This window comes from Streptomyces sp. NBC_01217 (genome assembly GCF_035994185.1).
Classification (GTDB): Bacteria; Actinomycetota; Actinomycetes; order Streptomycetales; family Streptomycetaceae; genus Streptomyces.
The window spans coordinates 1,838,495-1,894,576 of record NZ_CP108538.1 but is presented as its reverse complement, the minus strand read 5'-3'; the positions used below and the strand labels follow the sequence as shown (position 1 = coordinate 1,894,576).

Annotated in this window: 53 protein-coding genes and 1 tRNA gene (2 of these 54 only partly in view); 32 read left to right on the top strand and 22 right to left on the bottom strand. The window is 71.0% G+C overall.

Annotated elements, in window-relative coordinates; genetic code table 11:
* The 5 genes from OG507_RS08225 to OG507_RS08205 all read left to right on the top strand — a co-directional run.
* Positions 1-141: the end of an MFS transporter gene (locus OG507_RS08225; RefSeq protein ID WP_327366487.1), read on the top strand. 1,122 nt of this gene lie to the left of the window's left edge; 141 of the gene's 1,263 nt are visible here — the last part of the coding sequence; its start codon lies beyond the left edge, outside the window; it ends in the stop codon at positions 139-141.
* Positions 142-293: 152 nt separating this feature from the next.
* On the top strand, positions 294-1,664 hold the full coding sequence (locus OG507_RS08220; protein WP_327366486.1) for an ABC transporter ATP-binding protein: 1,371 nt from the start codon (positions 294-296) through the stop codon (positions 1,662-1,664).
* A gap of 71 nt (positions 1,665-1,735) precedes the next feature.
* Complete coding sequence (locus OG507_RS08215; protein ID WP_327366485.1) at positions 1,736-3,622, top strand: ABC transporter ATP-binding protein; 1,887 nt, start codon at positions 1,736-1,738, stop codon at positions 3,620-3,622.
* A 232-nt stretch (positions 3,623-3,854) separates the two neighbouring features.
* Positions 3,855-5,243, top strand: coding sequence for an aldehyde dehydrogenase family protein (locus OG507_RS08210; protein ID WP_327366484.1), 1,389 nt, complete (start codon positions 3,855-3,857; stop codon positions 5,241-5,243).
* 57 nt (positions 5,244-5,300) lie between these two features.
* Positions 5,301-6,383 (top strand): Zn-dependent alcohol dehydrogenase, encoded by a 1,083-nt coding sequence (locus tag OG507_RS08205; RefSeq protein ID WP_327366483.1) that lies wholly within the window; start codon positions 5,301-5,303, stop codon positions 6,381-6,383.
* Between the two features lie 4 nt (positions 6,384-6,387).
* Here the strand turns inward: OG507_RS08205 and ppk2 are convergent, their stop codons facing one another.
* The 3 genes from ppk2 to OG507_RS08190 all read right to left on the bottom strand — a co-directional run bounded on the left by ppk2 (position 6,388) and on the right by OG507_RS08190 (position 10,569).
* Positions 6,388-7,413, bottom strand: a complete 1,026-nt coding sequence (gene ppk2, locus OG507_RS08200) for a polyphosphate kinase 2 (RefSeq protein ID WP_327366482.1) — start codon at positions 7,411-7,413, stop codon at positions 6,388-6,390.
* 39 nt (positions 7,414-7,452) lie between these two features.
* Positions 7,453-9,648 (bottom strand): SpoIIE family protein phosphatase, encoded by a 2,196-nt coding sequence (locus OG507_RS08195; RefSeq protein ID WP_327366481.1) that lies wholly within the window; start codon positions 9,646-9,648, stop codon positions 7,453-7,455.
* 282 nt (positions 9,649-9,930) lie between these two features.
* Positions 9,931-10,569, bottom strand: a complete 639-nt coding sequence (locus tag OG507_RS08190) for a TetR/AcrR family transcriptional regulator (RefSeq protein WP_327366480.1) — start codon at positions 10,567-10,569, stop codon at positions 9,931-9,933.
* Positions 10,570-10,634: 65 nt separating this feature from the next.
* On the opposite strand from OG507_RS08190, the gene OG507_RS08185 reads away from it, so the two are divergent.
* The 3 genes from OG507_RS08185 to OG507_RS08175 all read left to right on the top strand — a co-directional run bounded on the left by OG507_RS08185 (position 10,635) and on the right by OG507_RS08175 (position 12,874).
* Positions 10,635-11,786, top strand: a complete 1,152-nt coding sequence (locus OG507_RS08185) for an acyl-CoA dehydrogenase family protein (protein ID WP_327366479.1) — start codon at positions 10,635-10,637, stop codon at positions 11,784-11,786.
* Positions 11,787-11,877: 91 nt separating this feature from the next.
* Positions 11,878-12,168 (top strand): YiaA/YiaB family inner membrane protein, encoded by a 291-nt coding sequence (locus tag OG507_RS08180; RefSeq protein WP_327366478.1) that lies wholly within the window; start codon positions 11,878-11,880, stop codon positions 12,166-12,168.
* An 82-nt stretch (positions 12,169-12,250) separates the two neighbouring features.
* A complete protein-coding gene (locus OG507_RS08175; RefSeq protein ID WP_327366477.1) occupies positions 12,251-12,874 on the top strand; it encodes a TetR/AcrR family transcriptional regulator in 624 nt (207 codons plus the stop codon).
* A 24-nt stretch (positions 12,875-12,898) separates the two neighbouring features.
* Here the strand turns inward: OG507_RS08175 and OG507_RS08170 are convergent, their stop codons facing one another.
* Positions 12,899-13,360 carry a MaoC family dehydratase gene (locus OG507_RS08170; RefSeq protein ID WP_327366476.1) on the bottom strand — a complete coding sequence of 154 codons (462 nt, stop codon included), beginning with the start codon at positions 13,358-13,360 and terminating at the stop codon, positions 12,899-12,901.
* Between the two features lie 133 nt (positions 13,361-13,493).
* Here OG507_RS08170 and soxR point away from each other — a divergent pair, with 133 nt between their 5' ends.
* Positions 13,494-13,982 carry a redox-sensitive transcriptional activator SoxR gene (gene soxR / locus OG507_RS08165; protein ID WP_327366475.1) on the top strand — a complete coding sequence of 163 codons (489 nt, stop codon included), beginning with the start codon at positions 13,494-13,496 and terminating at the stop codon, positions 13,980-13,982.
* Positions 13,983-14,056: 74 nt separating this feature from the next.
* Here soxR and OG507_RS08160 read toward each other — a convergent pair whose 3' ends face one another.
* Positions 14,057-14,668, bottom strand: a complete 612-nt coding sequence (locus tag OG507_RS08160; protein WP_327366474.1) for a hypothetical protein — start codon at positions 14,666-14,668, stop codon at positions 14,057-14,059.
* A 226-nt stretch (positions 14,669-14,894) separates the two neighbouring features.
* Between OG507_RS08160 and OG507_RS08155 the strand changes: the two genes are divergently transcribed.
* On the top strand, positions 14,895-17,717 hold the full coding sequence (locus OG507_RS08155) for a penicillin acylase family protein (protein WP_327366473.1): 2,823 nt from the start codon (positions 14,895-14,897) through the stop codon (positions 17,715-17,717).
* Positions 17,718-17,791: 74 nt separating this feature from the next.
* On the opposite strand, the gene OG507_RS08150 is transcribed toward OG507_RS08155, so the two are convergent.
* The gene (locus OG507_RS08150; protein WP_327366472.1) at positions 17,792-19,054 is read right to left on the bottom strand and encodes an exo-beta-N-acetylmuramidase NamZ family protein; all 1,263 of its coding nucleotides are present in this window, start codon (positions 19,052-19,054) and stop codon (positions 17,792-17,794) included.
* Positions 19,055-19,233: 179 nt separating this feature from the next.
* Between OG507_RS08150 and OG507_RS08145 the strand changes: the two genes are divergently transcribed.
* The 4 genes from OG507_RS08145 to OG507_RS08130 all read left to right on the top strand — a co-directional run bounded on the left by OG507_RS08145 (position 19,234) and on the right by OG507_RS08130 (position 22,552).
* Positions 19,234-19,998 carry an SDR family oxidoreductase gene (locus tag OG507_RS08145; protein ID WP_327366471.1) on the top strand — a complete coding sequence of 255 codons (765 nt, stop codon included), beginning with the start codon at positions 19,234-19,236 and terminating at the stop codon, positions 19,996-19,998.
* Entirely contained in the window at positions 19,995-21,653 is a 1,659-nt protein-coding gene (locus OG507_RS08140; RefSeq protein WP_327366470.1) for a long-chain-fatty-acid--CoA ligase, read from the top strand. The genes OG507_RS08145 and OG507_RS08140 overlap by 4 nt, the downstream gene beginning before the upstream one ends.
* A gap of 37 nt (positions 21,654-21,690) precedes the next feature.
* Complete coding sequence (locus OG507_RS08135) at positions 21,691-22,284, top strand: TetR/AcrR family transcriptional regulator (protein ID WP_327366469.1); 594 nt, start codon at positions 21,691-21,693, stop codon at positions 22,282-22,284.
* Between the two features lie 103 nt (positions 22,285-22,387).
* A complete protein-coding gene (locus tag OG507_RS08130; protein ID WP_327366468.1) occupies positions 22,388-22,552 on the top strand; it encodes a hypothetical protein in 165 nt (54 codons plus the stop codon).
* A 219-nt stretch (positions 22,553-22,771) separates the two neighbouring features.
* Here OG507_RS08130 and OG507_RS08125 read toward each other — a convergent pair whose 3' ends face one another.
* Entirely contained in the window at positions 22,772-23,986 is a 1,215-nt protein-coding gene (locus OG507_RS08125; protein WP_327366467.1) for an acyl-CoA dehydrogenase family protein, read from the bottom strand.
* An 8-nt stretch (positions 23,987-23,994) separates the two neighbouring features.
* A complete protein-coding gene (locus tag OG507_RS08120; RefSeq protein WP_327366466.1) occupies positions 23,995-25,017 on the bottom strand; it encodes a phosphotransferase family protein in 1,023 nt (340 codons plus the stop codon).
* A 187-nt stretch (positions 25,018-25,204) separates the two neighbouring features.
* On the opposite strand from OG507_RS08120, the gene OG507_RS08115 reads away from it, so the two are divergent.
* Both OG507_RS08115 and OG507_RS08110 read left to right on the top strand, forming a co-directional pair.
* Positions 25,205-26,494 carry a glucarate dehydratase family protein gene (locus OG507_RS08115; protein WP_327366465.1) on the top strand — a complete coding sequence of 430 codons (1,290 nt, stop codon included), beginning with the start codon at positions 25,205-25,207 and terminating at the stop codon, positions 26,492-26,494.
* Between the two features lie 68 nt (positions 26,495-26,562).
* On the top strand, positions 26,563-27,507 hold the full coding sequence (locus OG507_RS08110) for an NADP-dependent oxidoreductase (RefSeq protein ID WP_327366464.1): 945 nt from the start codon (positions 26,563-26,565) through the stop codon (positions 27,505-27,507).
* Positions 27,508-27,539: 32 nt separating this feature from the next.
* Here OG507_RS08110 and OG507_RS08105 read toward each other — a convergent pair whose 3' ends face one another.
* From OG507_RS08105 to OG507_RS08090, 4 genes are read right to left on the bottom strand one after another with little or no spacing between them, the layout of a single operon-like run.
* Positions 27,540-27,872 (bottom strand): DUF202 domain-containing protein, encoded by a 333-nt coding sequence (locus tag OG507_RS08105; RefSeq protein ID WP_327366463.1) that lies wholly within the window; start codon positions 27,870-27,872, stop codon positions 27,540-27,542.
* Positions 27,869-28,264: a YidH family protein gene (locus OG507_RS08100; RefSeq protein WP_327366462.1), complete on the bottom strand. Its 396-nt coding sequence runs from the start codon at positions 28,262-28,264 to the stop codon at positions 27,869-27,871. Before OG507_RS08100 ends, OG507_RS08105 begins: the two co-directional genes overlap by 4 nt.
* Before the next feature lie 52 nt (positions 28,265-28,316).
* Positions 28,317-28,838 carry an NUDIX domain-containing protein gene (locus OG507_RS08095; RefSeq protein WP_327366461.1) on the bottom strand — a complete coding sequence of 174 codons (522 nt, stop codon included), beginning with the start codon at positions 28,836-28,838 and terminating at the stop codon, positions 28,317-28,319.
* Between the two features lie 44 nt (positions 28,839-28,882).
* Positions 28,883-29,776, bottom strand: a complete 894-nt coding sequence (locus tag OG507_RS08090) for a DMT family transporter (RefSeq protein ID WP_327366460.1) — start codon at positions 29,774-29,776, stop codon at positions 28,883-28,885.
* Positions 29,777-29,981: 205 nt separating this feature from the next.
* Here OG507_RS08090 and OG507_RS08085 point away from each other — a divergent pair, with 205 nt between their 5' ends.
* The gene (locus tag OG507_RS08085) at positions 29,982-31,637 is read left to right on the top strand and encodes an FAD-binding dehydrogenase (RefSeq protein WP_327366459.1); all 1,656 of its coding nucleotides are present in this window, start codon (positions 29,982-29,984) and stop codon (positions 31,635-31,637) included.
* A 22-nt stretch (positions 31,638-31,659) separates the two neighbouring features.
* Here OG507_RS08085 and OG507_RS08080 read toward each other — a convergent pair whose 3' ends face one another.
* The gene (locus OG507_RS08080; protein WP_327366458.1) at positions 31,660-32,109 is read right to left on the bottom strand and encodes an ASCH domain-containing protein; all 450 of its coding nucleotides are present in this window, start codon (positions 32,107-32,109) and stop codon (positions 31,660-31,662) included.
* Positions 32,110-32,325: 216 nt separating this feature from the next.
* On the opposite strand from OG507_RS08080, the gene OG507_RS08075 reads away from it, so the two are divergent.
* On the top strand, positions 32,326-32,991 hold the full coding sequence (locus OG507_RS08075) for a molybdopterin-dependent oxidoreductase (RefSeq protein ID WP_327371898.1): 666 nt from the start codon (positions 32,326-32,328) through the stop codon (positions 32,989-32,991).
* Positions 32,933-33,619 carry a cytochrome b/b6 domain-containing protein gene (locus OG507_RS08070; protein WP_327366457.1) on the top strand — a complete coding sequence of 229 codons (687 nt, stop codon included), beginning with the start codon at positions 32,933-32,935 and terminating at the stop codon, positions 33,617-33,619. Before OG507_RS08075 ends, OG507_RS08070 begins: the two co-directional genes overlap by 59 nt.
* Here the strand turns inward: OG507_RS08070 and OG507_RS08065 are convergent.
* Together OG507_RS08065 and OG507_RS08060 are read right to left on the bottom strand one after the other, a co-directional pair.
* Positions 33,608-35,005, bottom strand: a complete 1,398-nt coding sequence (locus OG507_RS08065) for a GntT/GntP/DsdX family permease (protein ID WP_327366456.1) — start codon at positions 35,003-35,005, stop codon at positions 33,608-33,610. The two genes, OG507_RS08070 and OG507_RS08065, sit on opposite strands and share 12 nt — an antisense overlap.
* 11 nt (positions 35,006-35,016) lie before the next feature.
* The gene (locus tag OG507_RS08060) at positions 35,017-35,526 is read right to left on the bottom strand and encodes a gluconokinase (RefSeq protein WP_327366455.1); all 510 of its coding nucleotides are present in this window, start codon (positions 35,524-35,526) and stop codon (positions 35,017-35,019) included.
* Between the two features lie 144 nt (positions 35,527-35,670).
* Between OG507_RS08060 and OG507_RS08055 the strand changes: the two genes are divergently transcribed.
* The 3 genes from OG507_RS08055 to OG507_RS08045 all read left to right on the top strand — a co-directional run bounded on the left by OG507_RS08055 (position 35,671) and on the right by OG507_RS08045 (position 38,273).
* Positions 35,671-36,372, top strand: coding sequence for a FadR/GntR family transcriptional regulator (locus tag OG507_RS08055; protein ID WP_327366454.1), 702 nt, complete (start codon positions 35,671-35,673; stop codon positions 36,370-36,372).
* Between the two features lie 186 nt (positions 36,373-36,558).
* On the top strand, positions 36,559-37,644 hold the full coding sequence (locus OG507_RS08050; protein WP_327366453.1) for an S-(hydroxymethyl)mycothiol dehydrogenase: 1,086 nt from the start codon (positions 36,559-36,561) through the stop codon (positions 37,642-37,644).
* Positions 37,644-38,273, top strand: coding sequence for an MBL fold metallo-hydrolase (locus OG507_RS08045; protein WP_327366452.1), 630 nt, complete (start codon positions 37,644-37,646; stop codon positions 38,271-38,273). Before OG507_RS08050 ends, OG507_RS08045 begins: the two co-directional genes overlap by 1 nt.
* Before the next feature lie 15 nt (positions 38,274-38,288).
* Here the strand turns inward: OG507_RS08045 and OG507_RS08040 are convergent, their stop codons facing one another.
* The 3 genes from OG507_RS08040 to OG507_RS08030 form a co-directional block, all read right to left on the bottom strand.
* Complete coding sequence (locus tag OG507_RS08040) at positions 38,289-39,224, bottom strand: pseudouridine synthase (RefSeq protein ID WP_327366451.1); 936 nt, start codon at positions 39,222-39,224, stop codon at positions 38,289-38,291.
* Positions 39,225-39,360: 136 nt separating this feature from the next.
* Positions 39,361-42,246 carry a glycoside hydrolase family 2 TIM barrel-domain containing protein gene (locus tag OG507_RS08035; protein ID WP_327366450.1) on the bottom strand — a complete coding sequence of 962 codons (2,886 nt, stop codon included), beginning with the start codon at positions 42,244-42,246 and terminating at the stop codon, positions 39,361-39,363.
* A 155-nt stretch (positions 42,247-42,401) separates the two neighbouring features.
* Positions 42,402-42,486: transfer RNA gene (locus OG507_RS08030), tRNA-Leu, on the bottom strand.
* 183 nt (positions 42,487-42,669) lie between these two features.
* On the opposite strand from OG507_RS08030, the gene OG507_RS08025 reads away from it, so the two are divergent.
* The 3 genes from OG507_RS08025 (at position 42,670) to OG507_RS08015 (ending at position 45,271) form a co-directional block, all read left to right on the top strand.
* Positions 42,670-43,995 carry a M20/M25/M40 family metallo-hydrolase gene (locus OG507_RS08025; protein WP_327366449.1) on the top strand — a complete coding sequence of 442 codons (1,326 nt, stop codon included), beginning with the start codon at positions 42,670-42,672 and terminating at the stop codon, positions 43,993-43,995.
* A 164-nt stretch (positions 43,996-44,159) separates the two neighbouring features.
* A complete protein-coding gene (gene chpH / locus OG507_RS08020) occupies positions 44,160-44,393 on the top strand; it encodes a chaplin ChpH (RefSeq protein ID WP_327366448.1) in 234 nt (77 codons plus the stop codon).
* A 137-nt stretch (positions 44,394-44,530) separates the two neighbouring features.
* Complete coding sequence (locus tag OG507_RS08015) at positions 44,531-45,271, top strand: chaplin (protein WP_327366447.1); 741 nt, start codon at positions 44,531-44,533, stop codon at positions 45,269-45,271.
* 67 nt (positions 45,272-45,338) lie between these two features.
* Here OG507_RS08015 and OG507_RS08010 read toward each other — a convergent pair whose 3' ends face one another.
* Positions 45,339-45,527, bottom strand: coding sequence for a DUF5703 family protein (locus OG507_RS08010; RefSeq protein WP_327366446.1), 189 nt, complete (start codon positions 45,525-45,527; stop codon positions 45,339-45,341).
* Between the two features lie 47 nt (positions 45,528-45,574).
* On the opposite strand from OG507_RS08010, the gene OG507_RS08005 reads away from it, so the two are divergent.
* Positions 45,575-46,234 carry a hypothetical protein gene (locus OG507_RS08005; RefSeq protein WP_327366445.1) on the top strand — a complete coding sequence of 220 codons (660 nt, stop codon included), beginning with the start codon at positions 45,575-45,577 and terminating at the stop codon, positions 46,232-46,234.
* Between the two features lie 64 nt (positions 46,235-46,298).
* On the opposite strand, the gene OG507_RS08000 is transcribed toward OG507_RS08005, so the two are convergent.
* Together OG507_RS08000 and OG507_RS07995 are read right to left on the bottom strand one after the other, a co-directional pair.
* Positions 46,299-48,581, bottom strand: coding sequence for a helix-hairpin-helix domain-containing protein (locus tag OG507_RS08000; RefSeq protein WP_327366444.1), 2,283 nt, complete (start codon positions 48,579-48,581; stop codon positions 46,299-46,301).
* A complete protein-coding gene (locus OG507_RS07995) occupies positions 48,578-49,561 on the bottom strand; it encodes an aldo/keto reductase (RefSeq protein ID WP_327366443.1) in 984 nt (327 codons plus the stop codon). Before OG507_RS07995 ends, OG507_RS08000 begins: the two co-directional genes overlap by 4 nt.
* A 140-nt stretch (positions 49,562-49,701) precedes the next feature.
* On the opposite strand from OG507_RS07995, the gene OG507_RS07990 reads away from it, so the two are divergent.
* On the top strand, positions 49,702-50,751 hold the full coding sequence (locus OG507_RS07990) for an LLM class F420-dependent oxidoreductase (RefSeq protein WP_327366442.1): 1,050 nt from the start codon (positions 49,702-49,704) through the stop codon (positions 50,749-50,751).
* Positions 50,752-51,008: 257 nt separating this feature from the next.
* A complete protein-coding gene (locus OG507_RS07985) occupies positions 51,009-51,797 on the top strand; it encodes a ferritin-like domain-containing protein (protein ID WP_327366441.1) in 789 nt (262 codons plus the stop codon).
* Positions 51,798-51,822: 25 nt separating this feature from the next.
* On the opposite strand, the gene corA is transcribed toward OG507_RS07985, so the two are convergent.
* The gene (gene corA / locus OG507_RS07980; RefSeq protein WP_327366440.1) at positions 51,823-52,818 is read right to left on the bottom strand and encodes a magnesium/cobalt transporter CorA; all 996 of its coding nucleotides are present in this window, start codon (positions 52,816-52,818) and stop codon (positions 51,823-51,825) included.
* Between the two features lie 59 nt (positions 52,819-52,877).
* On the opposite strand from corA, the gene OG507_RS07975 reads away from it, so the two are divergent.
* The 4 genes from OG507_RS07975 to mshC all read left to right on the top strand — a co-directional run.
* The gene (locus OG507_RS07975; RefSeq protein ID WP_327366439.1) at positions 52,878-53,600 is read left to right on the top strand and encodes a histidine phosphatase family protein; all 723 of its coding nucleotides are present in this window, start codon (positions 52,878-52,880) and stop codon (positions 53,598-53,600) included.
* A 106-nt stretch (positions 53,601-53,706) separates the two neighbouring features.
* Entirely contained in the window at positions 53,707-54,303 is a 597-nt protein-coding gene (locus tag OG507_RS07970; RefSeq protein WP_327366438.1) for a DUF3090 domain-containing protein, read from the top strand.
* A complete protein-coding gene (locus OG507_RS07965) occupies positions 54,267-55,121 on the top strand; it encodes an SCO1664 family protein (RefSeq protein ID WP_327366437.1) in 855 nt (284 codons plus the stop codon). Before OG507_RS07970 ends, OG507_RS07965 begins: the two co-directional genes overlap by 37 nt.
* A 153-nt stretch (positions 55,122-55,274) precedes the next feature.
* Positions 55,275-56,082, top strand: partial view of a cysteine--1-D-myo-inosityl 2-amino-2-deoxy-alpha-D-glucopyranoside ligase gene (gene mshC, locus OG507_RS07960; RefSeq protein ID WP_327366436.1) — the 5' portion only. It continues 422 nt past the right edge of the window; only the first 808 of its 1,230 coding nucleotides appear in the window; the start codon lies at positions 55,275-55,277; its stop codon lies off the right edge, out of view.

The window sequence follows — 56,082 nt, the reverse complement described above, 5'->3', positions numbered from 1 at the left end:
CCGTTCGTCATGCTCGGAGCGCTCCTGCTCGCGGCGGCCGGGCTGGGGGTGCGCGGCGGGCGCGCCCGAAGCGCGGAAGCAGCCACCTCGGTGGACGCGCCCCGGCCCCGGCAGCGTCCCGTGGACCGCAACCGCACCTGACAACTCCGTCTCACCCGTCTCACCCACCTCACCCGTCCCACTACGCCGCAACCTTTGCGCGAGTCATTCCCACCACCCCGGACCGTGGGCTAATTTCGGCCCACTGCAGCCGCTCCCCACCGCTCCAACTCACCAGTCCCGGGCGGAACCACATGACTCGCGCCATCTCCCTGCACAACGTCAGCAAGGCGTACGGACGGACCACGCGTGCCGTCGACCGCCTCTCCCTCTCCATCGACCCGGGCGAGTTCGTCGTCCTGCTCGGCCCCTCGGGGTGCGGAAAGTCGACCGTGCTCCGCATGATCGCCGGTCTGGAGGAGATCACCGAGGGCGAGCTGCTGCTCGACGGCGAACCGGCCAACGACCTGGCGCCCCGCGAACGCGGAATGGCCATGGTGTTCCAGAACTTCGCGCTCTATCCGACGATGACGAACCGGGCCAACATCGGCTTCCCGCTGAAGCTGGAGAACCCGCGCCGGGACAACACCGCCCGCATCGAGGACACGGCCAGGATGCTCGGCATCGAAACCGTCCTCGACCGCTATCCCGGGCAGCTCTCCGGCGGTGAGCGCCAGCGGATCGCCATGGGCCGGGCCATCTCGCGCCGGCCCTCCGTCTTCCTGATGGACGAGCCGCTTTCCAACCTCGATGCGAAGCTGCGCAACCATCTGCGGGCCGAAATTGCGCAGCTGACCAAGGAGTTGGGCGTCACCACCATCTATGTGACGCACGATCAGGCCGAGGCGATGTCGCTGGGCGACCGGGTCGCCGTGATGCGCGGCGGGCGGCTCCAGCAGGTGAGCCCGCCGCGCGAGGTCTACGCCCTGCCGGAGAACGTCTTCGTCGCCGCGTTCATCGGCACCCCGCGCATCAATCTGCTGCAGGCCGTCGTCCACGCACCTCTCGAAGGGCGCATGTCGATCGACCTCGGCCGCCAGCGGCTGCCGCTGCCCGAACCGCTGAGCCCCGACCACCAGTTGCTCCGCATCCAGCAGGGCCGCCGGCTCATCGTCGGACTGCGCTCCGAGGCCGCCAGGATCGCCCCGCCCAGCCAGGCCCGCCCCGGCGAGGTCGCGCTGAGCGGCATCGTCGAACACGTCGAGTACCAGGGCCATGAGGCACTGGTCCACCTCAACACGGGGTCGCAGCCCGCCATGGTGCCCGATCTCGAATCGGCCCGCCCCGTCGGCAGAGCGGCCCCGCGCCGACGCCGTGCCGGTGGCGGCCACGGCGGTGGCGGCGTCGGCGTACTGGAACGGCTCAAGGAGCGCGCCACCGGGCACATCAGCGGCCCTGTCGTCGCCGTCGACGAGCCCGGCCCGCACGGCCACCAGACCGTCCGCACCCCTGACCGCCCCGCGATCACGGCCGCCGACCTCGTCGTCCGTACCGGCCCCGACATGCGGCTGCGCACCGGCGGACAGGTCCCGCTCCTGATCGACCTCGCGCACCTGTACGTCTTCGACCACCACGGCCGCCGGATCTGCCCCCTGCCCAAGGACATCCCGGGATTCGACGTCTAGGCTCTTTCGTTCGGATCAGGTGGGATCCGGATGGTTGACCTCAAGTCCACTGGAGGTCGTACGTTCGCTCCATGAGCATGGAAGCCACCGCATGGACGCAGCTCCACAACGTCATGAACGCGCAAGCGGAACGACGCCCCTTCGACCGAGCCACCCTGCGGCGCATCGCCGCGTTCGCCCGCCCGCACCGGCGCAGGGTCGCGCTCTTCCTGATCCTGAGCGTGGCGACGGCGCTGCTCGCGGTAGCCACCCCCGTCCTCGCCGGCCACGTCGTGAACGCGATCGTGACCGGCGGGGACGAGGGCACCGTCATCCGGCTGTCCCTGCTCATCGCGGTGATCGCCGTCGTGGAGGCCGCGCTCGGCCTGGTCGGCCGCTGGCTCTCGGCGAACCTCGGCGAAGGGCTGATCCTCGATCTGCGCACCGCTGTCTTCGACCATGTGCAGCGCATGCCGATCGCGTTCTTCACCCGCACCCGCACCGGCGCGCTCGTCAGCCGCCTCAACAATGACGTCATCGGAGCGCAGCGCGCCTTCAGCAACACTCTCTCCGGCGTCGTCAGCAATGTCGTGACGCTGCTCCTCACGCTCGGCGTCATGCTCTCCATCTCCTGGCAGATCACCGGCCTCGCACTGGTGCTGCTGCCGGTCTTCGTGCTGCCCGCGCGCCGCATGGGTACGCGGATGGCGAGGCTCCAGCGGGAGGCCGCGGCCCACAACGCCGCGATGGGGACCCGGATGACCGAGCGCTTCTCCGCCCCCGGCGCCACACTGATCAAGCTCTTCGGCCGGCCCGCCGACGAGTCCGCCGAATTCGCCGCCCGGGCGGGCAGGGTGCGCGACATCGGGGTGCGTACGGCGATGGCCCAGTCCGCGTTCATCACCGCCCTCACCCTCGTGTCCGCGCTGGCGCTCGCCCTGGTCTACGGGCTGGGCGGGTTCTACGCGCTGCGCGGGCAGCTGGACGCGGGCGCGGTCGTCTCCCTGGCCCTGCTGCTGACCCGGCTGTACGCGCCGCTCACCGCCCTTGCCGGGGCGCGCGTCGAGGTGATGAGCGCGCTCGTCAGCTTCGAGCGGGTCTTCGAGGTCCTCGACCTCAAACCGCTCATCCAGGAGAAGCCGGACGCACGGACGGTGCCGGAGGGCCCGGTGTCCGTGGAATTCGAGGACGTACGATTCGGCTACCCGTCCGCCGACAAGGTCTCCCTCGCCTCGCTCGAAGACGTCGCGACCCTGGACACCCGCGGCGGCAGCGAAGTGCTGCGCGGGGTCTCCTTCCGCGCCGAACCCGGCCGCACGGTGGCCCTGGTCGGCTCGTCCGGCGCGGGCAAGTCGACCATCGCGCAGCTGCTGCCGCGCCTGTACGACACGGACGAGGGCTCGGTACGCATCGGCGGCATCGACGTACGCGATCTGACCGCCGACACCCTGCGCGACACGCTCGGCATGGTCACCCAGGACGGGCACCTGTTCCACGAGTCGGTCCGCGCCAACCTCCTCCTTGCCCGCCCCGAAGCCACCGAGGAAGACCTCTGGGACGCGCTGCGCCGCTCACGCCTGGACGGCCTGGTCGCCTCACTCCCCGACGGACTCGACACCGTCGTCGGTGAACGCGGCTACCGCCTCTCCGGCGGCGAACGCCAGCGCCTGACCATCGCCCGGCTGCTCCTGGCCCGCCAGCGCGTCGTCATCCTCGACGAGGCCACCGCCCACCTGGACAACACCTCCGAGGCAGCCGTCCAGGACGCGCTCACCGAAGCCCTGGCCGGACGCACGGCAGTCGTGATCGCCCACCGGCTCTCCACCGTACGGACGGCCGACCTCATCCTGGTCGTGGAGAACGGGCAGATCGTGGAGCGGGGCACCCACGAACAGCTCCTCGCATCCGGCGGCCGCTACGAAGAGCTGTACCGCACCCAGTTCGAAAACCCCGGCACCCAGCCGGCCGAACTCGCCTGACCGAGCCCGCCACCACGGCGGGAGACCGCCCTCGGCCGAGGATTCCGGCTCGGCGGTGTTCCCGGCGCCGCCGACCACGCGGCGGATCCGCGCCGGGGGACCGGGGCAGGCGCATGGAGTGCTCCTCCCGTGACGGGAGCCGTCCGGGCAGCCCCTGGCGCCCAAAAACTAACAGCGCTAGTTTGGGGCGCGGACGACTACGCCGTAGCCACGGCACCCCGGGAGGAATGCGATGAAGGCCCACGACGGGATGTACATCGGCGGAGAGTGGCGGGCCGCCGCGGGCAAGGGCACGATCGCGGTGGTCGATCCGACGGACGAGCAGGTCATCGCCCACGTCCCGGCAGGCACCGCCGAGGACGTCGACGCCGCCGTGTCCGCCGCGCGCGAGGCCCTGCCCGCCTGGGCCGCGACCCTGCCCGCCGGGCGCGCCGGGAGGATCGCCGCCCTGCGCGACGTCCTCGTCGCCCGCAAGGACGAGATCGCCGAGACCGTCACCGCCGAACTCGGCGCGCCGCTGCCGTTCTCGCAGACGGTGCACACCGGCCTGCCGATCCTGGTCGCCGGTTCGTACGCCGAGCTCGCCGCCTCGTACGCCTTCGAGGAGAAGGTCGGCAACTCCGTCGTCCACTTCGAACCGGTCGGCGTCGTCGGCGCGATCACGCCGTGGAACTACCCGCTGCACCAGATCGTCGCCAAAGTCGCCCCCGCGCTCGCGGCGGGGTGCACGGTCGTCCTCAAGCCCGCCGAGGACACCCCGCTGACCGCCCAGCTCTTCGCCGAGGCCGTCCACGAAGCGGGCATCCCCGCGGGCGTGTTCAACCTGGTCACCGGCCTCGGCCCGGTCGCCGGACAGGCGCTCGCCGAGCACGAGGGCGTCGACATGGTCTCCTTCACCGGCTCCACCGCCGTCGGCAGGCGGATCGGCGCCACGGCCGGCGGGGCCGTCAAACGCGTCGCCCTCGAACTGGGCGGCAAGTCCGCCAACGTCATCCTGCCGAGCGCCGACCTCGCCAAGGCCGTCGCCGTCGGCATCGCGAACGTCATGGGCAACTCCGGCCAGACGTGCAGCGCCTGGACCCGCATGCTCGTGCACACCTCCCGGTACGACGAGGCGGTCGCACTCGCCGCGCAGGCCGCCGCCAAGTACGGCGACCGCATCGGCCCCCTCGTCAACGCCAAGCAGCACACCCGGGTGCGCGGCTACATCGAGAAGGGTGTGGCGCAGGGCGCACGCCTCGTCGCGGGCGGCCCCGAAGCCCCGCGCGAGCAGGGCTACTTCGTCAGCCCCACCGTCTTCGCCGACGTCACCCCGGAGATGACCATCGCGCAGGAGGAGATCTTCGGCCCGGTCGTCTCGATCATCCGTTACGAGGACGAGGACGACGCCCTGCGCATCGCCAACGGCACCGTGTACGGGCTCGCGGGCGCGGTCTGGGCGGGTGACGAAGCCGAGGCGGTGGCCTTCGCCCGCCGGATGGACACCGGACAGGTCGACATCAACGGCGGCCGGTACAACCCGCTCGCCCCGTTCGGCGGCTACAAGCAGTCCGGTGTGGGCCGCGAGCTCGGTTCGCACGGGCTCGCCGAGTACCTCCAGACCAAGTCCCTGCAGTTCTGACGTCTTTGCCCCGCACAGCCGCGATTCCCCGCTGCCCGACCGTCAAGGAGCCTGTTCGTGGTCCGCGCCGCCGTACTGCCCGCCGTCGGAGCTCCGCTGGAGATCACCGACATCGAACTCCCGGAGCCCGGCCCCGGCCGGGTGAGGGTCGCTCTCGCCGCAGTCGGCGTCTGCCACTCCGACCTCTCCCTGTCCAACGGCACCATGCGGGTGCCCGTCCCCGCCGTCCTCGGCCATGAGGGCGCGGGCACTGTCGTCTCGGTCGGCGAGGGCGTCACCCATGTCGCACCCGGCGACGGAGTGGTACTCAACTGGGCTCCTTCCTGCGGCAGTTGCCACCACTGCGGGATCGGCGAGGTCTGGCTCTGTGCCAACGCGCTGACGGGTGCGGCGGGCATCCATGCCCGTACGGCCGACGGCACCGAACTCCACCCCGGCCTGAACGTCGCCGCGTTCGCGCAGGAGACCGTCGTGGCCGCGAACTGCGTCCTGCCCGCTCCTGACGGCATCCCGCTGACCGACGCGGCGCTGCTGGGCTGCGCGGTCCTCACCGGATACGGTGCGGTCCACCACAGCGCTCAGGTCCGCCCCGGCGAGTCCGTCGTCGTGTTCGGTATCGGCGGTGTCGGCCTCGCCGTGCTCCAGTCCGCCCGGATCGCGGGCGCCTCCCGGATCATCGCCGTCGACGTGTCCCCCGAGAAGGAGGAACTGGCCCGGCAGGCGGGCGCCACCGATTACGTGATCGCCTCCGACACCACACCGCGCGCGATCCGGAAGCTCACCGGCGGCCAGGGAGCCGACGTCGCGATCGAGTGCGTCGGACGGCCCGCCACCATCCGGGGCGCCTGGGACTCCACCCGCCGCGGCGGCCGCACCACGGTCGTCGGCATCGGCGGCAAGGACCAGCCGGTCTCCTTCAACGCCCTGGAGATCTTCCACTGGGGACGCTCGCTGACGGGCTGCGTGTACGGCAACAGCGACCCGGCCCGCGACCTGCCGGTCCTCGCCGAACACATCCGGGCGGGGAGGTTCGACCTCTCCATGATGGTGACGGAACGGATCGCGCTGGACGGCATCCCGGCGGCCTTCGACAACATGATCGCGGGCAGGGGCGGCCGCGCACTCGTCGTGTTCCGGTAACCCGTCACGCCGTCGGCCCGTCCTGTGCCCGTACCGTGGTGAGCAGCCGGGCATCCACCTCGCCCTGCTCGAAGAGCTGGGAGGCCGGGCCGACGATCAGCGGGTCCGGCGCGCCGACCACGTCCGTGTTCTTGTCCGGGTAGTCGAAGCGGTGCAGCACATGCCGGATCGCTTCGAGCCGGGCCCGCTTCTTGTCGTTGCTCTTCACCACGGTCCAGGGCGCGTCCGCCGTGTCCGTGTGGAACAGCATCAGCTCCTTGGCCTCCGTGTACGCGTCCCACTTGTCGAGCGAGGCGAGGTCGACCGGGCTGAGCTTCCACTGCCGTACCGGATCGATCTGCCGGATCATGAACCGGTTGCGCTGCTCGTTGCGCGAGACGGAGAACCAGAACTTCACCAGGTGGATGCCGTCCCGGGCGAGCATCCGCTCGAAGTCCGGTGCCTGATGCATGAATTCGAGGTACTCGCGGGTGGTGCAGAACCCCATCACCCGCTCCACGCCCGCCCGGTTGTACCAGGACCGGTCGAAGAGCACGATCTCCCCGGCGGTCGGCAGATGGGCCGCGTACCGCTGGAAGTACCACTGGGAGCGCTCGCGTTCGGTGGGCTTCTCCAGCGCAACCACCCGCGCGCCACGGGGGTTGAGGTGCTCGGTGAAGCGTTTGATCGTGCCGCCCTTGCCCGCTGCGTCCCGCCCCTCGAAGAGGATGACGAGGCGTTCGTCGCGCTCCTTCACCCAGTGCTGGAGCTTGAGCAGCTCGATCTGCAGGGCGCGCTTGGACTTCTCGTACGCCCTGCGGCCGAGCTTGTTGGTGTACGGGTAGTCCTCGCGCCAGGCGTCCCGGGCCCGGCCCTCGGGCGTCACAAGGACCGGATCGTCGTCTCCGCTGTCGGCCACGCTGAAGCCGTCGAGCCCGGGGCCGCCGTAGCGGGCCGCCTCGGTGAGGGCGTCCAGCACGGCCTCCTGGCCCCCGGGCGACTTCTTCTTCGGCGCTCTACGGACGGTCGGTTCCTCGGCGCTTCGCGTCATGTCGGCGTCCCTCCACCGGCTGTGCCGGAATCTTCCGCGTCAGGCCAGTCTGCGGACGCATCCGGGAGAGCGCCACCCCGGCTTTACGGAGCAGAACGAGACGTGTACGTCCCCGACCGGACCGCCGTGCGGCTCAACGCGGGTGCGGGCGACCAGTAGCGCGATGTCGTCCTCCGGCTTCGCCGTCGCCGCCATCTCCGCGATCACCTGGGAGCAGAGGTCGTCCAGCTCCGACGGTGCTCGGCCCAACGCGGCCGCCAGCCGGTCGAGTCCGGCGTCGATGTCGGTGTTCCGCGTCTCGATGAGCCCGTCCGTGAACAGGACGATCAGGCTGCCCTCCGGGAGTTCCCTGTCCACCGATTCGAACGAGCCGAAGCCGAGGTCGATCGGCGTGCCTGCCGGGATGTCGGGCGTGATGACCCGACCGTCCGGGTAGACCAGCAGCGGTGGCGGATGTCCGGCACGGGCGAAGGAACACACCCGGGTGGCCGGGTCGTACACGGCGTAGACACAGGTGGCCCCCACGCTCGGCAGGGCGGGGTCACCGGACCCGGCGGCTTCCTCCGACAGATGGGCGACCACGTCGTCGAGGTGGGCGAGCAGCTCGGCCGGCGGCTGGTCCAGGGCGGCCAGTGTGAGCACCGCCGTACGCAGACGGCCCATGGTGGCGGCCGCGTTGACCCCGTGCCCGACGACGTCTCCGACGACCAGGGCGATCCGCCCGCCCGGCAGGTGGATGGCATCGAGCCAGTCGCCTCCGACCCCCTCGTGGCGGTCCGAGGGGAGGTAGCGCCAGCCCAGTTCCACGGCGTTGCCGCCGGACAGCGAGCAGGGCAGCAGGCTGCGCTGGAGTGCCAGGGCGGCGGCCCGCTCGCGGGTGTAGCGGCGGGCGTTGTCCAGGCTCAGTGACGCGTGGACGGCGAGTTCCTCGGCCAGGTGCAGGTCGTCCCGCGAGAACGGAGCGATGTTCTCGGTACGGACGAACACGGCAATGCCGAGGATGGTGCCGCGCGCCATGAGCGGGACCATCATGACGGAGTGCATTCCGGTCTCGCGGATGATCCGGGCGCGACTGGGATCCCGGGCGAGCCAGGTGCCGGACCCGGTCTCCATCACGCGCTCCAGATACGACTCACGGTGGTGGAGCACGTACAGGAAGGGGGAGCCCGGAGGCACGAGCACCGGCTCGCCCCGGTCGAACGCGGACTCCGGCATCCCTCTGTGGATGGAGGCCAGTCCCGCGCGGCGGAACACAGGGATGCCGGAGTCCCCAGGCGGCATCCGCTCCAGCGGTTCGCCACCGAGGGGCACCGAATCAGCCAGGTCGACCGTGGTGTAGTCGGCGAGCGACGGGACGGCCAGATCCGTGAGCTCCTGCGCGGTCGTCATCACATCCAGCGTGGTGCCGACGTGTCTCGCCGCCCTGCTCATCAGCGCCAGTCGCTCGCGCGTCCACCTCTGGGTGATGTCCGTCGAGACCGTGCACAGCGCGAGGGGTGTACCGTCCGCGCGCCCGAGACGGATGAATGCGGACGAGAAGACGGCCTCCCGGCGCCCACCGGGGGAGACCCAGCGCGCCTCGTGGCCGGTCACCGGCTCACCGGACGCCAGGACCCGCCGCATCACCGGCTCGACCGCGGCGAGGTCGAAGCCCTGCAGCGCCCGCCTCAGGAGTCCCGGGCGAGCGTCCGGGGGCAGACCCACCCTCCGCCTGGACGCCTGGTTCAGCCAGATGCAGCGCAGTTGTGAGTCCCAGACGGCGACCAGGAGCGGCGAGCGGTCGAGCAGCGCTCCTGCGGCCGGCTCGCCCGCCCTCCGCCGCTCGCCGCTGTCCGGCATGTCCGTCGCCACCAGGAGCCAGCACCTCTCACCGTCGGCGTCGGTCAGCGCACTGGCCTCCAGCTCCACCCGCAGCGTGCGGCCGTCGCGGTGCCGGACGTCCACCACCGCACGGCGCCGGTGCTCGTTCTCGCCCGTCCGCTCCGGGCCGTGCGCCAGGAGCGGCAGACAGGATCCGCCTTCCGTACCTTCCGGAGGGCTCGCCAGAAGGCGCGCCGCGGGCCGCCCGACGACGTCCTCGGCGCGGTGGCCGAGAAGCTGTCTCGCCCCGTCCGCCCACGCCAGGACCGTACCGTCGCCGTCGATCACCGCTACCGCGGGGGCGGGCAGAGCGCGGACGCCGCCCGAGGAAGCATCCTGCTCGGCACCGGGTGTGACGTCGGCTGGGCGCATCATGGCCCCTGACCTTCCATGGCCTGTCTGCTGTCGGGGACGATGCGACCGCTCAGCGGGCTGTGCCGGCGTCCGCGCACGGCCTGGACGTCACCGGTGATGAAGGCGGCTTCGTCATCGGCCAGGTAGCCACGAGCGACGTCGGTTCCTGGGGTACTGCGGTCCGCCCGGGCGGATGAGCTGCACGGAACTCCGCCTTCAGCCCAGTTTACGCGGCGGAGCCCACGCGCGACATCGCGCTGTTGATCACGGCCGTGGTCGGGTACGAACAGCCGGACAGGCCGGTCAGCGCCGCTGTTCGTACTGCAGGGCGAGGCCGTCGACCAGCGCCCGCAGCCCGGTCTCGAACGCCCCCTCGTCGACCTTCTGGCGGCGCTCGGCCAGCAGATGGGCCTGGCCGAGGTGCGGATAGTCGGTGGGGTCGTACGCCGTCTCGTCGTCGACGAAGCCGCGGGCGAACGACCCGAGGGCGGAGCCGGTGATGAAGTAGCGCATCAGGGCCCCGATGTACGTCGCCTGGGCGGGCGGCCAGCCGGCTCTGACCATCGCGCCGAAGACCGCGTCGGCGACCCGCAGTCCGGCCGGGCGGCGGCCCGGGCCCTGGGCCAGCACCGGGACGATGTGCGGGTGCTCGGTGAGCGCCGCACGATAGGAGACGGCCCAGTCGTGCAGGGCGGCGCGCCAGTCGCGGGCGTCCGATTCGTCGAACATCGACAGATCGACCTGGGCGGACACGGCGTCCGCGACCGCGTCCAGGATCTCGTCCTTGTTGCGGAAGTGGTTGTAGAGCGAGGGTCCGCTGACCCCGAGTTCGGCGGCGAGCCGACGGGTGGAGACGGCGTCGAGCCCCTCGGAGTCCACGAGTGCGCTCGCTGCCTCGACGATGCGGTCTCGGCTGAGGAGGGGCTTGCGCGGTCGGGCCATGCGGCACATAGTAGGGCCTGAGAACAGAAAACTAGCAGTGCTAATTAAAGTGGGAGGGGCGAGGGATGAACCTGGAGCTCAGCGAGGAGCAGGAAGCCGTCCGGCAGCTCGCCAAGGACTTCGTCGCCCGTGAGATCGCCCCGCATGCCGTGGGGTGGGACCGTGCCGAGAGCGTCGACAAGTCGATCGTGAAGAAGCTGGGCTCCCTCGGCTTCCTGGGGCTGACCGTCCCCGAGGAGTACGGCGGCTCGGGCGGCGACCACCTCGCGTACTGCCTGGTCACCGAGGAGCTCGGCCGCGGCGACTCCTCGGTCCGCGGCATCGTCTCCGTATCCCTCGGCCTGGTCGCCAAGACGATCGCCGCCTGGGGCGACGAGGAGCAGAAGCGGCACTGGCTGCCGGGGCTCACCGCGGGCGAGGCGGTCGGCTGCTTCGGCCTCACTGAACCAGGCACCGGATCGGACGCCGGGAACCTGACGACGAGGGCCGTCCGCGACGGCGACTCGTACGTCATCAACGGCACCAAGATGTTCATCACCAACGGCACCTGGGCCGATGTCGTACTGCTCTTCGCCCGCACCGACGACACCCCCGGCCACAAGGGCATATCCGCTTTCCTGGTCCCCACCGACACCCCCGGCCTCAGCCGCCGCACCATCCACGGCAAGCTCGGCCTGCGCGGCCAGGCCACCGCCGAGGTCGTCCTGGAGGACGTCCGCGTGTCCGCCTCCGCGCTCATGGGTCCGCAGGGCAAGGGCTTCTCCATCGCGATGTCCGCCCTGGCCAAGGGGCGGATGTCCGTCGCCGCCGGCTGTGTCGGCATCGCCCAGGCCGCCCTGGACGCCGCCGTGGGGTACGCGGGCGAGCGCGAGCAGTTCGGCAAGTCCATCGCGAGCCACCAGCTCGTCCAGGAACTCATCAGCGACATCTCCGTGGACGTCGACGCGGCCCGGCTGCTGACCTGGCGGGTGGCCGACCTCATCGACCGCGGCGAGGACTTCGCCACCGCCGCTTCCAAGGCGAAGCTCTTCGCTTCCGAGGCCGCCGTCCGCGCCGCCAACAACGCCCTCCAGGTCTTCGGCGGCTACGGCTACATCGACGAGTACCCGGTCGGCAAGCTGCTGCGCGACGCGCGCGTGATGACGCTGTACGAGGGCACCAGCCAGATCCAGAAGCTGATCATCGGCCGCGCGCTGACCGGTGTCTCCGCCTTCTGATCGCTGCGCCGCTTCTCGAACGGGAGTCTGAGTACCGGGCTGAGTACGGGAACGGATGTGGCGCACACCACGTCGGCCGATGCTGGGCCCCATGAGTGAGACAGCATCGGTCAAGCAGCAGAGCACCGCGGCCTTCTACGGGCAGGCCGTCGCGTCCTTCGGGGTGGCGATGGGTGCCATGACCCTCGGTATCTACTTCCTGGAAGCCGACGCATGGGTCCGCGGATTCCTCGCGATCGGCGTCCTCTACCTCGTCACCTCCTGCTTCACCCTGGCCAAGGTCATCCGCGACCGGCAGGAAGCGGGACAGATCATCAGCCGGGTCGACCAGGCCCGGCTGGAGAAGATCCTCGCCGAGCACGACCCCTTCCGGAAGCACTGACGATCCCGCCGGGAAGAACCCTAAGCGCTTGCTCAGGTTCGGGGTATGGTGTTCGTCCCGGTGACGAGAGGGGCGAGTGACGATGAGCACGGCGGAGGAGACCGACGGCGACAGCATGCCGTGGGCCGAGGTGACGCCCGAGGCGGCCAGACGGCTCCTCGTCGCCGCCGTCGACGCCTTCGCCGAGCGCGGGTACCACGCCACCACCACCCGCGACATCGCGGGCCGGGCGGGAATGAGCCCCGCCGCGCTCTACATCCACTACAAGACGAAGGAAGAGCTGCTCCATCGGATCAGCAGGATCGGTCACGACCGAGCCCTGTTCGTCCTGGAGGCCGCCGCCGACAGCGGCGGAACGGCGGCGGAGCGGCTGGCCGAGGCCGTACGGTCCTTCGTCCGCTGGCACGCCGAACGGCACACGACGGCCCGCGTGGTCCAGTACGAACTCGACGCACTCGGTGAGGAGCACCGCACCGAGATCGTCGAACTGCGCCGCAAGAGCGACGCGGTGGTGCGCCGGATCATCAGCGAGGGCGTGCAGGCCGGGGAGTTCGACGTCCCCGACGTCCCGGGCACCACGCTCGCGGTGCTCTCGCTCTGCATCGACGTGGCGCGCTGGTTCAACGCCCAGGGCAGCCGGACGCCCGACGAGGTCGGCGAGCTGTACGCCGACCTCGTGCTGCGCATGGTCGCCGCCAAGCGGTAGCCATGGTGGTGGTGTGGCGCGTCGTCAGAAGTAGTAGCGCGACACCGACTCGGCCACGCAGACCGGCTTGTCGCCGCCCTCGCGCTCGACCGTGACGAGGGCGGTGACCTGCACCCCGCCCCCGGCCTCCTCGACGCTCTTCAGCACGGCCGTCGCGCGCAGCCGCGAGCCCACGGGCACGGTGGACGGGAAACGGACCTTGTTGGTCCCGTAGTTGATACCCATCTTCATGCCCTCGACCCGCATGATCTGAGGTACGAGCGCGGGCAGCAGCGAGAGCGTGAGGTAGCCGTGCGCGATCGTCGTGCCGAACGGCCCGGTCGCGGCACGCTCCGGGTCCACATGGATCCACTGGTGGTCACCGGTGGCCTCGGCGAAGAGATCGATCCTCTTCTGCTCGATCTCCAGCCACTCGCTGTGACCCAGCTGCTCGCCCACCCCGTCGCGCAGCTCCTGCGCGGACGTGAAGATCCTCGGCTCTGCCATGTCCCTGGTCCCTGCCCTTCCGGCTCTCGGCCATCCGTCACCGCCTAGTTTCTAAGCGCTTGCTCAGCATGGTTGGCAGGTGCGTTCCTGTCAACGACGGACCGGCCGGGGTCGGACAAGTAGGATTGGAGGAGTGCCCCAGATCCCACAGACACTCCATGAACTCACGGTCGGCCAGCTCTCCGCACGCAGCGGCGCCGCCGTCTCGGCCCTGCACTTCTACGAGGCCAAGGGCCTGATCAGCAGCCGCCGCACCAGCGGCAACCAGCGCCGCTACACCAGGGACGCACTGCGCAGGGTCGCGTTCGTCCGCGCGGCACAGCGGGTCGGAATCCCGCTCGCCACCATCCGGGACGCCCTCGCCGAACTCCCCGAGGAGCGCACCCCGAACCGCGACGACTGGGCACGGCTGTCCGCGGCATGGCGCTGCGAACTGGACGAGCGGATCGAGCAGTTGCGGCGGCTGAGGGACCATCTCACCGACTGCATCGGGTGCGGCTGTCTGTCGCTGGAGAACTGCGTGCTCTCCAACCCGAACGACATCTCCGGCCAGCGGATCAGCGGCTCACGACTGATGCCCGAACACCCGCCCGCCGACCGCCACCCGGCGAACCGCCCGTAGGGCGGGCCGGGTGCTTGGAAAAAGGCCCCCACCCGCCCCGTGCCGGACCCGCCCCGGCAAACGCGCGCCGTTCGTCACGCCGCCGATGCCAGATTCCCCGGGCGTACCTTCCTGGCCTTCGCCAGTGCCCCCGGTGTGAGCACCGGTTGCGGAACCACGATTCCGCAGCCCGCGCAGACCGGCCCCGACCACGGCTCGCGTTCCAGGTCGTGCCGCCAGGCGATCTCGGTGCCTGCGCACACCGGGCAGGCCGTGCCCGGCTTCGCCTCCAGGGCCGCGATAAGCCGACCCAGGACCTCGGCGAGCGGCGCCGAGGGGTGGACCGCCGGATCCTCGCAGCGGGCGACCCCGTGGCCGCACCGGATGCGCCGGTGCCAGTCGTCGAGCGCGCCCGGGCTGCGCAGCCCGTCCTGCTTCTCCCGCCTGCGGCGCTCGGCGAACCCCGCCTCGTAGCCGAGCCAGACGGCCCGCGCCGCCTCCAGCTCGTCCAGTGCGCGCATCAGCCGCACCGGATCGGGGGACCGGTCCTCGGGCTCGATCCCGTGCCGGGCACACAGATGGTCCCAGGTCGCCCGATGCCCGTAAGGGGCGAACCTCTCCAGGCACTTGCGCAGCGAATACCGCCGCAGCGCCAGGTCGCCCCGCGGATCGCGGACCTGTCTCGCAAGACTCCGGAATCCGGCCACTGCACCGCCACCTCCGTCGCTCGTACTTCGGCGTCGAGGAATGGACGAACGGCAGCCCGATTCGGATCCATCCACCCGAGAGTGCGTCCACCATGCGAGATGACGCATCGTCACGGTGTCGCGTGCGGCGGCATGTGACGATTCGGAAAAGGTGACTGTTGCTCATCTTACCGGCGGGTCATACCGCCAGTAACCTCCGGCGCATCGGCCTCTCGGAGGAGCACGCATGCCCCCACACATCGTGAAGTTCAGAACCGCCGCCGTCGCGGCGGTTCTCGCACTCGGCACGACCTTGCTGGCGGCCTCGCCGCAGTCCGGCGCCGCGGCTGCGGAACCGGTGCCCGTCACCGACTACTGCCAGGCTCAGTGCGACGACATCCTGCCGCCCGGAGAGAACGGCAACGCCACCCTCGTCGAGATCCTCGGCAACAAGGCGTTCGGCACGCACCCCGCGCACAGCGACGACCAACTCGACCGCTACAACGGCCTGGTGGCCGGACACACCGGTCTCACCGACCAGAAGCTGACCGACTTCTTCAACGACGCCTCGTTCGGCGTGCCGAACGACCAGGTCGAGTCCGTCACCTCGCCGCGCGACGACGTCACCATCACCCGCGACAAGGCCTCCGGTGTCCCGCACATCAAGGGCACCACCCGTTACGGCACCGAGTTCGGCGCCGGATTCGCCGCCGGGCAGGACCGGCTCTGGCTGATGGACCTCTTCCGGCACATCGGCCGCGGAGAACTGACCTCGTTCGCCGGCGGCGCGCTCGCCAACCAGGGCCTGGAGCAGCAGTTCTGGCCGCAGGCCCCGTACACCGAGGCCGATCTCGAAGCCCAGGTCGAGTACATCAGGACCCACGAGGGCGCCCGCGGCGAACAGGCCATGGTCGACGCCCAGGCGTACGTCGACGGCATCAACGCCTACCGCGAGAAGTCCAAGAAGGGCCGCTACTTCCCCGGCGAGTACGTCCTCACCGGCAAGATCGACGCGATCACCAACGTCGGGGAGATACAGCCGTTCAAGCTGACCGACCTGATCTCCATCGCCTCCGTGGTCGGCGGCCAGTTCGGCGGCGGCGGTGGCGGCGAGGTGCAGGCGGCGCTCTCGCTGCTCGCCGCCCAGCAGAAATACGGGGTCGCCGAGGGCACCGAGGTCTGGGAGTCGTTCCGGCAGCGCAACGACCCCGAGGCCGTGCTGACGATCCACGACGGCACGGCGTTCCCGTACGCGGGCAGGCCCGCCACCGCACGCGGCACCGCGCTGCCCGACAGCGGCTCGGTCACCACCGAACCCCTGATCCACGACCGCACCGGCTCCGCGGGCACCGACAGGAAGGCCCCCGTCAAGGCCCCGGCCACGCTCAAGACGGCCCAGGGCATCTTCGACGACGGTGTCGTCCCCGAGGGCTCACTGCCCGGCTCCGGCACCCAGAAGCGCGGCATGTCCAACGCCCTGCTGGTCTCCGGCCGGCACACCGCGAGCGGGAACCCGATCGCCGTCTTCGGGCCCCAGACCGGCTACTTCGCCCCGCAGCTGATGATGCTCCAGGAGCTCCAGGGCCCCGGCATCAGCGCCCGGGGTGTCTCCTTCGCCGGGGTCGGAATGTATGTCCAGATGGGGCGCGGCCAGGACTACGCCTGGAGCGCCACCTCGGCCGGCCAGGACATCACCGACACCTACGCCGTCGAGCTGTGCGAGCCCGACGGCTCCGCCCCCGCCAAGGACTCCACGCACTACCTCTACCGCGGCACCTGCACTGCCATGGAGACCCTGGAGCGCACCAACTCCTGGCAGCCGACCGTCGCCGACTCCACGGCGAAGGGCTCCTACCGGATGCAGGTCCGGCGCACGAACTACGGCATCGTCACCCACCGCGCCACCGTGGGCGGCAAGCCCGTCGCGTACACCTCGCTGCGTACCACCTACCGCCACGAGGCCGACTCGATCATCGGCTTCCAGATGCTCAACGACCCGGCGTACGTCAAGGACGCCTCCTCGTTCCAGCAGGCGGCGAGCAATATCGACTACGCGTTCAACTGGTTCTACGCGGACTCCCGCACCGCCGCGTACTACAACAGCGGCATGAACCCGGTGCGAGCGGCGGGCGTGGACCCGGCGCTGCCCGTCAAGGCCGAGAAGGCGTACGAATGGCAGGGGTACGACCCGGCCGCCAACACCGCCGCGTACACCCCCTTCGCCGAGCACCCGCACTCCAGCGGCCAGGACTACTACATCTCCTGGAACAACAAGCAGGCCGAGGGTTACGCGGCCGCGGGCTTCGGCCTCGGCGCGGTGCACCGCGGGGATCTGCTGGACCAGCGGGTGGCGAAGCTGGTCGAGGAGGGCGGAGTGACCCGCGCGTCCCTCACCCGGGCGATGGCTCAGGCCGCACTCACAGATCTGCGCGGCGAGCAGTTGCTGCCCGAACTGCTGAAGGTGATCCGCTCCCGGCCCGTCACCGATCCTGAACTGAACAGTGTCGTACAGGAGTTGGAGTCCTGGCGGGCGGCCGGTTCGCAGCGCAGGGAGAGCAGCCCCGGATCGCATGCGTACACCTACGCCGACGCGGTACGGATCATGGACGCGTGGTGGCCGAAGCTGGTCGAGGCCGAGTTCAGGCCGGGGCTCGGCGACGACCTGTACGGCGCGCTGACCGCGAACCTCGCCACCGACGAGTCCCCGGCGGCCAGCCACGGGCCGAGCGGGGCGCACAGCGGATCGGCGTTCCAGTACGGCTGGTGGGGCTTCGTGGACAAGGACCTGCGCAAGGTCCTCGGGCAGCCGGTCAAGGGCCCGTTGGCCAAGACGTACTGCGGGAACGGGGACCTGAACAGTTGCCGTGACGCGCTGCTGGAGTCGCTGAAGGGGGCCGCGGCGCAGCCGGCGGCCGAGGTCTACCCGGGTGACGACAGCTGCGGGGCGGGCGAGCAGTGGTGCACGGACTCGATCATTCACCGTGCGCTGGGCGGGATCAGCCAGAAGGCGATCCACTGGCAGAACCGGCCGACGTACCAGCAGGTGGTGGAGTTCCCGGCGCACCGGTAGTGCCGGGGCCGTCCGGCGGCCGCTGTGTCCTCAGCGGCCGGGCGGGCCCGAATCCTGGGCCCGCCCGGTTCGCCTCACCGGTACTGGAGGTACTTCTTCCGGACGGCGCGGAACGCGGCGAGGTCCGCAGCCCACGCCCCCACCACCTCATCCGTGTCGGCCCCCGCATCGATCATCGTGCGGACCCGTGTGTTGCCGGTGAGCTTGTCGATCCAGTTGTCCGGGCGCCACGCGAACCCGCTCCACGTCCGCTTCGCGGTGACCAGCAGCGCGATCCCCGTGCGCACCGGATCGAAGACCTCGCGGTCCTGGACGTGCAACTGCACGCCGCCGACCGTCTCTCCCTGGAACTTGGAGAACGTCGGCGCGAAGTACGCCTCGCGGAAGGCGACCCCGGGCAGATCGAGCGCGTTCGCGGCCGCCGCCCACCGGTGGTCGATGCCCTCGGCGCCGAGCAGTTCGAAGGGGCGGGTCGTGCCGCGCCCCTCGGAGAGGTTCGTGCCCTCGAACAGGCAGGTCCCGGAGTACACCAGCGCCGTGTCCGGCGTCGGCATGTTGGGGCTCGGCGGCACCCACGGCAGCCCGGTCGCGTCGAAGAAGTCCGAGCGCTTCCACCCCGACATCTTCACGATGCGCAGGTCCACCGGCCGCTGGGCCAGGAACTCCGCGTTGAAGAGCAGTGCCAGCTCGGTGACCGTCATGCCGTGCGCCTGCGAGATCTCCCGGCGGCCCACGAACGTGGAGAACGCCGGGTCGAGCACCGGACCGAGCGCCGCCCGCCCGGTCACCGGGTTCGGCCGGTCGAGCACGACGAACCGCTTGCCCGCGAGCGCCGCCGCCTCCATGCAGTCGTACAGCGTCCAGATGTAGGTGTAGAAGCGGGCGCCCGCGTCCTGGATGTCGAAGACGACCGTGTCCACTCCGGACGCGGTGAAGACATCGGCGAGTGCCTGCCCGCTCTTCAGGTACGTGTCGTAGACGGGCAGTCCGGTCGCCGGGTCGTCGTACCGCCCCTCCGAACCGCCCGCCTGCGCGGTCCCGCGGAAGCCGTGCTCGGGCCCGAAGACGGCGATCAGGTCCACGCGCTCGTCCGGGTGCATCACATCGATGATGTGGCGTACGTCGGACGTGATCCCGGTCGGGTTGGTGACGACCCCGACCTTCTGCCCCTTCAGCAGCGCGTAGCCGTCCGCCGCCAGCCGGTCGAAGCCGGTACGGACCCGCCCGTGCCCGTTGCCGGCGGTGGGCGCGGCGCCCGCGAACCCGGTACCGGCCGCCGTCGCCGCGAGGGCTCCCACCGCGCCGCCGGCCAGCAAACCACGTCTGGACAGGCTCATTCAGCTACCTCCATGATCGCGATGTCTGTCATGGCCACGCACGCTAGCGCGCGTTCCGGTCCTACGGAATGAGCCGGACGAGACGGTTGGGGCAGGAGCGTCGCCCTGTCGACCTCTTCCACTCTGACATACCGACTGGTTAGTCTGCTGGGGAAGTCGGCTGAGAGAGGCGGGACCCGATGAGTACGGTGCAGGGCGCGGGCGTGGTGGTCACAGGGGCCGGAGGCGGCATCGGAGCCTCTCTGGCCCGCCGGTTCGCCGCGCAGGGCGCGCGGGTCGTGGTCAACGATCTCGACGAGGCCAGGATCAAGCCGCTGGCCGAGGAGATCGGCGCCGTCGCCGTCGCCGGTGACGCCTCGCGGATCGTGGACGCCGCCCGGGACGCGCTGGAGGGCACCGTCGACATCTACTGCGCCAACGCGGGCCTCGCCTCGCCTGGCGACGTCTTCGCCGAAGAGGAGGTCTGGGCCGCCGCCTGGGACGTCAATGTGATGGCCCACGTCCGAGCGGCCAGGGCGCTGCTGCCGGACTGGCTGGAGCGCGGCGGCGGCCGTTTCGTCTCGACCGCGTCCGCCGCCGGACTGCTGACGATGATCGGCGCCGCGCCGTACAGCGTCACCAAGCACGGCGTCGTCGCCTTCGCCGAATGGCTCTCGCTGACCTACCGCCACCGCGGCATCAAGGTCCACGCGATCTGCCCGCAGGGCGTGCGCACGGACATGCTCACCGCCGCCGGATCGGCCGGTGAGCTCGTACTCGCCCCCAGCGCCATCGAGCCCGAGGCGGTCGCCGACGCGCTGTTCGACGCCATGGCCGAGGACCGCTTCCTCGTCCTGCCGCACCCCGAGGTGGCCGGTTTCTACCGGGCCCGCGCCAAGGACACCGACCACTGGCTCGGCAATATGAACCACCTCCAGCAGAAGTGGGAGGAGACCGGCGCATGACCGAGTCCTTCTATGCGGCCAGGCCCTGGATCTCCCTGCTCAGCGAGGCCCAGCGGGCCTCCGTCAGCCCGGCCGAGACCCTCGTGCACGCCTTCCGCGCCTCCGTCGCCCGCAGCCCCGAGCACCCCGCGCTCGCCTACTTCGACGGGCGCCTGAGCTACCGCGAGACCGACGCGCTCTCGGACTCGGTGGCCGGCCATCTCGCAGCCAGGGGCCTGGAGCGCGGCGACCGGGTCGCGATCATGCTGCAGAACTCCCCGCAGTTCGTGCTCGCACTGCTCGGCGCCTGGAAGGCGGGCGCGACCGTCGTCCCGCTCAACCCGATGTACAAGTCCGGCGAGGTCGGCCACGTACTGAAGGACGCCGAGGTCACCGCGCTGATCTGCGCGGACCGGGCCTGGGAGGCGTATCTGCGGGACACAGCGGCCGACGCCCCGACCGCGCGGATCGCACTCACCACCAGTGAGCTGGATCTCCAGACGCAGAACGACGCACGCGTACTCGGCTTCGAGCGGCTGCCCGTGCCCGGGGACGCCGACGACCTGGTCGCCGTCGCTCGGCAGGGTCTGAAGGCCCCGGAGGGGCGCGGGCTCACCGCCGCCGACGTGGCGCTGATCAGCTACACCTCCGGGACCAGCGGCACCCCCAAGGGCGCCATGAACTCCCACGGCAACATCATGATCAACGCCGAGCGCCAGCGGACCGGGCACCCCATCGCCGAGGGCTCCTCGTACTTCGCGCTCGCCCCGCTCTTCCACATCACCGGCATGGTGTGCCAGCTGGCCGCCTGCCTCACCAACGCGGGCACCCTCGTCCTCGCGTACCGCTTCCACCCGGGCGTCGTCCTCGAAGCCTTCGCCGAACACCGCCCCGCCTACACCGTGGGGCCGTCGACCGCCTTCATGGCCCTGGCCGCCCACCCCGCCGTCACCCCCGAGCACTTCTCCTCCTTCCAGGTGATCTCCTCCGGCGGCGCACCGCTGCCGCCCGCGCTCGTCGAGAAGTTCCGGGCGGGCTTCGGCCCCTACATCCGCAACGGCTACGGCCTCACCGAGTGCACGGCCCCCTGCGCGTCCGTACCCCCGGAGCGCGAAGCCCCCGTCGACCCGGTCTCCGGAACCCTCTCCGTGGGCGTGCCCGGCCCCGACACGGTGGTCAGGATCCTCGACGAGAACGGCGAGGAGGTGCCCTTCGGTGAGCAGGGCGAGATCGCGGTCCGCGGACCGCAGGTCGTCTCCGGCTACTGGCGGCTGCCCGAGGCCACCGCCACCGCCTTCCCGGACGGTGAGCTGCGCACCGGCGACATCGGCTTCATGGACCGGGAGGGCTGGCTCTACGTCGTCGACCGCAAGAAGGACATGATCAACGCCTCCGGCTTCAAGGTCTGGCCGCGCGAGGTGGAGGATGTGCTCTACACCCACCCCGCGGTCCGGGAGGCGGCCGTCGTCGGCGTCCCCGACCCCTACCGCGGCGAGACCGTCCGTGCCTACGTCAGCCTGCGGCCCGGCTCCACGGTCGAGCCCGAGGAACTGGGTGCGTACTGCAAGGAACGGCTTGCGGCGTACAAGTACCCGCGCGAGGTCGAGATCCTGGCCGAACTCCCGAAGACGGCGAGTGGGAAGATCCTCAGGCGGGAACTGCGTTCCCCTCGATAGACCGATTCACGCACAGCACGGAAGGACGGTGGCGGCAATGGCCAAGGCGACGGACGGGGGCACGGTGCCCGTCCCTCAGCGGCTGCTGGCCGCCGCCACCCGGCTCTTCGCCGAGCGGGGCTACGACCGCACCTCGGTACAGGAGATCGTCGAGGCGGCGGGCGTCACCAAGGGCGCGCTCTACCACTACTTCGGTTCGAAGGAGGACCTCCTCCAGGAGGTCTACGCCCGGGTGCTCCGGCTCCAGCAGGAGCGCCTGGACGCCTTCGCCTGTGCCGAGGCCCCGGTCGAGCAGCGGCTGCGCGACGCTGCCGCGGACGTGGTCGTCACGACCATCGAGAACCTCGACGACGCCTCGATCTTCTTCCGGTCCATGCACCACCTCAGCCCGGAGAAGAACAAGCAGGTACGGGTGGAGCGCCGCCGCTACCACGAGCGCTTCCGGGCCCTGGTGGAAGAGGGCCAGCAGAGCGGGGTGTTCTCCACCGCCACCCCGGCGGACCTGATCGTCGACTACCACTTCGGCTCGGTCCACCATCTGTCCACCTGGTACCGGCCCGACGGCCCGCTCAGCCAGCAGGAGGTCGCCGACCACCTGGCCGACCTGCTGCTGCGGGCCCTGCGCCCGTAGGCACCGTCGGGGGAGCGGCGTGGCTGCGTCCATGCACCGCATCGATGGCAGCCGGCTGAACCATCCGTTGGACCGACCGCCGGCACGGGTCGAAGCTGGATGTATGACTAATACCCAGCCATCCGCGCACATTCCCGCACTATGGGCCGCCGCATACGGCCCGCGCCACGCACCGGCCGTCCGCTTCGCCGCCCGGTGCCTGCTGCGGGTGAGGGCCTTCGCCCGCGAACTGGCGCTCGCGGACCATGTGCCGTTCGGCGGCTATTGACGCGGGCGAAACCGTTGGCCGGGGCGGGAGCGCCCCGGCCGGCATCCGACGGTGAAGACGCCGGCCGACGAACAGATCCGTGACGCCGTACGCCGGGCCGACGTCGGCCGATTGTCCGGGCTCCTGGACGCGCGGGACCGCCCACCCGCGATCCCCGCCGTGACAGAACCCGAGCCCGTCCGGCGATTGAGGGCAAGGCGGCAACCGGGCGGGTCCCGCCTACACGTACCGCTTGATCTCCCGCCGCGCCAACGACCGCTGATGCACCTCGTCCGGCCCGTCCGCCAGCCGCAACGTCCGTGCCGCAGCCCACAGTTCCGCCAGCGGGAAGTCCTGGCTCACACCTCCCGCACCGTGCAGCTGCACCGCCTGGTCCAGGATGTCGACCACCGCACGCGGAGTGGCGATCTTGATGGCCTGGATCTCCGTGTGCGCGCCCCGGTTGCCCACCGTGTCCATCAGCCACGCCGTCTTCAGCACCAGCAGCCGCAGCTGCTCCACCGTGACCCGTGCGTCCGCGATCCAGTTCTGCACGACGCCCTGCTGGGCGAGCGGCTTGCCGAAGGCCGTACGGGACACCGCCCGCTTGCACATCAGCTCGATCGCCCGCTCGGCCATTCCGATCAGCCGCATGCAGTGGTGGATGCGGCCCGGTCCCAGTCGCGCCTGGGCGATCGCGAAGCCGCCGCCCTCCTCGCCGATCAGGTTCGTGGCGGGCACCCGCACATCGGTGAACACGACTTCCGCGTGGCCGCCGTGGTAGTGGTCCTCGTAGCCGTACACCTGCATGGCGCGCCGCACTTCGAGGCCGGGGGTGTCGCGCGGGACCAGGATCATCGACTGCTGACGGCGGATATCGGCGCCGTCGGGGTCGGTCTTGCCCATCACGATGAAGATACGGCAGTCCGGGTTCATCGCCCCGGAGATGTACCACTTGCGGCCGTTGATGACGTAGTCGTCGCCATCCCGCGCGATGCGGGTCTCGATGTTCGTCGCGTCCGACGAGGCCACCTCGGGCTCCGTCATGGCGAACGCCGAGCGGATCTCCCCGGCGAGCAGCGGCTCCAGCCACTGCTTCTTCTGCTCGTCCGTGGCGAACTGGAAGAGCACCTCCATGTTCCCGGTGTCCGGGGCCGCGCAGTTCAGCGCGGTCGGCGCCAACTGCGGGGAGCGGCCGGTGATTTCGGCGAGCGGGGCGTACTGGAGGTTGGTCAGCCCGGCACCGTACTCGGCGTCGGGGAGGAAGAGGTTCCACAGTCCCTGCCGTCGCGCCTCGGCCTTGAGGTCCTCGACGATCTGCGGGGTGTCCCACGGCGAGGCGAGCAGCGCGCGTTGCTCGTCCGCGATCTTCTCGGCCGGGTGGACGTGCTCGTCCATGAAGGTGAGCAGCTTGTCGCGCAGTTCCTCGGTGCGGGCGTCGAATGCGAAGTCCATGGGGGTGATCAGCCTTCCTGGAGGGTGGTGAGGCCGTGCTCGATGAAGACGGGGACGAGATCGCCGATGCGGTCGAAGCCGGCGCCGACGGTCTGGCCGAGGGTGTAGCGGTAGTGGATGCCCTCCAGGATCACGGCGAGCTTGAACCACGCGAACGCCGTGTACCAGGAGATGGCGGAGGTGTCCCGGCCGGAGCGAGCGGCGTAGCGCTCGATCAGTTCGGCGGGGGTGGGGTGGCCGGCCGCGCCGCTGGTGGTGGAGACCGGGGACCTGGGGAGGCCGAGGTCGGAGCTGTACATCACCAGCAGGCCGAGGTCGGTGAGCGGGTCGCCGAGCGTCGACATCTCCCAGTCGAGGACGGCCCTGATCTCGTCGTCCGAGCCGATCAGGACGTTGTCCAGGCGGTAGTCGCCGTGTACGACGGTGGGCGCGGGGGAGACGGGCAGCGCGCGGCCGAGCGCGGCATGCAGTTCGTCGATGCCGGGCAGCTCGCGGTTGCGGGAGGCGTCCAGCTGCTTGCCCCAGCGGCGCAGCTGCCGGTCGAGGAAGCCATCGGGGCGCCCGAAGTCGCCGAGCCCGACGGACCCGGGGTCCACGGCGTGCAGTTCGACGAGGGTGTCGACGAGACCGAGGACGGCCTCCCGGGTGCGCTCGGCGCCCAGCGGGGCGAGCTGTTCGGCGGTGCGGTACGGGGTGCCCTCGACGTACTCCATGACGTAGAAGGGCGAACCGATCACCGAGTCGTCCTCGCAGAGCAGCAACGGTTCGGGCACCGGGACGGCCGTCGGGTGCAGGGCGCTGATCACCCGGTGCTCGCGCTTCATGTCGTGCGCGGTGGCCAGCACATGACCCAGCGGGGGCCTGCGGACGACCCAGCGGCCGGTGCCGTCCGTGACGACGTACGTCAGATTCGAGCGGCCGCCCTCGATGAGCCGGGCTTCGAGCGGTCCGTTCACCAGGCCCGGCCGCTCGCGGTCGAGATGTCCGCGCAGGCGGTCGAGATCGAGACCTGGCGGGTGGACTGGGCTCATCGTGCGTACCTCCGGGGTGAGAGACGATCGGTGTTCATGATGCCGACCAGTCGGTATGTCGTCCAGTGGGCTCCCGGAATCCGACCGGGATCCGACCGGAATCCGGCGCGCGGGCGCTGTGCGCGGACACCGCGCCGACTTGGCCCGGAGTCTGGCTTTCAGTCGTATCCCTGAATATGGTTCATGTATGGAACCAGAGCTGCTGATCGACGAAGTCCGGCTGACCCCGATCCTGATAGCCGACCCGCCCCTGCTCAACACCCAGGGCGTCCACCAGCCGTACACCCCGCGGCTCATCGTGGAGGTCGTCACGCGCGGGGGAGTGACTGGCATCGGGGAGACGTACGGGGACGGCAAGTACCTCGAACTCGCCCAGCCGCTCGCCACCGCTCTGATCGGACGCCCGGTCAGCGATCTGAACAGCCTGTTCGCGCTGGCCGAGGAGGTGTGCGGTGATTCACGCGCGGCCGACGACCGTGTCGACGCGGGCGGGCTGCGCGGTGTCCAGAGCGCCGAAAAGCTCCGGCTCTCCGTCGTCTCCGGCTTCGAGGTCGCCTGCCTGGACGCGCTGGGCAAGTCGCTCGGCCTGCCCGTGCACGCCCTGCTGGGCGGCAAGGTCCGCGACAGCGTCGAGTACAGCGCGTACCTCTTCTACCGCTGGGCCGCCCACCCCGAGGGCGGCGAGCAGGACGACTGGGGCGCCGCCGTGGACCCGGCCGGGGTCGTCGCCCAGGCCCGGCGCTTCGCCCGCGAGTACGGCTTCTCCTCCTTCAAGCTCAAGGGCGGCGTCTTCGAGCCCGACCAGGAGATCGCCGCGATCCGCGCGCTGGCCCAGGAGTTCCCCGGGCAGCCGCTGCGCCTGGACCCCAACGGCGCATGGTCGGTCGAGACCTCGCTGTACGTCGCCGAGCAGCTCAAGGGCGTGCTCGAATACCTGGAGGACCCGGCGAGCGGCACGGACCTGATGGCCGAGGTCGCCGCCGCCACCGACGTACCGCTCGCCACCAACATGTGTGTGACGACCCTGGCCGAGCTCCCGGAGGCCTTCGCCCGCGGCGCCGTCCAGGTGGTGCTCTCCGACCACCACTACTGGGGCGGACTGCACCGCACCCGCGAACTGGCCGGGATCTGCCGCACCTTCGGCGTCGGACTCTCCATGCACTCCAACACCCACCTCGGCATCAGCCTCGCCGCGATGACCCACGTCGCGGCCACCGTCCCCAACCTCGACTACGCCTGCGACAGCCACTACCCCTGGCAGACCGAGGACGTCATCACCAGCCGCCATGTCTTTCGTGACGGCCGGCTCACCGTCTCCGACGCCCCCGGGCTCGGCGTCGAACTCGACCGCGAACGCCTGGCCGTACTGCACCGGCGCTGGCTCGCCGACGACGGCACGATGCGCGAACGCGACGACGCGGCCGCGATGCGCAAGGCCGAGCCCGGATGGCGGACGCCCGCCATCCCGCGCTGGTGACGGACCCGCTCCCCGCGGCCGCCACGGCCTGAGTTGCGGGGGCCCCGGCCCGCACCGAGGGTCGGTACATGAAGGCGATCAGCTACAGCAGGTACGGCGGGGCCGACGTCCTGGAGTACGGGGAACGGCCCGACCCCAAGGTCGGCCCCGACACCGTCCTGGTGAAGGTGCGGGCCGCGGCGGTCAACCCGGTCGACTGGAAGGCCCGCGAGGGCCATCTCGACGCCGCTCTGGAGGCCGTGTTCCCGGTGATCCCCGGCTGGGACGTGTCCGGCGTCGTGGTGCAGCCCGGTGTCGCCGTCGACGAGTTCACGGTCGGCGACGAGGTCATCGGCTACGTGCGCGAGGACTTCCTGTGCCGCGGTACGTTCGCCGAGTACGTCGCCGCACCCGTGCGCACCCTCGCCCGCAAGCCGCTGAGCCTGAGCTTCGAGGAGGCCGCGGGCCTGCCGCTGGCCGGCCTCACCGCGTACCAGGTCCTCCACCGCACACTGAAGGTCCAGGACGGCGATACCGTCCTCGTCCACGCGGCCGCGGGCGGCGTGGGCTCGATGGCCGTCCAGCTCGCGCGTCACGCGGGCGCCCGCGTCATCGGCACCGCGAGCGAGCCCGGCCACGAATATGTGCGCCGGCTCGGCGCGGAGCCGGTCGCCTACGGGGAAGGCCTCGCCGACCGGCTGCGGGAACTGGTGCCCGACGGGTTCGACGCCGCGTTCGACACCGTCGGCGGAGAGACGCTCCGGATCTCCGCCGACGTCCTGAAGCCCGGGGGCCGGCTGGCCTCCATCGCGGACGGCGAGGTCTTCTCCTACGGCGGCCGCTACGCCTATGTACGCCCGGACGCCACGGACCTCGCCCACCTGGCCGAACTGGCCGAGCAGGGCATCGTCACCATCCATGTGGACCGGGTCTTCCCGCTGGAACAGGCGGCGGACGCCCATCGGCTGAGCGAACAGGGCCGCACCCGCGGAAAGATCGTCGTCACCGTCCCCTGGGACACCCCGGAGGTCTGACGGCCGTCCGCCGCCGGCCTCGGAGCCGGGCCTCAGAACAGCATGGCCGCGGCGAACACCGCCAGCGCGACCGTGCACGCCGCCGCGGTCAGCGCCCCGCGCGCCGACAGCGGCTGCGGCCGCGCGTCCCCCATCCCGAGCACCCGCCGGTGCGCCACCCGAAGGAACCCCAGCCAGGCCAGTGCGCTCAGCGCCACGGCGACGACCGCGGCCGGGCCCGTCCCGGCGTGCAGCGCCTGCCTGACCGCCAGCAGCGCCACCACCGTGCACGACAGCGTCGTACGCCGCCACGCCAGCCTCGTCCGCTCCGGCTGCAGCCCGGGATCGCGCTCACACAGCCCGGGATCGCGCCCGTCGGCCGTCACCGGCCCTCCCAGCCGAAGAGGACCACCACCACCATCGCCACGGCGACGACGGCCACCGCGAGACCGAGCAGCGTCGGGAACCGCGAGACCGGCAGATCCTCCCCGCGCCGCATCGCCCGCTCGCACCGCACCCAGTGATTGATCGCCCGCAGCGCGCACAGCACACCGGCCGCCAGCAGCGCCAGCGCCAGACCCGTGCGGACACCCCACGCCAGCTCCGGCAGGAACTGATCGACCGCGAAACCGCCGCCGATCAGTGCGAGAGCGGTCCGGATCCAGGCGAGGAAGGTGCGCTCGTTGGCGAGCGAGAACCGGTAGTCGGGGGTGTCGCCCTCTTCGCGGATCCGCTGCGGCGCGAACCACAGACGCAGACTCTGTACGAATTCGTTCACGCGTGAACCCTAGAGGGACCGGCTGGATGGACCGGTGACCGGAGCCCGGGACTCAGGAGGGCGCCCCGCCCGCCCGGAAGGTCCGCAGCCGGTGGTACGTCTCCAGGCCGTCCGGCACCCACTCCCAGTCACCGAGCCGCTGCTCCAGCTCCGCATCGGTGAGGAAGGTGTGCCAGGCGATCTCCTCCACCTGCGGGTTCACCGGGAGCTCGCACCGTACCTGGTAGATGTGGCTCCACCAGGAGTGCTCGGCGCTCTCGTAGAGGAACTTGAACAGCGGCTCGGGGCGGGGGAGCCCCGAGACCCCCAGCTCCTCCTCGGCCTCCCGCAGCGCCGCCTCGTCGTAGGACTCACCGGCCCCGACCACCCCGCCGACGAACATGTCGTAGCAGGACGGGAAGACCAGTTTCGTGGGCGTCCTGCGGTGTACGAAGAGCCGCCCCGCGGCATCGCGGGCCTCGATGAAGACGCAGCGATGGCGCAGGCCCCGCGCGGTCGCCTCACCGCGCGGGGCCTGCCCCACGACCACGTCGTTCTCGTCGACGATGTCCAGGATCTCGTCAGAAGGAGTCATGTCCTCATCCAACCTCAGACCACCGGCGCTGATGATCGCCCCGCTCAGTTCGGCTGGAGGCTCTTCTCCCGGCGCCCGCCCACCGGCCCCTCCGGCATCGCCGGATGGAGTCCCAGCAGTACGATCCCGACGACGATCGCCGCGAGACCGGCCGCCTGCCAGGCCAGCGCACCGGTGTCGGTGCGCAGCTGGTCGCCGAGGAAGCCGACCCCGCAGGCGATCCCGGCCAGCGGCTGGGCCGCGGTCAGCGGGGGCAGCGAGACCCGCAGCGGACCCGTCTCGAACGCGCTCTGCACCAGGAGCAGACCCGTCACCCCCAGCACCGCCACCGCGTACGGCTGCCACGACGTCACCAGCGCCGACCACCCGTCGTCGGACAGCCGCTGGCCGGTCACCCGGGTCAGCGCGTCCTGCAAGCCGTACAGCAGCCCGGCGGCCACCGCGAGCAGCGCCGGGGCGGCTCCGGAATCCGAGCGCCTGGCGACCGCGGTGAGCAGCAGGGCCGTGCCCACGACCACGCCGATGACCAGCCAGTGCCGCAGTGGACTGGTCACCGCCTCGCCGCCCTGCGGCTGGCCCGCCAGCAGAAACGCGGCGACCCCGCCGGCCAGCAGCCAGAGCCCGGCCCAGCCCTGGCGGCCGAGCCGCTGTCCGGTGCGATGGCGCGACAGGGCCATCGCGAAGAGCAGATTGGTCGCGAGCAGGGGTTCGACGACGGACACCTCACCCTTGCCCAGGGCCAGGGCGCCCAGCACCATGCCGCAGACCATCAGCCCGATCCCGGCCAGCCAGCTCGGCACCCGCATCAGGTCCAGCAGCAGCCGGGGTGAGAGGTAGTCGCTCCTCGGGGCGTGCGAAGCGGCGGCCTGCTGCAGGACGAAGCCGAATCCCAGGCAGCAGGCGGCACTCACGGCGAGCACGAGGACCAGCACCGACACGCTTCTACCTCAAGTCAGGCCAGAAGTGGGTGATTTGTTTCGACGATAGCGCCTGTGCCGCGCGGCTGCGGCCGGAGTGCCGCCGACCGGGCGGTTGACGCCGCGACGGCCGGTGCAGAGGATCTGACGCACGAGTAACTTCCGGCTTCCCGGCCGGACCGGCACGGTGGCCGTGACCGGATCGCCCCCGACAAGGATGGAACCCATGGCGTACGACGCTGATGTGATCGTTATCGGGGCGGGGCTCGCGGGGCTCGTGGCCACCGCCGAGCTGGTCGACGCGGGCCGTTCGGTGATCCTGCTCGACCAGGAGCCCGAACAGTCGATCGGCGGTCAGGCCCACTGGTCCTTCGGCGGCCTCTTCCTCGTCGACTCGCCCGAGCAGCGCCGGATGCGGATCAAGGACAGCCATGAGCTGGCCCTCCAGGACTGGTTCGGCACGGCGGGCTTCGACCGCAAGGAGGACCACTGGCCGCGGAAGTGGGCCGAGGCGTACGTCGACTTCGCTGCCGGTGAGAAGCGCTCCTGGCTGCACGCCCAGGGGCTGCGGCTCTTCCCCGTCGTCGGCTGGGCGGAGCGCGGCGGCTACGACGCGAACGGCCACGGCAACTCCGTACCCCGCTTCCACATCACCTGGGGCACCGGCCCCGGCGTCGTCGCCCCCTTCGAGCGCCGGGTCCGCGAGGGCGTCGCCAAGGGGCTCGTGCAGCTGAGGTTTCGCCACCGGGTCACCGGCCTCGGCCGCACCGCGGGCACCGTCGACACGGTGACCGGCGAGATCCTGGAGCCGAGCGCCGCTGCCCGCGGCACCGCGAGCAGCCGGGTGACGGCCGGCACCTTCGAGCTGAGGGCCCAGGCGGTGATCGTCACCTCCGGCGGCATCGGCGGCAACCACGACCTCGTACGCAAGCAGTGGCCCGCGCGGCTCGGCACCCCGCCCGCGAAGATGCTCTCCGGCGTCCCGGCCCACGTCGACGGACTCATGCTCGGCATCACCGAGGAGGCGGGCGCCCACCACATCAACCGCGACCGGATGTGGCACTACACCGAGGGCATCGAGAACTGGAACCCGATCTGGGCCAGGCACGGCATCCGCATCCTGCCCGGACCGTCCTCGCTCTGGCTGGACGCCCGCGGCAAGCGGCTGCCGGTCCCGCTCTTCCCGGGCTTCGACACCCTCGGCACCCTCGAACACATCATGAAGTCCGGCCACGACCACACCTGGTTCGTCCTCGACCAGAAGATCATCGGCAAGGAGTTCGCGCTCTCGGGCTCCGAACAGAACCCCGACCTGACCGGAAAGTCCATCCGCGGCGTGATCGGCCGGGCCCGCGCCGACGTACCGGCGCCGGTGAAGGCGTTCATGGACAATGGGGTGGACTTCGTCGTCGAGAAGGACCTTTCCGCGCTCGTCCGCGGTATGAACGCACTCACCGACGAGCCGCTGATCGACGAGGCCGAACTGCGCCGCGAGATCACCGCCCGCGACCGCGAGATCGCCAACCCCTTCACCAAGGACCTCCAGATCACCGCGATCCGCGGCGCCCGCGCCTATCTCGGCGACAAGCTGATCCGTACGGCCGCACCGCACCGCATCCTCGGCCCCAAGGCCGGTCCGCTGATCGCCGTACGGCTCAACATCCTGACCCGCAAGTCGCTCGGCGGACTGGAGACGGACCTGTCGTCCCGGGTGCTCACCGAGGACGGCACACCCCTGGCGGGTGTGTACGCGGCGGGGGAGGCGGCCGGCTTCGGCGGCGGCGGGGTGCACGGCTACCGCTCGCTGGAGGGGACCTTCCTCGGCGGTTGCATCTTCTCCGGCCGCGCGGCGGGCCGGGCGGCGGCGCAGGCCACGTCGTAGGCCCTGGGCGCGGCGGGTCCGGCTACCGCTCCGTCGCCCCGACCACGGGATCCAGAAGCTCGACGACCCGGAACCGCTCGGCGACGACCATGGTGTCGTCGTCGACGGTGAACTCCGGGTCGCCGAGCGCCTCGCGCATCTCCTTGCTGTGCCAGAACCTCTCATGTCCCGCACGCCACTGGGCCACCGATGTGTCGCCCTCGCCCTCGTCGATCGCGTGCTGAAGACCGATGTCGCCCAGGCGCAGCACCCGTACCTCCGTCACCTCCAGCACCGCGATCTCCCGGCCGTCCGAGTCGATCAGCGCGGACCGCTCGCCCACCGGCGGCAGCTCCTCCTTCTCCGCCTCGTACTCCGCGAGCAGCCCGGTCGTCGACACCTTCACACCGGCGAGCACCGCCCTCACCAGCTGATCGCGCAGCGGCCCGGGAAAGGCGAGCAGAAAGGGCTTGAGAGGTTCTCGGTTCGACATGGCGCCAAGTCTGACATGGGCCGCCGCGAGCGGGGCCGGGATGCGGGCCCGGTCGGGGTTCGTCAACTGCGCGCAGAATTAACGGAGTTGACAGCGGGTACGAGTTCGCGCCCGCGGCCCCTGGTGGCCGACGGCCGCAGATGTTCGAATGGTCGGGTGAACAGTCGCCCTCCCGACGCCGAAGGCACACCGCTCGGCCGCCGTGTCGTCCTGGCCATGCTCGGTCTCGGCGCCGCCGGAGTCGTCGCGGCGCCCGTGCTGCAGCGCACGCTGGAATCCGGTCTCGGCACGGTCGCGGGCAAGGACCCCACCGGCCTGACCGGACTGCTCCCCAACGGCGGCGGCTTCCGCTACTACTCCGTCGCCACGTCCGTACCGAAGAAGAGCGCGGCCGACTACCGGCTGAGCGTCGACGGACTGGTCGACCGCCCGGCCTCGTACACCCTGGACGCCCTGCGCGCCCTGCCGCAGACCCGGATGGTCCGCGACGTCCAGTGCGTCACGGGCTGGCGGGTGCCCGAGACCCCCTTCGAGGGGGTGCGGCTCTCGGCGCTGCTGGACGCGGCGGGTGTACGGCCCGGGGCCGGGGCCGTCCGCTTCACCTGCTTCGACGGCACCTACAGCGAGAGCCTCACGCTCGCGCAGGCGCGCCGCGCCGATGTGCTGGTCGCGCTGCGCATGCGCGACCGGCCGCTGGCCCACTCCCACGGCGGCCCTGTCCGGCTCTACGTGGCCCCGATGTACTTCTACAAGTCGGCGAAATGGCTCTCCGGGATCACCGTCACCGACTCCGTGCGCCCCGGCTACTGGGAGGAGCTCGGCTATGACGTCGACGCCTGGGTCGGCCGGTCCAACGGCCGCGACGACGCTCCCACCACCTGACCCCGCGGAGCGTGTGCGGCGCTTCAGCGGCGCGGAGCGCTGGGTGCACCGCACCACGGCGACGCTGATGCTGGTGTGCGTGGCGAGCGCGGCGTGTCTGTACGTGCCCCAGCTCGCCGAGCTCGTCGGCCGCCGCCACCTCGTGGTCACCGTGCACGAGTGGTCCGGAGTGCTGATCCCCGTACCGTTCCTGGCGGGTCTGGGTTCGAGGGCGCTGCGGGCCGACCTGTCCCGGCTCAACCGCTTCGGGCCGCACGACCGGCAGTGGCTGCGCGCCGTGTACCGCCGCGACCACCGGCCCGAGGCTCGTCCGGCCGGGAAGTTCAACGCCGGGCAGAAGCTGTACGCGGCCTGGATCGCGGGCGCGGTGCTGGTGATGGCCGGCACCGGGTCACTGATGTGGTTCACCGGCCTCGCGCCGCTGGTGTGGCGCACGAGCGCGACCTTCGTCCATGACTGGCTGGCACTGGCGATCGGAATCGTGCTGGCCGGGCACATGGCAATGGCGCTCGCCGACCCGGAGGCACGCCGTGGCATGCGCACCGGGTCGGTCGAGCGCCATTGGGCACGGTCACAGCACGGGCTGTGGGGGGAGGACCGTGCGGGCGGCAGCTCGCTAGAGGACTAGCGAGAGCAGCAGGATGAAGGCCAGCGCGACCACGGAGATGATGGTCTCCATCACCGACCAGGTCTTCACCGTCTGGCCGACGTTCATGCCGAAGTACTCCTTCACCAGCCAGAACCCGGCGTCATTGACGTGGCTGAAGAAGAGCGAGCCCGCGCCGACGGCGAGGACCAGCAGGGCGGCGTGGGACGTCGACATGTCGGCGGCCAGCGGGGCGACCAGACCGGCCGCCGAGATGGTGGCCACGGTCGCCGAACCGGTCGCGAGCCGGATCGCGACGGCGATCAGCCAGCCCAGCAGCAGTGCCGGTATCGACCAGTCCTTGGAGAAGTCCAGGATCATCTGGCCCACGCCGGCGTCGATGAGGGTCTGCTTGAAACCGCCGCCCGCACCCACGATCAGCAGCACACCCGCGATCGGGGCGAGGGACTTCTCGACGGTGGTGGAGAGCCGGCCCTTGGTGAAACCGGCCGCCCGGCCCAGCGTGAACATGCCGACCACGACGGCCGCGAGGAGTGCGATCAGCGGCGAGCCGATCACATCGGTGACCCGCTGGACATGGTTCTCCGGGTCGTCCACGACGATGTCGACCAGGGCCTTGACCAGCATCAGCACGACGGGCAGCAGGATCGTCGCCAGGGTGGCGCCGAAGCTGGGACGACGGTCCAGGTCCTCGGAGGGACGCTGCGGGATCATCTTCTCCGGAGCCTTGATGTCCACCCAGCGCGCGGCGTAGCGGGAGAAGACCGGACCGGCGATGATCACGGTCGGGATCGCCACCAGCACGCCCAGCGCGAGCGTGACACCGAGGTTGGCGCCGAGGGCGTCGATCGCGACCAGCGGGCCGGGGTGCGGCGGGATCAGCCCGTGCATCACGGAGAGACCGGCCAGCGCCGGGATGCCGATCCGCATCAGGGAGTAGTTGCCGCGCTTGGCGACGAGCAGCACCACCGGGATCAGCAGCACGATCCCGACCTCGAAGAACAGCGGCAGACCGATGATCGAGGCGATCAGCACCATCGCCCACGGCATGGTCCGGCCGTTCGCCTTCGCGAGGATGGTGTCGACGATCTGGTCCGCGCCGCCGGAGTCGGCGAGCAGCTTGCCCAGAATGGCGCCGAGCGCGATGAGGACACCGACACCCGCGACGGTCGAGCCGAGGCCGGCAGTGAAGCTGGCGATCGTCTTGGCCGGTGCGGCGCCGGCGAACGAACCGAGCGCCAGCGAGCCGATGGTCAGCGCGAGGAACGCGTGCATCTTGAACTTGGTGATGAGCAGAACGATGACGGCGATGCCCGCCAGGACGGCGATGCCCAGCTGCGCGTTGCCTGCCGAAGTGATCGGTTCGACGGCATCCGCTGCCAGCATCTCGACGCTGAGACTGGTCACGGTGGTGATCCTTAGTTATCGAGCCGGCGCAACGCGGCGACGGCTCGTTGGGTGATTTCTTCGGGGGTGCCGGACACATCGACCGAGACTCCGGCCTCGTCCTCCTGCAGCGGCTGCAGGGTGGCGAACTGCGAGTCGAGCAGTGCGGTGGGCATGAAGTGACCCTTGCGCTCCGCCATGCGCTGCTCGATCAGCGCCCGGTCGCCGGTCAGTTGGAGGAAGAGGGCGCCGGGGGCCTCGGCCCGCAGCCGGTCCCGGTAGACCCGCTTGAGCGCCGAACTGCTCACGACGCCGCCGAGCCCCGCCCGGCCGTGTGCCCACTGGCCGATCGCATCCAGCCAGGGCCACCGGTCGGAGTCGTCCAGCGGGGTGCCGGCCGACATCTTGGCGATGTTCGCCGCGGGATGGAAGTCATCGCCCTCGGCGTACGGAACGCCGAGTTCGGCGGCGAGCAGGGGGCCGATCGTGGTCTTGCCGGTCCCTGCGACGCCCATCACCACGATGACGTGGGGGGTGCTCATTGGTGGTGCCTCGCTGTCTTCGTCGACGTCTTCCTCGACATCGGTCCGTCGCGCTACTGAAACGTATACGTACGACTTATTCAAGATGCTGTGACATAAACGTCGTACTTTTTGTTCCCGAGGGGCGCCCCGTAGGCTGTGCCCATGACCACACAGGGCCCTGGGCTGCATACACATGTGCTGGACACCCTGGGTCTGGAGATCGCCGCGGGGGAGCACCGGCCGGGAGAGGTTCTGCGCACCGACGAGGTGGCCCAGCGCTTCGACGTCTCGCGCACGGTCGTACGCGAAGTGGTCCGCGTCCTCGAATCCATGCACCTGGTCGAGTCCCGGCGCCGGGTCGGCGTGACCGTACGGCCGACCGAGGCGTGGAACGTCTACGATCCGCAGGTCATCCGATGGCGGCTGGCCGGCGCCGACCGCCCCCGCCAGCTGCGCTCGCTGACCGTGCTCCGCTCGGCGATCGAACCGGTCGCGGCGGGCCTCGCCGCCCGCAACGCCACCCCCGAGCAGTGCGCGGCCCTCACCGAGTGCGCGCTCGGTATGGTCGCCACCTCGCGCGGCCAGCAGCTGGAGGGCTATCTGGAGCACGACATCGCGTTCCACCGGATCGTGCTCAACGCCTCCGGCAACGAGATGTTCGCCCGGCTCGGCGACGTCGTCGCCGAGGTCCTGGCGGGACGCACCCACCACCAGGTGATGTTCGAGGACCCCGACCCGGCGGCCGTCACCCTCCATGTCCGGCTGGCCGAAGCGGTGCGCGAGGGCGACGCGGCGGCGGCGGAACGCCTGACGAAGGAGATCGCGGTCGGCGCCCTGCACGAACTGGACGTGCTCGCGCCCTGAAGGCCGCCCCGCCCGATCCTCGCCGGTCCGGTCCCGCGCCTGACCCGACGGCCGAATTAGGTACCTCCCACCGGGTGGACACCCGCCGTTTCCCGCCAACGCGGCGCGCCGTCGTGACACCCTCACGGGGCGTACGGTTGTTCGTGTTCGATCTTCGCGAAATGACGGAAACAGGGAGACGACGGTATGTCGCAGCAGGTGCAAGGGGTCATCGCACCAGGGAAGAACGAGCCGGTACGGGTCGAGACGATCGTGATCCCGGACCCGGGCCCCGGCGAGGCCGTGGTGAAGATCCAGGCGTGCGGCGTCTGCCACACCGATCTGCACTACAAGCAGGGCGGCATCAACGACGAATTCCCCTTCCTGCTCGGCCATGAGGCCTCGGGCATCGTGGAGTCCGTCGGCGAGGGCGTCACGGACGTCGCGCCCGGAGACTTCGTCATCCTCAACTGGCGTGCCGTGTGCGGACAGTGTCGTGCGTGTCTGCGCGGCCGCCCCTGGTACTGCTTCAACACCCACAACGCCAAGCAGAAGATGACGCTGCTCGACGGCACCGAGCTGTCGCCCGCGCTCGGCATCGGCGCGTTCGCCGAGAAGACCCTCGTCGCCGCCGGTCAGTGCACCAAGGTCGACCCGGAGGTCTCCCCGGCCGTCGCCGGGCTGCTCGGCTGCGGTGTGATGGCGGGCATCGGCGCCGCCATCAACACCGGGCAGGTCGGCCGCGGCGACTCGGTCGCCGTGATCGGCTGCGGCGGCGTCGGTGACGCGGCGATCGCGGGCGCGCGGCTGGCCGGCGCGGCGAAGATCATCGCCGTGGACATCGACGACCGCAAGCTGGAGACGGCGAAGTCGATGGGCGCCACCCACACCGTCAACTCCCGCTCCGCCGACCCGGTCGAGGCGATCCGCTCCCTGACCGGCGGCAACGGCGCGGACGTCGTCATCGAGGCGGTCGGCCGCCCGGAGACGTACAAGCAGGCCTTCTACGCCCGCGATCTCGCCGGCACCGTCGTCCTGGTCGGCGTCCCGACCCCCGAGATGCAGCTGGAGCTGCCGCTCATCGACGTCTTCGGCCGCGGCGGCTCGCTCAAGTCCTCCTGGTACGGCGACTGCCTGCCCTCGCGCGACTTCCCGATGCTCATCGACCTGCACCAGCAGGGCCGGATCGACCTCGCCGCGTTCGTCACCGAGACCATCGGACTCGGCGACATCGAGCAGGCCTTCGCCCGGATGCACGACGGCGACGTGCTGCGCTCGGTGGTGGTCCTCTGATGGCCGCCCGCATCGACCACCTCGTCACCTCCGGCACCTTCGCCCTCGACGGCGGGGAGTGGGACGTCGACAACAACGTCTGGATCGTCGGCGACGAAACCGAGGCGATCGTCATCGACGCCGCCCACGACGCAGCCGCCATCGAGGCCGCGCTGAACGGCCGTACGCTGCGCGCCATCGTCTGCACGCACGCGCACAACGACCACATCGACGCGGCCCCGGCCCTCGCCGACGCCACCGGCGCGCCGATCCTGCTGCACCCCGACGACCTGCCGCTGTGGAAGCAGACCCACCCCGACCGCGCCCCGGACGGCGAACTGGCCGAGGGCCAGGAGCTGGAGATCGCCGGAACGACCCTCCAGGTCCTGCACACCCCCGGTCACGCCCCGGGTGCCGTCTGCCTGTACGCCCCCGGGTCGGCCACCGTCTTCACGGGCGACACGCTCTTCCGGGGCGGGCCCGGCGCCACCGGGCGGTCCTTCTCCCACTTCCCGACGATCGTCGCGTCGATCAGGGACCGGCTGCTGATCTTGCCTCCGGAGACCACCGTCCGTACCGGACACGGCGATTCGACGACCATCGGCGCGGAGGCCCCGCATCTGGACGAGTGGATCGCCCGCGGACACTGAGCACGCCGCGAAGTCTCACCGCTCCGGCCACGCCGACAGCCGCAGCCCGCTCTCGAAGCGGCGCGGCCCACCCGTGACCGGATCGGTGAACTCCAGCACCCGGGCGAGGAGCTGGAGCGGGTGCGACCAGCCGTCGGTCGCACCCTCCGCCTGCACCACCGGGTAGACCGGATCGTGGACGAGCGGCAGCCCCAGGCTGTTCATATGGACCCGCAGCTGATGGGTGCGCCCGGTGGCGGGCAGCAACCGGTAGCGGCCCACGGCCTTTCGGTGCTCCAGCAGCTCGATCCGGCTCTCGCTGTTCGGCTCGCCCGGCTCCTCGCGGGCGGCGATGACCCCGCGCTCCTTGACGATCCGGCTGCGTACCGTACGGGGGAAGGCGATCGAGGGGTCGTACGGTGCCACCGCCTCGTACTCCTTGCGCACCAGCCTGTCCCGGAACATGGTCTGGTACGCACCCCGCTCCTCGGGCCGTACGACGAAGAGGACGAGACCCGCGGTCAGCCGGTCCAGCCGGTGCGCGGGCTGCAGCGACGGCAGCCCCAGCTCCCGGCGGAGCCGCGCCACGGCGGTCTCGGTGATGTGCCGGCCGCGCGGTGTCGTGGCGAGGAAGTGCGGTTTGTCGGCGATGACGAGATGCGCGTCGCGGTACACGACACCGACCGGGAACGGCACCGGTTCCTCGGGCGCGAAGTCCCGGTGGAACCAGATGTACCGGCCGACGGCGTACGGCTCCTCGGCGGACACCGGACCCTGTAGGGAGACGAACCGGCCCTCGGCCACCATCGCGTCCACCCGGTCCGCGCCGATCGCACCGGCGAACCGCGCCAGCAGATGATCGCGGACTGTCGCCCACCGCCCGTCCGGATCCTCCGGGAGCCGCACCCGGACCGGATCGATCCCGCCGCGCTGCGGCAGAGGCGCCGACGGAGGCTTCGCACGGCCTCTCATCGCGCAGGCCCTGCCTGCTCATCGGCGCCCGGGACGCGCCGGCTGACGGTGCTGATGGTCATGGTGCCGACCATCCTGTCATGCGTCACCGCAGGTCACGCCCCACCGGCAGCGGGCGGCACAGCCACCTGCCCGCTCACTGCGTGGTCGAGAACACGAACGAGAACTCCGCGGCCTCCGCGGCCAGCCGGTACCGCGGCAGCACCCCCGGCCCGCACGACTGCGACCCGATGCCCTGCACCGCATGGTCCAGGTTGACCCAGACGGTCTCCCCGGCCACCAGCTCCGGTCCGTGCTCCGCCGCATCCAGCTGCTCACTCGTCCACCGCCTCGCGGTGAACCAGAACGGCGCACCCCCCGCGACCCGAACACCCGCCCCGCTGCCCGCCCTCAGCTCCGCCCACCGGACGTCGGCCCGCGCACCGTTCTCCTGCGGCCGGACGTACGGGGTCTGCATCGCGTCCACGGACATCTCCCACCGCCCGAGCACCGCCGCGGCCCGGGTGTCCGGGTACGCCTCGCCGGGCCCGCCGCCGAACCAGCGCGCCCCGCCGTACGCGGCAGGCAGCCCGAACCGGATGCCCAGCCGGGGCAGCGGCACCCGCCACTCGCCCTCCGGCACCACGGACACCGTCAGCCCCAGCCGCTCCCCGTCGGCCGTCCACCGGTACGCGGTCCGCAGGCCCAGGCCCAGCCCCGCGGGCGCCACCCGGGTCCGTACGACCAACGCGTCCCCGTCCGCCTCGACCGCGTCGATCCGGTGCCGCATCCGGTGCAGCCCCGACTCCCGCCAGCGCGGCCCGTACCGCTCGTCCGGCTGCCACGCCGCACCGTTGTCGTTGTCCGTCGGCGCCCGCCACACATCCAGCCGCAGCCCCTGCACCGGCACTCCGCCGAGCCGCGCCAGCGCCCCGGTCGCCGCGTCGAAGACGCCCGCCCCGAGGGTGATCACTCCCGCGCCCCGCTCCGGCCGCTCACCCACCGCGGCCGGGAAAGCGGCAGCGGCCACCGTCTCCGCCTGCCCCCACGCCACCACGTGCCCGCGCTCGCCCCAGGCGGTGTCCCGGCCGAGCACCGCCCGTACCGTCCACACTCCTGCGCCCTCCATCTCCAGCCCCACCTCGGCCGACGCACCGGGCGCCAGCTCCGGCACATCGAACGCGCCCGAGCCGACGAGCACGCCGTCCACCTCGTACGACCACACGAAGTCCAGGTGCTCCAGCCCCGTGAAGTCGTACCCGTTGGAGATCCTGACCGAGCCCGCCCCTGCCACGGGCTCGATCCGTACGGGTTCGACGACCTTCTTGTACTCGATCAGCCCTGGGGAGGGGGTGCGGTCGGGGAAGAGCAGCCCGTCGCAGACGAAGTTGGAGTCGTGCAACTCCTCGCCGAAATCCCCGCCGTAGGCGAAACCGTGCCCGGGGTGGGCGATGCCGTGATCGATCCACTCCCAGACGAAACCGCCCTGGCAGCGCTCGTACCGCTCGAACAGCCGCTGGTACTCGCCGAGACCGCCCGGACCGTTCCCCATCGCGTGCCCGTACTCGCACAGCAGGAACGGCATCGCACGCCGCCGCGCGTCCAACTCCGCATCGTCCCAGGGCGCCTCCGCCCGCCTGCCGATCAACTCGACCTCGGCGTGGTCCGGATACATCCGCGAGTACAGGTCGACGTCCCGGCAGGACGGATCGCCCTCGTAATGCAGCAGCCTCTCCGGATCCCGCCCCCGGATCCACCCGGCCATCGCGCTCAGTCCGCGACCCGTTCCGCACTCGTTGCCGAGCGACCAGATGATCACCGACGGATGGTTCTTGTCGCGCTCCACCATCCGTGCGGCCCGGTCGAGCAGCGCCGGGGTCCACCGCTCGTCGTCCACCGGGTTGTCGCGCCACCCCAGGTCGACAAAGCCATGAGTCTCCAGATCGCATTCGTCGATCACCCAGAGCCCCAGCTCGTCGCAGAGATCGAGAAAGGCTGGATGCGGCGGATAGTGGCTGGTCCGCACGGCGTTGATGTTGTGCTGCTTCATCAGCACCAGATCGCGCCGCATGGTCTCCGCGTCCACGGTCCGCCCGGTCTCCGGGTGGAACTCGTGCCGGTTCACCCCGCGAAAGAGCACCCGCCGCCCGTTGACCCTGATCAGGCCGTCCTCGACGACGACGGTACGGAACCCCACCCGCAGGGGGATCCGTTCACCGGCCGTCACCAGCTCCCCGTCGTACAGCCGGGGCGTCTCGGCCGTCCACGGATCGACCGCCGCGGTCACGGCCTCGCCCGTGGCGACATCGACACCCAGCTCGGGCACGACGACCCGTCCCGCGGCCCCTTCGCACTCCACCCGCAAGGTCCCGGACCCGTCGCGATGGTCGTAACCGGCATGCACGAAGAAGTCCCGCGGCGCGCCCCGCGGCCGCTCCAGCAGCGTCACGTCCCGGAAGATCCCGGGCAGCCACCACTGGTCCTGGTCCTCCAGATAGCTCCCCGACGACCACTGGTGCACCCGTACGGCCAGCACATTGCCCCTGGCCCGCAGCAGCCCGCCGACCGCGAACTCGTGAGGCAGCCGCGACCCCTTGAAATCGCCCAGCTCCTGTCCGTTGAGCCAGACCCGGGCGCAGGACTCCACCCCGTCGAAGCGGAGCACGACCTCGCCGTCCCCGGGCCATCCGCCGGGCAGATCGAAGGTCCGCAGATGGTCCCCGGTCGGATTGCCGGTGGGCACCCGCGGCGGATCGACGGGGAAGGGGTACACCACATTCGTATACGAGGGAGACCCGCCGGCCCCCTGCAGCACCCAGTGCCCGGGGACCGCGACCGTGCCCCACCCCGAGGCGTCGAATCCGGGCCGCGCGAAGGACTCGTCCTCGGTGGCGGCGCCCGGGGAGAGCCGCAGGCGCCACTCCCCGTTCAGCGACAGCCGCCCGGCGTCCGACCCCGCGTACCAGGCGCGCGGCTCCAGCCCACCCGATCCCGGAGCCCTGTCCTCGTACCAGGTCGGGGCGGGCGTGTGTGTGCGGTTCACGGGACTCCTCGCCCGGCAGTGCCCTCCGTGCCGCTGGACGTCAGCGAGGGGACAGCCGTTTCGACAAGGGATCTTCCCTGCTCCGGCCCGTACGCAACCCTGCGCGCACAACGCCGAATGCCGACCAGGATCGCTCCTGATCGGCATTCTCTCTGTGTCCGAGGGGGGACTTGAACCCCCACGCCCGATAAAGGGCACTAGCACCTCAAGCTAGCGCGTCTGCCATTCCGCCACCCGGACAAGGTGTCTGTCTCGCGGGCCCGGCCCGTTCCGACGTGGAAAACAATAGCAAACATCCGGGGGTGCTCGATCACGCCAGGGGGAGTGTGAAGGGCGCATGACGAGAGGTGGTGGCCCTTGGGCGCACGGGCCCGGCGCGGGAGGATGAGGAGGAGCACCACAGCGACAGTGGAAGGAAGCAGTGTGAGCGAGACCAACACGGCCCGGACCGTCTCGGGCGAGGACGAGGTCGTGGACCTCTGTCGTGAGCTGATCCGGATCGACACCAGCAACTACGGGGACCACTCGGGACCGGGTGAGCGGGCCGCCGCCGAGTATGTCGCGGAAAAGCTCGCCGAGGTCGGGCTGGAGCCGCAGATCTTCGAGTCCCACAAGGGCCGGGCCTCGACCGTGGCACGGATCGAGGGCGAGGACCCCTCCAAGCCCGCGCTGCTGATCCACGGCCACACCGATGTGGTTCCGGCCAATGCCCACGACTGGACGCACCATCCGTTCTCGGGCGAGGTCGCGGACGGCTGCGTGTGGGGCCGTGGCGCGGTCGACATGAAGGACATGGACGCGATGACCCTCGCGGTCGTCCGCGACCGGATGCGCAGCGGCCGCAAGCCCCCGCGCGACATCGTGCTGGCCTTCCTCGCGGACGAGGAGGCGGGCGGCACGTACGGTGCGCGGTATCTCGTGGACAAACACCCCGGCCTCTTCGAGGGCGTCACCGAGGCGATCGGCGAGGTCGGCGGCTTCTCCTTCACGGTGAACGAGAAGCTGCGCCTCTATCTCATCGAGACGGCCGAGAAGGGCATGCACTGGATGCGGCTCACCGTGGACGGCACCGCCGGTCACGGCTCGATGACCAACAACGACAACGCGATCACCGAGCTCTGCGAGGCGGTCGGGCGGCTCGGGCGGCACAAGTGGCCGGTCCGGGTGACCAAGACCGTGCGGTCCTTCCTCGACGAGCTGTCCGATGCGCTCGGCACCCCGCTCGACCCGGAGGACATGGAAGCCACGCTGGCCAAGCTGGGCGGCATCGCCAAGATGATCGGCGCCACGCTCCGCAACTCCGCCGCTCCCACCATGCTCGGCGCCGGCTACAAGGTGAACGTGATCCCCGGCCAGGCCACCGCCCATGTCGACGGACGTTTCCTGCCCGGCTTCGAGGACGAGTTCCTGGCCGATCTGGACCGGATCCTCGGCCCGCGGGTGAAGCGCGAGGACGTGCACGGGGACAAGGCGCTGGAAACCAGTTTCGACGGTTCGCTCGTGGATGCGATGCAGATCGCCCTGAAGGCGGAGGACCCGATCGCGCGTGCCGTCCCTTACATGCTGTCCGGCGGCACCGACGCCAAGTCCTTCGACGACCTCGGCATCCGCTGCTTCGGATTCGCCCCGCTGAAGCTGCCGCCGGAGCTGGACTTCGCAGGCATGTTCCACGGTGTGGACGAGCGAGTGCCGGTGGACGGTCTGCAGTTCGGTGTGCGGGTGCTCGACCGCTTCATCGACAACTGCTGAGCCTCTGCCACTTTTCCGCCGATTCTCCGCGCCAACAATCGCCTGCGTGTGCGCATTTGACCGGAACGAGTGAAAGGAACCATACGCTCGTAGCCCGATTACCTCTTCCTCGTTACAAGTGATGCGGTCCGCGGCTGGGACCGCATTGCCAACTAGGAGGAATAATGATCAAGAAGGTCGTCGCTGCTGCGGCTGTCACCGGTGGTCTGGTGCTCGCGGGTGCGGGCATGGCCGTCGCGGACTCCGGTGCCCAGGGTGCCGCTGTCGGCAGCCCCGGTGTGCTCTCGGGCAACGTCATCCAGGTGCCCGTGCACGTGCCGGTGAACGTGTGTGGCAACACGATCTCCGTGATCGGGCTGCTGAACCCCACCTTCGGCAACACCTGCGTCAACGCCTGACGTTGTGCGTCAACCCGTAAGGGTTTGAATCCGGTCGGCCCCGGAGTGCACGCCATGCACTCCGGGGCCGCTGGGTAATCCGCCCCCGCACGGTCGAGTCCGGGGGTTTCCGGAAGGTAGAAGGCAGGAAACAACCTATGCGACAGGTCACGCGTAAAGGCCTGATGACCATGGCAGCAGCGGGCGGTGTGCTCGCGCTGAGCGGTGGGTATGCGCACGCCGACGCGGGAGCGGCCGACGGCGCATCGAATTCCCCGGGGGTGCTTTCAGGGAATTCGGTCCAGATCCCGGTCCACGTGCCGGTCAACGTCTGCGGCAACTCCGTGGACGTCGTAGGACTGCTCAACCCGGCCGCGGGAAACACCTGCGGAAACGGTTCGTACAGCGCTGCTTCGGGCCGGCACGCCTCAAGCAGCCAGGCGTCCGACGACCGGAACCAGGCGCACCGGGCGGGGACCGGCAAGCACCGGGCCCGCGCGGGCGACACCGGGGGCGGGGCGGTGGCCGAGGGAACCGCGAACGGTTCGCCCGGTCTGCTCTCGGGCAACAACATCGCGGTGCCCATCGACATCCCCGTGAACGCCTGCGGGAACAGCGTCACCATCGGCGGACTGCTGGGCCCGGCCTCCGGCAACGACTGCGGAAACGATCCGGAGGTCGTCACGCCGCCGGTCGGCACCCCGACCCCCCCTGTCACCGAGCGTCGGCCCCCGGCCCCCGGCCTGCCGACCACGCCGAATGCGCCGGAGACACAGAACGTCACCGAACTCGCACACACCGGAGCGGGCGGGCTCGACCTGCTGGTTCCGGCGAGCGCGGGCCTGCTGCTGGCGGGAGCGGGCACGGTGCTCTACCGCCGCGCCCGTCAGTCCGCATAGCGGACCGCGGCGGCGACGCAAGCACAGCGAAGAGAGCGGGCTCCGCGACTGCGGGGCCCGCTCCATGTCACCAGGTGGCCCGGAGCTGGCGGATGATCCGTCGGCGCAGCCGCACCCTGCGGCTGCCGTCGTGGCGCAGCGTGAGTCGGTCCAACTCCCAGTGCCCGTACTCGGCGTGGTCGGTGAGCAGGCGGGCCGTGTCCTTCCGGGACACCCCGCGCGGTACGTACACATCGACAAATTCGTATTCCGGCATCGCATCTATTGTGCGGGCAGAGCCCGTGTACGGATAGCGTCTGCACTATGTCTGATGCTGCGCAGCCCACCGCTGCCGAGGTACGCGCCGCCGCCGAAGCGATCAAAGCCGCGCTCGACCATCACCTCGAGGCGGTCGAACGCCGGACAGGGGACGACGATCCCGCCGTCTATGACGCGTTCAACGCCCTGGCCGCTGCCGCCGAGTTCTATGACGAACTTCTCTACGACCGTTACGACGAGGTCACCCCCTTCGAGATCCCGGGTGCGGAGGACTCCCTGCCGCCGTACACCGGCCCCGAGGAGCCGAAGGCGCTCAGTGTGCTGATCCGGCGCGACTACGCGGTGGTGGAGCCGCCGCGGCTGCTCGCCCAGGCCCAGCGGATCGCCGACCTCGATCCGGACGAGCGGGCCGGCGGGAGCGCGGCGGTGGTCGGCTCCAGCGTCCATGCCGCGCTCGGAGTGCTCTTCGGTGAGTACGAACCGGACGAGATCGCCTCCCGGCACATGGAGTTCGGTCTGGAGGAGGGCGACTCCACGCTCTGGGTCACCGCCGCGGAGGAGCTTCCCGACGCGGGGGAGTGGCTCGGTGCGCCGTTCGACGACGCGGACCCGCAGCTGGTGGTCTGCCGCTTCGACGTCAGCGCCGTCTTCGACGAGGACGGATCGGACGGGAAACCGGCCGGTCTGGTGGCGGACAGCTCCTGATCCGTCCGCCGGGCGGGCTCGGAACGGAGCCCGCCCGGTGGCGGTCAGGCAGGGCGCGGCCCGGTCATTGGGCCGGTGTCTCCAGCAGGGTGCGCAGGCGCGTCGTGCGGTCCTGGGCCGGGGGCTGGGCGACCGCGCGCGGGAGTGCCTGATCCACCCCGTGCACGACGGACAGATGCCGCTCGCCGCGACTGAAGGCCGTGTACACCCAGGGGCGGCTCAGCCCCTGCGCGGCGTCACCCGGCAGTACGACGACCACCGCGGGCCACCGCATCCCGGCCGCCTGGTGGGCGGTGAGGGCCCAGCCGTGGCGTACTGACGACTCCACCCGCTCCTGCGGTACGACGGCCTTCGTGCCCGCGCAGTCCAGATGCAGGCCCTCGGCGTCGGCCGAGACGACCACCCCGGGCACGGTCCTGCCGGGCGCCGGGACATGGACGACACGGTCGCCCGGGTCGAAGCCGCCGAACCGCCCAGGGCCGGGGTTGAGCCGCTGCTTCAGCGCCGCGTTCAACGCCCGGGTGCCCGCCGAGCCGCCGTGGCCGACGGTGATCACCTGGGTGTCGGACGACGGTACGCCGATGGCGCGCGGCACCGAGTCGGCGACCAGCTGCACGGTGCGGTGCACCGCTTCGCCCGCATCGCGCACGGGGACGATCACCACCTCCTTGCCGGGCGCCGCGACCTGGTTCAGCTCACCGATGCCGATGCCGGAGACCAGCTCGCCGATCGGTCCCGGATCGGGGGTACGGGACACGGTCTGCGGGCAGGCGCGGGCCGCCAGCACATCCGCGAACACCCGTCCCGCACCCGCCGAGCCCAGCACGCCCGGGTCGCCGCTGAGCACCAGCCGGGCGCCGTCGGCCAGGGACTCCACGAGGGCGGCGCCGGTCTCGACGTCCAGCTGCGGGGCATCCAGCAAGACGAGCAGGTCGACGGCGATCGCACCCTCCTCGTCCCGCCCCGGGCCCTCGGCGCCGGAGAGCAGCCCGGCGAGTGTGACGGCCGCCGACGGATCGCCGACGGCCTCGGCCAGCCGGCGCCTGCCGTCTGCGCTGTGTGCGGCGCCCAGGGCGCGCAGCCCCAGGCCGCGGGCCGCGGTGATCAGCGCGGCGGGTTCGGCCCTGGCCGCCTCGCCGCCGGTGTGCGCCACGAGGCCGTGGGCCGCGACCGCACTGATCAGCTCGGCGGCCGACGGGGAGCCGGCGGCCGAGGCGGCCTCCGTCCAGTCGGCGTCCTTCTCGCAGGCGTTGACCAGCCGGGCCAGACCGTCGGCGAGGCTCTCCTCGGCGAGTGCGTACCGGTCGAGACCGAGCAGCACCTGCACCGGTTCCTGAGCTGCCGGGTCCGCCGCGCCCGCCTCGGCGTTCTCGCCGGGTTCAGCGGATTCAGCGGGGGCTGCGGACTCCTGGTCGTGACGGTCGTCCTGTCCGTCCTGGAAGACCAGCACGACGCCCTCGGCGACGGCGTGCTGGACGGCCGCCTCGGGGTCGGTCACCGAGCGCTCGGCGAGCGCGGCACCTACCGCCGTCGCGTCCAGCACCGTATGGCCCTGGAGTGCGGCTCGCTCCAGCAGCCAGCCGACCAGCGCCGACGTACGCCGCTCGTCGTCCGGACCGCACTGGGCGCCCAGCAGCGCCCGTGCGAAACCGTCGGCCTGCTCGGGCCTGACTCCCGGCACGGCCAGCAACTGCCACGGGTCCTCGCGCAGGATCTCGGCAGCCTGCGCACCGAGGACCTCGGCCGCCGGACCCGCCAGCTCTCCGGGAGCCCTGCCCTCGGCGAGGACGGCGGCCGCCGAGGTGACGGCCTCCGGTGAGGCGCCCTGGGGCGCCGGGGCGGGCTCGGGCACGCGGGGGCGTACCGGAGCGGGCGCGGGAGCGGTCCGGCGGGAGGCGGAGGGTGCGGGGGAGTCGAAGAACGCGGTGGCGGGCTTCTCGCCGCTCTCCACGGCGCGTACGGCCGCCAGCAGATCGGCCGCCTTCCCGCTCAGCTTCGCACCGGCGGCGATGGGGCTTTCCTTCTCGGCCCTGCGCTTCTCGATCCGCTCTCTGAGCTCACGCTGGGCGGCCAGCTCGGCCTCGGCCTCGGAGAGCGGCGCGGGGGCGGCCGCCCCGTCCACGGCGCCGTCGGCCGCGTTTGTCCCGTCGGTCCCGGTGTCTGCTTCGGCTGCCTCGCCGTCTCCCGGGGACGTCTCCGCGTCATCGGCCGTCGTCGGCCCCTCGGCGCCGTCATGGCCCTCGTCCCCCGCGGGCGGGGCGGGAACGGCGGCAGAGGGGGCCGCAACAACGCTGTCGTCGTCGGCGGCCGGGGAGCCGGGGGTTTCCCCCCGGGGAAGCGCAGTCACAGCGTGCTCCAGTCCTGGTCGGGATAGCGGTGCACGGGCGCCGACACATCGTCGAGCGCCTGGCAGATCTCGTCAGGAAGACTAAGCGCCTCCACTGACAACGCCTCCGTGAGCTGCTGCGCGTTGCGCGCACCGACGATCGGGGCCACCACTCCGGGCCGGTCCCGCACCCAGGCGAGAGCCACTTGGAGCGCCGTCGTGGCCAGGCCGTCGGCGGCCGTCGCCACCGCGTCCACGATGCGGCTCGCCGGATCGTCGAGATACGGCTCGACGAACGGGGCCAGCAGCTCCGACGCGCCGCGCGAGTCCGCCGGAGTGCCCGTGCGGTACTTGCCGGTCAGGACGCCCCGGCCCAGCGGGGACGAGGGCAGCAGCCCCACGCCCAGATCGAGCGCGGCGGGCAGCACCTCGCGTTCCACCCCCCGCTGCAACAGGGAGTACTCCATCTGGGTGCTTGCCAGCCGGGTGCGCACCCCGGGCGAGGCGAGCTGCCAGGTCGCCGCCTTGGCCAGCTGCCAGCCGCAGTAGTTCGACACCCCCGCGTACCGGGCGCGGCCGGTGGACACCGCCAGGTCCACCGCCTGGAGGGTCTCCTCCAGCGGGGTCACGGGGTCGAAGGCGTGGATCTGCCACAGATCCACGTAATCCGTACCGAGCCGCTCCAGGGAGGCGTCCAGCGCGGCCAGCAGATGCCCGCGCGAGCCGTTGAACCGGCGGTACGGGTCGGCGACGCTGCCCGCCTTCGTCGCGATGACCAGATCGTGCCGTGGCACCAGGCCCTCGGTGAGCCGCCCGAGCAGATATTCGGCCTCCCCACCGCCGTACACATCAGCCGTGTCGACCAGCGTGCCGCCCGCTTCCCAGAAGGCTTTCAGCTGTTCGGCAGCGTCGTGCTCGTCGGTGTCCCGGCCCCAGGTGAGGGTGCCGAGCCCGATCCGGGACACTCGAAGGCCGGTGCGGCCCAGATGCCTCTGCTCCATGTGCGCTGAGAGTACTGGCCACAGCCCCACTCGGCGGAAGCCTGTGGACAACCCGGTGCCAAGTCGCCCCTGCCGTAACCCGAAGCCGCGCGCTAGAGTCCGGAACCCAGGGACGTTACTGATCAGTAAGGGGAGCGGCTATGCGGCTCGGCATCAATCTCGGTTACTGGGGCGCGGGAATGGACGGCGACAACCTCGCCGTCGCCCAGGAGGCCGACCGGCTCGGATACGACGTCTGCTGGGCGGCCGAGGCATACGGCTCCGACGCGCCTACGGTGCTCTCCTGGGTCGCCGCCCAGACCGAGTCGATCGACGTCGGCTCCGCGATCATGCAGATCCCGGCCCGGCAGCCCGCGATGACGGCGATGACCGCCGCCACGCTCGACTCGCTCTCCGGCGGCCGTTTCCGGCTCGGCCTGGGTGTCTCGGGACCGCAGGTCTCCGAGGGCTGGTACGGCGTCAAGTTCGACAAGCCGCTGGCCCGCACACGGGAGTACGTCGAGATCGTCCGCAGGGCGATGTCCCGTGAGCGGCTGTCGTACGAGGGACAGCACTGGACGCTCCCGCTGCCGGACGGTCCGGGCAAGCCGATCAAGCTCACCGTCCACCCGCAGCGCGAGCACATCCCGCTCTACATCGCCGCGATCGGCCCGAAGAACCTGGAGCAGACCGGCGAGATCGCCGACGGCGCGCTGCTGATCTTCCCGTCCGCGGAGCACCTTGAGGACACCGCGGTGAAGTTCCTGCGGGCGGGCCGTGAGAAGGCCGGCAGGACCATGGAGGGCTTCGACGTCTGCCCCACCCTGCCGCTCGCCGTCGGTGACGACGTCAACGGCCTCGCGGACATGTTCCGTCCGTACACCGCGCTGTACGTGGGCGGCATGGGCAGCCGCAAGCAGAACTTCTACAACCAGCTCGCCCAGCGCATGGGGTACGAGAAGGAAGCCGCCGAGATCCAGGACAAGTACCTGGCCGGCGACAAGAGCGGCGCCGCCGCCGCTGTGCCGCACCGGCTGATCGACCAGACCACGCTGCTCGGCTCCGTCGAGCGGATCGCGGAGCGGATGCAGGCCTATGCCGCGGCGGGGGTCACGACGCTGACCCTGGCCCCGGCCGGGTTCACGCTCGACGAGCGGATCACGGCGCTGCGGGCCGGTACGGACGCGCTGGAGCGGTCGGGGCTCGCATAGACGCGGGGGCGCCTGGGCGCCGGGGGCGGGGCAGCGCTACGGCCGTGGTGGGGGCTCGGGGGTCGTCCCCGCCACGGCCGTTACGCGTAACAACGCGTGCGGCGGCGCGGGGTTACGCCTGGCGGGCCGGGGAGTGCTGGGCGGCCGGGTGGGGGGTCTCGGCCCCGTCCGGCGTAGCCGGGGGGCGTTCCTGTTGCCCGGGTGGGCGTGTCGCATTTGACTGGCGGTCGGTGGATGCCGGTACGGAGGTGGCAGTGATGCTCTCGGCAAGGAACCTGTTCCAGGAGATTCTCGACGAAGACGAGTCGTTCCGGCTGTTCTGTTCCATCGCTGCCAGCGGCGAGTCCCAGGGCGGCTGGGAGAACGGCCGGATCGCGGCCCTCGTGCCCGAGAGTCAGCGGGCCCTGGCGCCCAAGATCGCGCGGCACGGCGCCGACGAGGACAAGCACGGCCGGATCTTCAACGCGCTGCTGAGGAAGCGGGGGCTGCAGCCGGCCGAGGTTCCGCACGAGACCGACTACACGATGCTGCTGGAGAAGCACGGCATCGGCCTCGCCCATGAGCAGCTGGGCCGCGAGGAACCGCTCTCCGAGCGCGACATCATCACCTACCTCGCTCACAGCCGGGTCACCGAACAGCGCGCCTCCGAGCAGATGACGCTGCTCTGCAAGTACTTCGCCGACCACCCCGACCTCGGCCGCGCGGTGAAGATGATCTCGAACGACGAGGACAACCACCTGGCGTACTGCCACGAGGAACTGCTCCGCCTCGCCCGCTGCGGACACGGCCGTACGATCCAGCGCATCCTGCGCGAGTGCGCGCTCACCGAGATCCGGGTCTACCGCGACGTCAGCCTCGCCGTGATGGACCACATGGGCCGCATCCTGGGCTGGCCCCGGGCCAAGGCGGCGCTGCTGGCCGCGGGGATCCACGCCGTCTACGCGTACGAACGGCTCGTCGGCTGGCGGCGCATGGTGAGCCTGGCGCCGCCCGAGCGGCGCGACGCACTGGGCGGTCCCGCGACACAGGCGCACGAGTTCGCCTGACCCGGGCGGTGCGCCCCACCGCCGGTCAGAGCCAGCCGCGGCGCTTGAAGAGCCGGTGCAGGCCGAAGACCACCGAACCCATCACCACGATCACCGCCGGATAGCCCCACTTCCAGCCGAGTTCCGGCATGTGCTCGAAGTTCATGCCGTAGATGCCCGCCACCAGGGTCGGCACGGCGGCCATCGCCGCCCAGGCCGAGATCTTGCGCATGTCGTCGTTCTGCCGGACTCCCACCTGGGCCAGATGCGCCGCGAGAATGTCGGAGAGCAGCCGGTCCAGCCCCTCCACGTACTCGTTGGCACGCGTCAGATGGTCGCTCACGTCGCGGAAGAACGGCTGCGAGTGTTCGTGGACGAACGGCACGCCCGCGCTCGCCAGACGGGCCATGGGCTCGCTCAGCGGCCCCGTGGCCCGCCGGAACTCCAGGATCTGCCGCTTGAAGGTGTAGATACGGGACGCGGTGTTCTTGGTGTCCACGACGCCGGTCGGCGCGAACACCTCGGCCTCCAGCTCCTCCAGGTCGACCTGGAGCTCGCCCGCCACCTCGATGTAGTGGTCGACGACGGCGTCGCTGATCGCGTACAGCACCGCGGTCGGCCCGTGCCGCAGGACCTCCGGTTCGGACTCCAGACGGCGGCGTACCGCGGTGAGCGGCGCGCTCTCCCCGTGCCGGACCGTCACGACGAACGAATCGCCAAGGAAGGCCATCAGCTCGTCGGTCTTCACCGTGTCGCTCAGGTGCTCGTACACCACCGGCTTGATGACCGCGAAGAGCGAGTCGTCGTACACCTCCAGCTTGGGCCGCTGGTGCGCGCCCAGGGCGTCCTCCACGGCCAGCGGGTGGAGGCCGAACTCGCTGCTGACGAGCTCGAATTCCTTCTCCGTCGGCTCGTGCAGCCCGATCCAGAGGAAGGCGTCCCCGGTGGCCCGGGCCTCCGCCAGGGCATCGGAGAGGTCGGCGGGGCCCTCGGTTCGGCGCCCGCCCCGGTAGATCGCACAGTCCACAATCACGGCGCGCATTCTTCCCTGCTCCGGTCCCCGGCGCACCTCACCGGCGGCAGCGGCCTACGCTGGCCGGTATGCCCACCCTGATCCTCGTACGCCATGGACGCTCCACCGCCAACACGGCGGGGGTGCTCGCGGGCCGCACCCCTGGTGTCGCACTCGACGAGCGCGGTGCCGCACAGGCCGCGGCGCTGCCGGGGCGGCTGGCCGCGCTGCCCCTGGCCGCTGCCGTCAGCAGCCCCTTGCAGCGCTGCCGGGAGACCCTGCAGCCGCTGCTCGAAGCCCGGCCGGAGCTGACGCTGCACACCGAGGAGCGGATCAGCGAGTGCGACTACGGCGACTGGTCGGGGCGCAAGCTGGCGGAACTCACCGACGAACCGCTGATGAGTGTCGTGCAGCAGCATCCGTCGGCCGCCGCGTTCCCCGGCGGCGAGTCGATGCGTGCCATGCAGGCGCGTGCCGTCGACGCCGTACGGGAGTGGAACGCGCGGATCGAGGCGGAGCACGGCGACGACGCCGCCTATGTGATGTGCTCGCACGGCGACATCATCAAGGCCGTCGTCGCCGATGCGCTCGGCATGCATCTCGACCTCTTCCAGCGGATCCAGGCCGACCCCTGCTCGGTCACCGCGATCCGGTACACCAGACTGCGGCCCTTCCTGCTGCGCCTCGGTGACACCGGGGACCTCGCCCCGCTGGCGCCCCGCGAGCCGGCCGGTGCGACGGACCGGGGCGGGCGCCCGGCGGCACAGGCCGATGCCGACGCGGCGGTCGGCGGCGGCGCTGGGGCGCCGTGATCGCTCCGCGCAGTAGGGTGGACGCGCCGTAGGCACCCTTCCCGGGGAGAATCCCCCGGAGCCCGGCCGCCCCTCATCCGCCGTCAATTTTCAAGGGAGACAGGACGTGTCCCGTCAGGTGTTCCTCTACGACCCCCCGGACCGCTTCGTGGCCGGTACGGTCGGGTTGCCTGGACGTCGTACGTTCTTCCTGCAGGCATCCTCAGGGGGACGCGTCACCAGCGTGGCCCTGGAGAAGACGCAGGTCGCCGCGCTCGCCGAGCGCATCGACGAACTGCTCGACGAAGTGGTGCGGCGGACCGGCGGGAATTCGCCGGTGCCCGCCGTGGCCCCGATGGATGTCACCGACACCGCCCCGCTCGACGCGCCCGTCGAGGAGGAGTTCCGGGTCGGCACGATGGCGCTCGCCTGGGACGGCGAGGAACAGCGCATGATCGTCGAGGCGCAGGCGCAGGCGCTGGTCGAGCTGGACGTGGACTCCGACGAGGATCTCGCGGAGGCCGAGGAGCGGTTGCTCCAGGACGAGGAGAACGGTCCGCCGATGCTCCGGGTCCGCCTCAGCGGCGCGCAGGCCCGTGCCTTCGCCAAGCGCGCCCTGGATGTCGTGAACGCCGGGCGCCCGCCGTGCCCGCTGTGCAGCCTGCCGCTCGACCCGGAAGGACACGTATGCCCGCGCCAGAACGGATACCGTCGCGGAGCCTGACCGACACCGAACTGGTCACGCTGCTCACCGAGGGCCGGCTCACCGTCCGCGGACAGATCCGCGGGGCGTCGAACGCGGTGCTCTACTGCACGGTCACCCACGAGGGCGACGAAGTCACGTGCGTATACAAGCCCGTGGCCGGGGAACAGCCCCTGTGGGACTTCCCGGACGGCACGCTCGCCCAGCGTGAGGTCGCCGCGTACGAGATCTCCCAGGCGACCGGATGGGGGCTCGTACCGCCCACCGTGCTGCGGGACGGGCCGTACGGCGAGGGCATGTGCCAGCTGTGGATCGAAGCGGCGCCGGAGGACGACGAGCCCTCCGCGGACGGTCGGCCCCCGCTTCTCGCGCTCGTCGAGGAGGAGGAGCCCGGCGAGGGCTGGAAGGCCGTCGCCCTCGCCGAGGTCGGGGAGGGGAAGACGGCCCTGCTGGTCCACGCGGACGATCCGCGGCTGCGGAGGCTCGCGGTCCTCGATGCGGTGATCAACAACGGTGACCGCAAGGGCGGTCATCTGCTGCCCTCGCCCGACGGCCGGCTCTACGGCATCGACCACGGTGTGACATTCAACTCCGACGACAAGCTGCGCACGCTGCTGTGGGGGTGGGCGGGAGAGCCGTTGACGGCCGAGGCCGTCGAGGTCGTCGACCGGCTCGGTGCGCAGCTGGCGCCGGGCGCCCCGCTCGTCACCCGGCTGGCCGAGCTGATCACCGAGGCCGAGATCGAGGCCCTGAGGGGGCGCGTGGAAGGGCTGCGGGCGTCAGGACGGCACCCGCAGCCGAGCGGTGAGTGGCCGTCGATCCCCTGGCCGCCGGTCTGACGAGATCAAGCCACTGCGGCGACCGGGGGGTGGGGGACGCGCGGCCGGGACCCGTACCGGAGCAGATGAACCCACGCCGCGCAAGACCGCCTCTTCGGTCAAGATCAGGCATCCGGTTCGTATCCGGAAGATGCATCCGGTTACGCTCATGGCATGCATGCCTGGCCCGCTTCTGAGGTCCCCGCCCTGCCTGGCAAGGGCCGCGACCTTCGGATCCACGACACCGCGACCGGCGGACGGATCACTCTTGACCCCGGTCCCGTCGCCCGTATCTACGTCTGCGGCATCACGCCGTACGACGCGACCCACATGGGTCATGCGGCGACCTACAACGCGTTCGACCTCGTTCAGCGCGTGTGGCTCGACACCAAGCGGCAGGTTCACTATGTCCAGAACGTGACCGACGTCGACGACCCGCTGCTGGAGCGGGCCGTGCGTGACGGCGAGGACTGGACCGAGCTCGCCGAGCGCGAGACGGCCCTGTTCCGCGAGGACATGACTGCTCTGCGCATGCTCCCGCCGAAGCACTACATCGGTGCCGTCGAGGCCATACCGGGCATCGTCCCGCTCGTCGAACGGCTCCGGGACGCCGGCGCAGCCTATGAACTCGAAGGGGACGTGTACTTCTCCGTCGAGGCCGACCCGCACTTCGGCGAGGTGTCCAACCTGGACGCCGAGGCGATGCGGCTGCTCTCCGCCGAGCGCGGCGGCGACCCGGAGCGCCCCGGCAAGAAGAACCCCCTCGACCCGATGCTCTGGATGGCCGCCCGCGAGGGCGAGCCGAGCTGGGACGGGGCCTCGCTCGGCCCGGGCCGGCCCGGCTGGCACATCGAGTGCGTCGCCATCGCCCTGGACCACCTCGGAATGGGCTTCGACGTCCAGGGAGGCGGGTCGGACCTCGCCTTCCCGCACCACGAGATGGGCGCCTCGCACGCCCAGGTGCTGACCGGCGAGTACCCGT

Excerpts from the sequence above, each read along its gene's own strand:
- OG507_RS08220 (WP_327366486.1), top strand. The coding sequence starts at position 294 with ATGACTCGCGCCATCTCCCTGCACAACGTCAGCAAGGCGTACGGACGG.
- OG507_RS08215 (WP_327366485.1), top strand. The coding sequence starts at position 1,736 with ATGAGCATGGAAGCCACCGCATGGACGCAGCTCCACAACGTCATGAAC.
- OG507_RS08210 (WP_327366484.1), top strand. The coding sequence starts at position 3,855 with ATGAAGGCCCACGACGGGATGTACATCGGCGGAGAGTGGCGGGCCGCC.
- ppk2 (WP_327366482.1), bottom strand. The coding sequence starts at position 7,413 with ATGACGCGAAGCGCCGAGGAACCGACCGTCCGTAGAGCGCCGAAGAAG.
- OG507_RS08195 (WP_327366481.1), bottom strand. The coding sequence starts at position 9,648 with ATGATGCGCCCAGCCGACGTCACACCCGGTGCCGAGCAGGATGCTTCC.
- OG507_RS08190 (WP_327366480.1), bottom strand. The coding sequence starts at position 10,569 with ATGGCCCGACCGCGCAAGCCCCTCCTCAGCCGAGACCGCATCGTCGAG.
- OG507_RS08185 (WP_327366479.1), top strand. The coding sequence starts at position 10,635 with ATGAACCTGGAGCTCAGCGAGGAGCAGGAAGCCGTCCGGCAGCTCGCC.
- OG507_RS08180 (WP_327366478.1), top strand. The coding sequence starts at position 11,878 with ATGAGTGAGACAGCATCGGTCAAGCAGCAGAGCACCGCGGCCTTCTAC.
- OG507_RS08175 (WP_327366477.1), top strand. The coding sequence starts at position 12,251 with ATGAGCACGGCGGAGGAGACCGACGGCGACAGCATGCCGTGGGCCGAG.
- OG507_RS08170 (WP_327366476.1), bottom strand. The coding sequence starts at position 13,360 with ATGGCAGAGCCGAGGATCTTCACGTCCGCGCAGGAGCTGCGCGACGGG.
- OG507_RS08155 (WP_327366473.1), top strand. The coding sequence starts at position 14,895 with ATGCCCCCACACATCGTGAAGTTCAGAACCGCCGCCGTCGCGGCGGTT.
- OG507_RS08150 (WP_327366472.1), bottom strand. The coding sequence starts at position 19,054 with ATGAGCCTGTCCAGACGTGGTTTGCTGGCCGGCGGCGCGGTGGGAGCC.
- OG507_RS08145 (WP_327366471.1), top strand. The coding sequence starts at position 19,234 with ATGAGTACGGTGCAGGGCGCGGGCGTGGTGGTCACAGGGGCCGGAGGC.
- OG507_RS08140 (WP_327366470.1), top strand. The coding sequence starts at position 19,995 with ATGACCGAGTCCTTCTATGCGGCCAGGCCCTGGATCTCCCTGCTCAGC.
- OG507_RS08135 (WP_327366469.1), top strand. The coding sequence starts at position 21,691 with ATGGCCAAGGCGACGGACGGGGGCACGGTGCCCGTCCCTCAGCGGCTG.
- OG507_RS08130 (WP_327366468.1), top strand. The coding sequence starts at position 22,388 with ATGACTAATACCCAGCCATCCGCGCACATTCCCGCACTATGGGCCGCC.
- OG507_RS08125 (WP_327366467.1), bottom strand. The coding sequence starts at position 23,986 with ATGGACTTCGCATTCGACGCCCGCACCGAGGAACTGCGCGACAAGCTG.
- OG507_RS08120 (WP_327366466.1), bottom strand. The coding sequence starts at position 25,017 with ATGAGCCCAGTCCACCCGCCAGGTCTCGATCTCGACCGCCTGCGCGGA.
- OG507_RS08115 (WP_327366465.1), top strand. The coding sequence starts at position 25,205 with ATGGAACCAGAGCTGCTGATCGACGAAGTCCGGCTGACCCCGATCCTG.
- OG507_RS08110 (WP_327366464.1), top strand. The coding sequence starts at position 26,563 with ATGAAGGCGATCAGCTACAGCAGGTACGGCGGGGCCGACGTCCTGGAG.
- OG507_RS08095 (WP_327366461.1), bottom strand. The coding sequence starts at position 28,838 with ATGACTCCTTCTGACGAGATCCTGGACATCGTCGACGAGAACGACGTG.
- OG507_RS08085 (WP_327366459.1), top strand. The coding sequence starts at position 29,982 with ATGGCGTACGACGCTGATGTGATCGTTATCGGGGCGGGGCTCGCGGGG.
- OG507_RS08080 (WP_327366458.1), bottom strand. The coding sequence starts at position 32,109 with ATGTCGAACCGAGAACCTCTCAAGCCCTTTCTGCTCGCCTTTCCCGGG.
- OG507_RS08075 (WP_327371898.1), top strand. The coding sequence starts at position 32,326 with ATGCTCGGTCTCGGCGCCGCCGGAGTCGTCGCGGCGCCCGTGCTGCAG.
- OG507_RS08070 (WP_327366457.1), top strand. The coding sequence starts at position 32,933 with ATGACGTCGACGCCTGGGTCGGCCGGTCCAACGGCCGCGACGACGCTC.
- OG507_RS08060 (WP_327366455.1), bottom strand. The coding sequence starts at position 35,526 with ATGAGCACCCCCCACGTCATCGTGGTGATGGGCGTCGCAGGGACCGGC.
- OG507_RS08055 (WP_327366454.1), top strand. The coding sequence starts at position 35,671 with ATGACCACACAGGGCCCTGGGCTGCATACACATGTGCTGGACACCCTG.
- OG507_RS08050 (WP_327366453.1), top strand. The coding sequence starts at position 36,559 with ATGTCGCAGCAGGTGCAAGGGGTCATCGCACCAGGGAAGAACGAGCCG.
- OG507_RS08045 (WP_327366452.1), top strand. The coding sequence starts at position 37,644 with ATGGCCGCCCGCATCGACCACCTCGTCACCTCCGGCACCTTCGCCCTC.
- OG507_RS08040 (WP_327366451.1), bottom strand. The coding sequence starts at position 39,224 with ATGAGAGGCCGTGCGAAGCCTCCGTCGGCGCCTCTGCCGCAGCGCGGC.
- chpH (WP_327366448.1), top strand. The coding sequence starts at position 44,160 with ATGATCAAGAAGGTCGTCGCTGCTGCGGCTGTCACCGGTGGTCTGGTG.
- OG507_RS08015 (WP_327366447.1), top strand. The coding sequence starts at position 44,531 with ATGCGACAGGTCACGCGTAAAGGCCTGATGACCATGGCAGCAGCGGGC.
- OG507_RS08010 (WP_327366446.1), bottom strand. The coding sequence starts at position 45,527 with ATGCCGGAATACGAATTTGTCGATGTGTACGTACCGCGCGGGGTGTCC.
- OG507_RS08005 (WP_327366445.1), top strand. The coding sequence starts at position 45,575 with ATGTCTGATGCTGCGCAGCCCACCGCTGCCGAGGTACGCGCCGCCGCC.
- OG507_RS07995 (WP_327366443.1), bottom strand. The coding sequence starts at position 49,561 with ATGGAGCAGAGGCATCTGGGCCGCACCGGCCTTCGAGTGTCCCGGATC.
- OG507_RS07990 (WP_327366442.1), top strand. The coding sequence starts at position 49,702 with ATGCGGCTCGGCATCAATCTCGGTTACTGGGGCGCGGGAATGGACGGC.
- OG507_RS07985 (WP_327366441.1), top strand. The coding sequence starts at position 51,009 with ATGCTCTCGGCAAGGAACCTGTTCCAGGAGATTCTCGACGAAGACGAG.
- corA (WP_327366440.1), bottom strand. The coding sequence starts at position 52,818 with ATGCGCGCCGTGATTGTGGACTGTGCGATCTACCGGGGCGGGCGCCGA.
- OG507_RS07975 (WP_327366439.1), top strand. The coding sequence starts at position 52,878 with ATGCCCACCCTGATCCTCGTACGCCATGGACGCTCCACCGCCAACACG.
- OG507_RS07965 (WP_327366437.1), top strand. The coding sequence starts at position 54,267 with ATGCCCGCGCCAGAACGGATACCGTCGCGGAGCCTGACCGACACCGAA.